Genomic DNA, 56,457 nt, shown 5'->3' with positions numbered 1-56,457 from the left:
CCCGGTGACGAGGTGATCGTCTTCGACCCCTGCTACGACAGCTATGAGCCCTCGGTGGAGCTGGCCGGCGGGCGCTGTGTGCATGTGCAGCTCGATGCCCGGGATTTCCCCATCGACTGGCAGGCACTCAGCGACGCGCTGAGCCCGCGCACCCGCATGATCATCATCAACACCCCGCACAACCCTTGCGGTGCGTTGATCAGTCGGGCCGAGCTGGATCAACTGGCCCGGCTGATCGCCGACCGCGACATCTACGTGATTAGCGACGAGGTCTACGAGCACCTGGTCTACGACGGCCGTCAGCATGCCAGTGTGCTGGCCCATGAGGCGCTGTATGCGCGGGCTTTCGTGGTCAGCTCGTTTGGCAAGACTTACCACGTCACCGGCTGGAAAACCGGCTACGTGGTGGCGCCGCCGGCCTTGACCGCAGAGCTGCGCAAGGTGCACCAGTACGTGAGTTTTTGCGGCGTCACACCCTTGCAGTTCGCCCTGGCCGAGTTCATGGCCGAACACCCCGAGCACCTCGACGAGTTGCCAGGGTTCTATCAGGCCAAGCGGGATTTCTTCTGCAACCAACTGGCCGGCTCGCGCTTCACCTTCCAGCCCGTGGCCGGCACCTACTTTCAGCTGGTGGACTATTCGCAGATCCGTCCAGACCTCAAGGATGTCGACATGGCCCTGTGGATGACCCGTGAGCACGGCGTGGCCAGCATTCCAGTCTCGGTGTTCTATCAGCAGCCGCCCGAAGGTCAGCGGCTGATTCGTCTGTGCTTCGCCAAACGTGAGGAGACGCTGCGCCAGGCAGCGGAAAAACTATGCGCGATCTGAACACGCTGCCGCCGCTGAAGCTGGCCCTGGTGCAAACCCAGCTGGCCTGGCACGACCCGCAAGCCAACTTCGCTCACTTCGATGACCTGCTCAAGCAGGCTCATGGCGCCGACCTGGTGATTCTGCCGGAGATGTTCAGCACCGGTTTCAGCATGGATTCGGCAGGCCAGTTCGAGCCGGAGAACGGTCCGGCCGCGCAGTGGCTGCTGGCCCAGGCGCAGCGCCTGGAGGCGGTGGTGACCGGCAGCGTGATCGTGCAGGCCGCCGATGGCAGTTACCGCAACCGTCTGTACTGGGCGCGCCCCGACGGTGAGCTGGCGCACTACGACAAGCGCCACCTGTTCCGCATGGCCGGCGAACATGAACACTACAGTGCCGGTGAGCAGCAGGTCGTCGTCGAGCTCAATGGCTGGCGCATCCGCCCGCTGATCTGCTACGACCTGCGCTTTCCGGTGTGGAGCCGCGATGCCATGGACACCGATCTGCTGCTTTATGTCGCCAACTGGCCAGGCGCCCGCCGTTTGCACTGGAATCGTCTGCTGCCTGCGCGGGCCATCGAAAACCTCTGCTATGTGGCGGCGGTGAATCGGGTCGGCAAGGATGGCAATGGCCTGGTGTATGCCGGTGACAGCCAAGTGCTGGATTTCCAGGGTGACAGCCTGCTGGAGGTCGGAACAGCCGACGGAGTGTTCACGGCGACCCTGGACGGCGCCGGACTGGCTGCCTATCGCGACCGTTTTCCTGCTTATCTGGATGTTGATACCTTCCGGATACAATGATCGCCCTTCAGTTGCGCGGCCGGCGGCCGATACAGCTGGCAATATCAGAGGAGGTCGTCATGACTACGATCAACACCAGTTCGCTGACCAGCTACAGCAGCGTGCTTTCACTGGGTGCCCGCACGCCAGCACAGCAGGCGCAAGACACCACTGCCGATGACAAGGGCAAGTCTTCCGCAGTGTCCGCTGACACCAGCAAGCTGACCGCCACCGCTGCAGGCGGGGGCGCCTCCAGTGGCAAGTCATCTACCGAGCAGATGACCGAGCAGCTCGAGAAGCAGATCAAAGAGGCTCAGAAGCAACTGCAGCAATTGCAGCAGCAGCTGGCGGCTGCACAGAAGAGCAAAGGCTCTGAAGTGGAGAAGGCCGCTCAGGTGGCGACCATCCAGGCACAGATCGCCACCACCAGCGCGCAGCTGGTCAGCTTGCAGGGTTCGCTGATGCAGTTGCAGGCCCAGGGTAGCGTGAACACCACCGCCTGAGATTATCGAGGGCACAAAAAAACCTCCGGTCTCGCCAGAGACGGAGGTTTTTTAATGCCCGGCGCTTACTCGTTCACGTTCATAAACTTCTTCGCCCACTGCACGTAGTCTTCCGGCTGCGTGTAGGTGTGGGTCAGCTCGGTGGCGCTCATTTCGCTGGTCTTGCAGGTGATCTGGCGCTGTGCACGCAGGCTGTCGTAGGTCGCCTTGATCGCCGCGAAGTAGGCCGCGTGACCATCCACGCAGATGCGCACGCCCATTTCCGCCAGGCGCTTATTGTCCAGCAGCTCTGGGTTGCCGTAGGTGACCAGCATCATCGGCACGGTGATGCCTTCGGAAATCTGCGCCAGATGCTCGAAATCACGCACGCCGACCACGGTGATGCCGTCAACACCGGTGGCCTGGTACTGCTTCATGCGATCGTTGGCCTCGGCCACCGGCAGGATACCGGCATTGGTGCGGGCGAAGATCGACAGTTCAGGGTCTACACGGGCTTCCAGCGCGGCGCGCATCTTGCCCACGCCTTCCGCTACCGAGATCAGGTCGGTGGATTTGCGGCCGAATTGCGCTGGCAGCAGGGTATCTTCGATGGTCAGGGCCGCCACGCCGGCGCGCTCCAGCTCGATCACGGTGCGCATCACGTTCAGCGCGTTGCCGTAGCCATGGTCGGCGTCGGCAATGAAGGGCAGCTCGGCGACGCGGCCAATACGGGTGGCCTGCTCGACGAACTCGGTGAGGGTGATCAGCGCGAAGTCCGGAGCTGCCAGCACCTGCAGCGAGGCGACCGAGCCGCCGAGGATACCGACTTCGAAGCCGAGGTCGGCCGCGATGCGGGCGGACATGGGGTCGAATACCGAGGCGGTGCGGTAGCAGGAACTGGAAGAGGTCAGCGCACGAAAGCTGCGGCGCAGGCCTTGATGGGAAGCCTTGGGCATAGTCGCTCCATGTAGGGCAGGGTCAGCCTGGCAGCAGCGAGGCCGACGGTTTTCTCAATGCACGGTGAGTCGCTCCGTGCAGGATTCTCGTTCGAAAATCAATGCGATGGTCGTCGTGATAAATAAGGATTACAGCCTAGTGTGGTGACTCACAAGTTCGTGCAAAAAATGGCCAGTGATCTTGGCTGTCAGGCGTGGCCATGCAGCATGGTGGTCAAAGGCACGATCAGGATTGTGCAGCCAACTTGTGATTCAACGCGCTAGAGGCACGTTAACAGCCAGATGAGATGACCCGAGCAGGTCAAGCGGCTTATGCCTGAAACGTTTAAGGCCGCAATGCTATCACGGTGATTTGGGCGTGCCTTATGCCGAATGTGCGGGGGGTATGCGAGAAATGCAACTTGCACAACGGTGGGGCAAAAACAGGAGAAAACTTCGCCTCAAGCACCAATAGGGTGCATTTTGAGGCGAAGTTTGCAGGGGGGTCAGGCTGCAGCGGAGGTGGTCGGCGACTGGCTCAGCGAGCGATTCAGTGCGCTGAACAGGGCCTTGAAGCTGGCGGTGGTGATGTTTTCGTCGATACCCACGCCATGCACGGCGCGTTCGCCGTTGACGCGCAGTTCGATGTAGGCCGCCGCCTTGGCGGTCGTGCCAGCCCCGATGGCGTGCTCGTTGTAGTCCATGATCTCGACCCGCACTGGCAGGCTGGAGACCAGCGCTTCCAGTGCACCATTACCCTTGCCTTTCCAGTGGTGGGTTTCGTCGTTGACGTTGACCTCGGCATCCACGGCACTGGTGTTGTTCTCTTCCTGCAGGCGGTGGCTGACCAGGGCGTACGGTTTATTGGCCTGCAGATACTCGCGCTTGAACAGGGCGTAGATCTGCTGCGCGGTCATTTCCAGGCCCAGGCGGTCGGTTTCACCCTGCACCACCTGGCTGAACTCGATCTGCATACGGCGTGGCAGGGAAATACCGTATTCCTGCTCCAGCAGGTAGGTGATACCGCCCTTGCCGGACTGGCTGTTGACGCGGATCACCGCCTCGTAACTGCGGCCGATATCGGCCGGGTCGATCGGCAGGTAAGGCACTTCCCAGAGCGCATCGTCTTTCTGCTGGGAGAAGCCCTTGCGGATCGCATCCTGGTGCGAGCCGGAAAAGGCGGTGTGCACCAGGTCGCCGACGTAAGGGTGGCGTGGGTGTACCGGGATCTGGTTGCACTCTTCGACCACCTTGCGGATGCCGTCGATGTCGGAGAAGTCCAGCTCAGGGTCGACACCCTGGGTATAGAGGTTCAGGCCCAGGGTCACCAGGTCGACGTTGCCGGTGCGCTCGCCGTTGCCGAACAGGCAGCCTTCGACACGATCGGCGCCGGCCATCAGGCCCAGCTCAGTGGCGGCTACGCCGGTGCCACGGTCGTTGTGGGTGTGCAGGCTGATCAGCACGCTGTCACGACGGTTGACGTGACGGCAGAACCACTCGATCTGGTCGGCGTAGACGTTCGGTGTCGAGACTTCGACAGTGGCCGGCAGGTTGAGAATGATCTTGTGTTCCGGAGTCGGGTTCCACACCTCGATGACCGCGTCACAGACTTCCTTGGCGAACTCCAGCTCGGTGGCGCTGAAGGTCTCTGGCGAATACTGGAAGGTCCATTGGGTTTCCGGCTGCTGGGCAGCGTACTTGACGAACAGCTTGGCGGCATTGACCGCGATGTCCTTCACGCCTTGCTTGTCCTGGTTGAAGACAATGCGGCGGAACGACGGGCTGGTGGCGTTGTACAGGTGGACGATGGCTTTCTTGGCGCCGCGCAGCGATTCGAAGGTACGGGCGATGAGGTCTTCACGGGCCTGGGTCAGCACCTGAATGGTGGTGTCCTCGGGCACATGGTTGTCTTCGATCAGGGTGCGGACGAAGTCGAAGTCGGTCTGCGAGGCGGCTGGGAAGGCGGCTTCGATTTCCTTGACGCCTACGCTGACCAGGGTCTTCCAAAAGCGCAGCTTCTTGGCCGAGTCCATTGGCTCGATCAGCGACTGGTTGCCGTCGCGCAGGTCGGAGCTGCACCAGATTGGCGCCTGGGTAATGGACTTCGAAGGCCAGGTGCGGTCCGGCAGGTTGATGGTCGGAAACGCACGGTACTTCTTCGAAGGGTCTTTGAGCATGGTCATCGGGCTAATCCTTTGTGCTTGTGCTATAGCGGCCGATAGAGGGCGGCCAGGCAATACGAATGCGGATGAGGCAGGGGCGAGGTCAGACGGTCAGGCCTGGCAGTCGTGCGCTGACCAGATCCAGGCAGGCGTGCTGACGCAGCAGAATGAGGGTTTGAGAGGTTTTCATGGGGCCAACCGTAACCATTGGGGTAAATGTTGGCAAGCAGTTGCAAAAAATTGAGAGGAATCTTCGTTTTTGGTGTTAGGCGGGTTTTTTATGGCGTAAGAATCCAGAGTTTTAATTTTTTATTGCGTCATATCTTGAGGTGTTGCACGTACAGTTGTCTTATCTTCTCTCTTTCATTCGTTCGTCCGCGGGGCACTACTTATGAACTACGTACCGTTTCCGGAGAAGGACTGGAAGCACCTCAGCAAGATTCATGACGCCGCCATCGAGCGGCTGTTCGAGCAGATTTTCGCCGAGGCCAGGCAGGTCATGCAGATAGAAGGACTCTCGGCCAGAGAGCAGGTGTGGAAAACCAAGAACATCATTGATGAGGGAATCAAGGATATTCGTCTTACCTTCGATGCCTTGGGGTTCTCGCGCAGCAAGGCTGGCAGCTATCTGATAGCGCTTTACGCGCGCAATGCGCTGACGGAGGAGGACGTGGCCGGGTTCAGCGAGGCGACTCAGGAAAGGTTGGCCCGTTGGCGCGATAGCGACTAGTGCCAATTCAGGTTAGTAGAACTCTTCGGCTTTTGTTGGAGCGAGCTTGCTCGAGAACAGGTGAGCAAAACCCATGCATCTGCTGTGAACGTGACGCAGCTATCGCGAGCAAGCAAGCGCCAACGGGGCGGTTAAACGGTTTCCGGTTTTTATAGGAGCGAGCTTGCTCGCGAAAAGCTGGCAAGGCCGCTCAATACGCAAGGCTCCGACGTCAGGTCAGGGCTCGTACGCGCCGATGAAGATCGCCGGGTCCACTCGTGCATCGTTGAGGCTGACGTTCCAGTGCATGTGCGGGCCGGTGGCGCGGCCGGTGGCGCCGACCTTGCCCACCACGCCGCCGCGTGGCACCGCATCGCCGACCTTCACGTCGATCTTTGACAGGTGGCAGAACATGCTGATGAAACCCTGGCCGTGGTCGACGAACACGGTCTGGCCATTGAAGAAGTAGTCACCGGTGAGGATCACCTTGCCGGCTGCCGGTGACTTGATCGGCGTGCCGGCTGGCACGGCGAAGTCCAGGCCCGAGTGCGGGTTGCGTTCTTCACCGTTGAAGAAGCGGCGCACACCGAAGCGACTCGACAGCGGGCCATTCACCGGCTTGTCGAGGATCAGGTTGCTCGGCGTGCCAGGGCTGAAGCTGCGATAGGCACGTAACTGCTCGGCCAATTCCCGCTCGTAGCGCTTGGTCTGCTCGGTGTCCGGGGTGACCTGGCTCTGGTTCTTCAGGGTAATGCGCTGTTCCTTGTATTTCTTGCTGCCCACTGTGAAGTTCAGGCTGCGGCCACCACTCACGACCTGCTGGGTGCTGGGCTTGACGCTCAATGGAATGCCGACGATGGCCAGCCAGCCGCCGTCCTGTTCGCGCACCACCAACACCGGCTTGCCCTGGTAGGTGGCCTTGGGCGGCTGTGCGGCATTGCCCAGGTCGATGACCGCCACGCCACCGGGTACCGGCTTGTTGAGCATGCGCGAAATGTAGCTCTCGGCCTGTGCTGGCAGGCAGAGCAGCAGGGCGAACAACGGTGCGATAAGACGAAGCATCGGCGGGTCAGTCCAGAAGGGAAAGGGTTACGGGCGTCAGGTGGTTGTCTTCCACCCGCACTTGCAGCTCGCCTTCGCCCAAGCGGGCAGTGAGGCGCTGGCCGTTGTGGGTCTGCGCGGCCTGGCGGATCGCCTGGCCCCGTTCGTCGAGAAGGATGCTGTAGCCTCGACCCAGGGTCGCCAAGGGGCTGACCACATGCAGGGTCTGCATCTGGCTGTGCAATTGCAGGCGGCGGGCCTTGATCTGCTCGCGCATCGCTCGCGGCAGGCGCTCGGCCAGGGCATCCAGGCGCTGGCGCAGGAAGGCCAGGGTGCGTCCCGGATGCTGGGCGGCCAGGCGACTCTGCAGGTGAGCGACCTGTAGCTGCTGCTTGCGCATGCCTTGCTCGAAGGCGCGACGCAGGCGCATATCCAGGTCATCCAGGCGTTGCGCCTGCTGACGCAACCGCTCGCCGGGGTGGCGCAGGCGCCGCGACAGCCCGTCGAGGCGCAATTGTTCGCGGGCCAGTTTCTCGCGCATGCGGCTGTGCAGGCGACGTTGCAGGTTCTCGACCCGGCGGTGCAGGTCGCTGGTGTCGGGGGCCAGCAGCTCGGCGGCCGCCGACGGGGTGGGGGCACGCACGTCGGCGACGAAGTCGCTGATGGAAACGTCGGTTTCATGCCCCACTGCGCTGACGATCGGTGTAACGCAGGCGGCGATGGCACGGGCTACGGGCTCTTCGTTGAAACACCAGAGGTCTTCCAGCGAGCCCCCGCCACGGGCCAGGATCAGCGCGTCGAAGCCGGCGCGGTCGGCCAGTTGCAGGGCGCCGACGATCTGCCCGACCGCCTCGCGGCCTTGCACGGCGGTAGGGATCAGGATCAGCTCGACCTGCGGGGCGCGACGGCGGAACACACTGATGATGTCGCGGATCACCGCGCCGGTGGGCGAGGTGACGATGCCGATGCGGCGTGGGTGCTGGGGCAGGGGGTGCTTGCGTTCGGTGCTGAACAGGCCTTCTTCGCCCAGTTGGGCCTTGAGGGCTTCGAAGGCTTGGCGCAGCACGCCATCGCCAGCGGGCTCGACAGCATCGAGGATCAATTGGTAGTCGCCACGGCCTTCGTAGAGAGAGACCTTGCCGCGGACCTTGACCTGCAGGCCATCCTTGAGCGCCTGGCGTACTCGCGCGGCGTTCTGGCGGAACAGCGCGCAGCGCACCTGGGCGTTGCTGTCCTTGAGGGTGAAGTAGACATGCCCGGACGCCGGGCGCGACAGATTGGAAATCTCGCCCTCGACCCAGATGCCGGTGAATACGTCTTCGAGCAGCACCCGGGCGCGGCCGTTGAGCTGGCTGACAGTGAGGACTTCCCGGTCCAGGCCGAGTCTTGCGAAAGGGTCTTTGATCATGGCGGCCATCATAAAGGGAAATACGGCCTGGTGCTGGCGCTTTTCCAGACGCTGGCGTTATATGGAAAAACAATGACAAGCGGCACAAGGAGCGTGGAGTGGGCATCGAGCAAGGTATCGTGTGGTTTTCCCAGCTGGGGTTCAGCCCGCTGGACTGGTTGTGCATCGAACTGGCGGTACTGGCCGCCTATATCGTTTTCGGCATCGCTGGCTTCGGTACTGCCCTGGTGGCCGGGCCGGTGCTGATTCACTTCATGTCGTTGTCGCGCATCATCCCCTTGCTGGTCATGCTCGATTTTCTTGCTGCGCTGGGTAATCTGCTGCCGGCTCGGCAGTCGGTGGTCAAGGGCGAGCTGCTGCGCCTGCTGCCCTGTATGGCGGTGGGCTGCACGCTGGGTGTGCTGTTTCTGCTCAACCTCAAGTCCGATGTGCTGCTGTTGCTGATGGGGCTGTTCGTGACCGCCTATGCGTTGTACAGCCTGGCGGTGAAGGTACGCCCGGCCAATCTGTCGGCCGGCTGGGCGGTGCCGATGGGTATCGTGGGCGGGCTGTTCGGTGCGTTGTTCGGCAGTGGCGGCTTTCTCTATGCCATCTATCTCAATGGTCGCCTGGAGGCCAAGGAGCAGGTGCGCGCCACCCAGGGGGCGCTGATCAGTTGCAGCACCGTGGTACGCCTGGGGTTGTTCATCATCGCCGGGGTCTATGCGCAGATCCCCTTGCTGGTGCTGGCAGCCTGCTTGCTGCCAGCGATGTTGTTCGGCTCATGGGTCGGCCGCTCGCTGACCATGAAGTTGTCCCGCGAAGCCTTCGTGCGGCTGATTACCTGGCTGGTGCTGATCAGCGGCATCGCCCTGCTGGCGCGTTACTTCGGCGGCTGAGGCTTGACCTGTGGCGGCGGCGAATTAAGCTGCCGCCCCTGTTCCATCTTCCTGTGACCCTCGCCATGCCCAGCCAGAGCATCATCGTCCCGCAAATCTCCAGTTTTCCGCTGCATGAACTCAAGGCGCGCCAGGCATTGCGCTGGCTGGTCAAGCTCAATGTGGTGGAGCCCGAGCTGAGCACCTGCGGGCGTACTGGCAACCGTATGGCCTATGCCATCGCGCCGGGCGCTCGCAAGGTGGTGGAGAACCCCGACGTGCTGCCGTTCGGCCAGCCGGTCAATGGCCTGGAGATCGTCACCCGGCGCTGCATTTATACGCCGCTCGACGGGTTTGCCGAAGAGGCCGGCTGCCCGGAGTGCCGCCAGGAGATCGGTGAGGCGCTGTTCGAAAGCCTGGAAGACTGGATGCCCGGCCACACCGACAACTTCACCTGCCCGCTGTGCGGCCATGAAGATGACATCAACGGCTTTCTGTTTCTTGACCCATGCGGGTTCTCCAACCTGGGTTTCATCTTCAACGATTGGCTGGCTGCCGGCTTCAAGAAGGATTTTCTCGACCAGTTCGCCGCGCGGCTGGACCGTTCGGTGACCTGGGTGAAGGTGCGCTGGCAGGACTGAACGGGGTGGTTTGGGTTTGTAACCGGCTTTGTAAACGGGCCAAGTTTTTGCATTGAGCCGGCCAGTGTGTGTGGGTATAATGGCGCGCTTCCAATTTTCCCGCTCGGGAGCCCCCGCGATGCTGCGTATCAGTCAAGAAGCCTTAACATTTGACGACATTCTCCTTGTACCCGGTTATTCCGAGGTCCTGCCCAACGAAGTCAGTCTCAAAACCCGTTTGACCCGCGGCATCGAGCTGAACATTCCGCTGGTCTCCGCAGCCATGGACACCGTCACCGAAGCCCGCCTGGCCATCGCCATGGCGCAGGAAGGCGGTATCGGCATCATCCACAAGAACATGACCATCGACCAGCAGGCCGCTGAAGTCCGCAAGGTCAAGAAGTTCGAAGCCGGTGTAGTCAAGGACCCGATCACCATCGAGGCCGACGCCACCGTGCGTGACCTCTTCGACCTGACCCGCCAGCACAACATCTCCGGTGTGCCCGTGCTGCACGACGGCGACCTGGTCGGTATCGTCACCTCCCGCGACGTGCGTTTCGAAAGCCGCCTGGACATCCCGGTGCGCGAAGTCATGACCCCCAAAGAGCGTCTGGTCACCGTCCGTGAGGGCGCTGACAAGAACGAAGTGCGTGAGCTGCTGCACAAGCACCGCCTCGAGAAGGTCCTGATCGTCGACGACAAGTTCAGCCTCAAGGGCATGATGACCGTCAAGGACATCGAAAAGGCCAAGGCCTACCCGCTGGCCAGCAAGGACGACCAGGGTCGTCTGCGCGTCGGTGCCGCGGTCGGTACCGGCAAGGACACCGGTGAGCGCGTTGCAGCGCTGGTGGCCGCTGGCGTCGACGTGGTGGTGGTCGACACCGCCCACGGTCACTCCAAGGGCGTGATCGACCGCGTACGCTGGGTCAAGGAGCACTACCCGCAGGTTCAGGTGATTGGCGGCAACATCGCCACCGGCGCAGCGGCCAAGGCCCTGGTCGAGGCAGGCGCCGATGCGGTCAAGGTCGGTATCGGCCCGGGCTCCATCTGCACCACCCGTATCGTCGCCGGTGTCGGCGTGCCGCAGATCAGCGCCATCGCCAACGTCGCCGAAGCGCTGGAAGGCACTGGCGTGCCACTGATCGCCGACGGCGGTATCCGTTTCTCCGGTGACCTGTCCAAGGCCATCGTCGCCGGTGCCTCCGCTGTGATGATGGGTTCGATGTTCGCCGGTACCGAAGAAGCTCCGGGCGAAATCGAACTGTTCCAGGGCCGTTCCTACAAGGCCTACCGTGGCATGGGTTCGCTGGGGGCGATGTCCCAGGCCCAGGGCTCTTCGGACCGCTACTTCCAGGACTCTTCGGCGGGTGCCGAGAAGCTGGTACCTGAAGGTATCGAAGGCCGCGTCGCCTACAAGGGCTCGCTGGCCGCGATCATCCATCAACTGATGGGTGGCCTGCGTTCCTCCATGGGCTACACCGGCAGCGCCAACATCGAAGAAATGCGCACCAAGCCCGAGTTCGTCCGCATCACCGGTGCCGGCATGGCCGAATCCCACGTCCATGACGTGCAGATCACCAAGGAAGCGCCGAACTATCGCGTTGGTTGATCGGGTCGGCAGCTTGGCCTTCGCCGGGTTGCCTCCCAACGAGTTTTGTAGCCGGGGCTGTTTTCGCAGCCCCGTGTCGTTTCTGTTTTTTGACGAGAATGAGCCATGGCCCTCGACATTCACGCCCAGCGTATCCTGATCCTCGACTTCGGTTCCCAGTACACCCAGCTGATTGCCCGCCGCGTGCGCGAAATCGGCGTGTACTGCGAACTGCATCCGTTCGACATGGACGACGCGGCGATTCGCGAGTTCGCACCCAACGGCGTCATCCTGGCCGGTGGCCCGGAGTCGGTCCACGAGGCCAACAGCCCGCGGGCTCCGCAAGCGGTATTCGACCTCAAGGTTCCGCTGCTGGGTATCTGCTACGGCATGCAGACCATGGCCGAGCAACTGGGTGGCCGTGTCGAGGGTTCCGACCTGCGTGAATTCGGCTACGCTCGCGTCGATGTAGTCGGCAAGGCACGCCTGCTCGACGGCATCGAAGACCACGTGGACGCCGACGGTGTACTGGGCCTGGACGTGTGGATGAGCCACGGCGACAAGGTCACCGAGATTCCGGCCGGTTTCCACATCCTGGCCAGCACCCCGAGCTGCCCGATCGCCGGCATGGCCGACGATGCGCGTGGCTACTACGGCGTGCAGTTCCACCCGGAAGTGACCCACACCAAGCAGGGCGGTCGCATCCTGTCGCGCTTCGTCCTCGACATCTGCGGCTGCGAAGCCCTGTGGACCCCGTCGAACATCGTCGAAGACGCCATCGCCAACGTGCGTGCCCAGGTTGGCACCGACAACGTGCTGCTGGGCCTGTCTGGCGGTGTCGACTCTTCGGTGGTCGCCGCTCTGCTGCACAAGGCCATCGGTGACCAGCTGACCTGCGTATTCGTCGACAACGGCCTGCTGCGCCTGCACGAAGGTGAGCAGGTAATGGCCATGTTCGCCGAGAACATGGGCGTCAAGGTGATCCGCGCCAATGCCGAAGAGCAGTTCCTGGCCAACCTGGCTGGCGAAAGTGACCCGGAGAAGAAGCGCAAGATCATCGGCCGCACCTTCATCGACGTGTTCGATGCCGAGTCCAGCAAGCTGCACAACATCAAATACCTGGCCCAGGGCACCATCTACCCCGACGTGATCGAGTCGGCCGGCGCCAAGAGCGGCAAGGCCCACGTGATCAAGTCCCACCACAACGTCGGTGGCCTGCCGGAAGAGATGAACCTCAAGCTGGTCGAGCCGCTGCGTGAGCTGTTCAAGGACGAAGTGCGCCGCCTCGGCCTGGAACTGGGCCTGCCCTACGACATGGTCTACCGTCACCCATTCCCAGGCCCTGGCCTGGGCGTGCGTATCCTCGGTGAAGTGAAGAAGGAATATGCCGACCTGCTGCGTCGTGCCGACCACATCTTCATCGAAGAACTGCGCAAGGCCGACTGGTACCACAAGGTCAGCCAGGCCTTCGTGGTGTTCCAACCGGTCAAATCCGTCGGCGTGGTCGGCGATGGCCGCCGCTACGCCTGGGTCGTCGCCCTGCGCGCCGTGGAAACCATCGACTTCATGACCGCCCGTTGGGCCCACCTGCCGTACGAACTGCTGGAAACCGTCAGCGGCCGGATCATCAACGAAATCGACGGCATCTCCCGCGTGACCTACGACGTGTCGAGCAAGCCGCCAGCGACCATCGAGTGGGAATGATCCCGCGTCCGGTATATACCGGCACGATCTAGCAAAAAATGCCCTGAAGCCCGCGTAATTGCGGGCTTTCTTGCGCTATCGATGGATCAAACCGCCTGCACCTTGGCCATTTGCTCGGCTTCAAGCCAGGCGCCGATGTCGCTGGCGCGCATGGGCTTGGAGAACAGGTAGCCCTGCGCTCGGGTACAGCCGAGGTTTTTCAGGGCGCCGAGTTCTGCGGCGGTTTCCACGCCTTCGACGATGCATTCCAGCTGCATGTCCTGGCACAGGGCGATCAGCGACTTGACGATCTTGAAGCTGGCCGGGTCGAGGTCGATGTGGGTGACGAAAGTGCGGTCCACCTTGAGTTTGGTCAGCGACAGCGCGTGGATCTGGCTCAGGCTGGAATAGCCAGTGCCGAAGTCGTCGAGGGAAATGCCGCAACCCAGGTCGCGAAACCGACTGATCGCTCGCTGGGTCTGTGGCAGGTCCTGAATGACTGCGGTTTCGGTGATTTCCAGGTCGAGACAGGCCGGATCGAAACGACTGCTCTTGATCAGCTCGACGACCTGCAGGGCAGCGTCTTCCGAACCCAGGTCGTGGGCGGACAGGTTGAAGGACAGGCGCATACCCGCAGGCCAGCTCGCGGCCGTGTCCAGCGCCTTGCTCAGCAACGGCAGGGTGAGGCGATTGACCATGCCGACGCGCTCGGCAATCGGGATGAACTGACCGGGCGGCACGTTACCCAGCTCCGGGCTTTGCCAGCGCGCCAGTGCCTCGAAGGCGACGGTTTGCTCGGTGTGAATGTCCACGATGGGCTGGAACACCACGTGAAACTCGCTCTCCAGGTCTGCCCTGCGCAGGGCCTGCTCGGTCAGCCCGTCACGATTGAGCTGCTGGCGATGCTCGGCACTGAACAGGCACACCGTACCGGGGCGCTGGCGCTTGCTCTGATACAGGGCGTAGTCGGCGTATTCATACACTTGCGTGGCGCTGGAGGCCTGGTCCGGGAAGGTCGCGATGCCCAGCGACGCACTGATCTGAATAGGAATGTCCACCAGCAGAAACGGCTCGCGCATGTTGGCGCAGATTTTCTCGCCAAACGCCCGCAACTCGTCGTCGCTCATGGCTTGGGTGATGATCAGGCTGAACTCGTCGCCTCCCAGCCGCGCCAGGTGCACATCTTCGTCGAGCAGCCCGGTCAGGCGCTGGCCAACCTGGCACAGCAGCCGGTCACCCACGCTATGGCCATACAGGTCATTCACCGGCTTGAAGCCATCCAGGTCGAGCAGCCCCACGGCCAGGCGAACCTCCTGTTCGCTTGCGCGGGCCAGCAGCGTATCGAGGCGGGAAAAGAACTGCCGCCGATTGGCCAGCCCGGTCAGGCTGTCCTGATTGGCCAGGTGAAGGTTTTCCTCGCTGAGTTTTGCCGTCTGCGCCTGCATGTTCACCAGCTGGGTGAAGTCGGTGTACTGCGATTTGAGAATGACCAGCATGGCGATGGACACCAGCAGGACGTCAATCGCCGTGGCCACGAAGGTAATGATATTGGTGGACGCGAAGAACACCACGAACGCCGTGTTGACCACTGCGGTGGTGATCAGGGCCGATGGCAGCAGGTGCATCATGCAGAAAATGCAGCCGATGACGGTAATCGCCATATAGAAGGCGACATACGACTTGGTATAGCTGTCGCCATAGGGAAACAGCGCCAGCGACCAGGCGGTGAAGCCAATGGCGACAAAGGGCGCAAGCATGTTGGTGCGTTTGAGCGCCGTCAGCATCTGCGCCGTGCTGAGCGTCCGCTTGCGCGTGCGTATCCAGTCGGCCGCACGAATCACGCCGAACACCGTCATGATCAGCGGGCAATACAGCACCAGCCAAAGCGGCGCGACCGCGAAATGGGTGCCCGCCATCATCAGGGTGTTGATCAGCAGGATGAAATACATCATCGGCAACTGACGAGCCAGTGCCGTGAACTGTGCCTTGACCAGGCCAGGATTGGCTGTGGGCGCAGACATCAACGCTCGTATGCCGAGTAGTGTTTTCTTCATCAGGCGACGCTCTGAAAATACAACCGAATAAATAACCGAACGGATTGTTCTTTCCCGCCTGGACCGAGCAAGGTTTGAACATTGCTCCTATGGGATCGTGTCGGCCGATACGCTGGTTTCTGCAATCTTTACGACTAATGGCACTTTGATTTCGTTCCGTCAGTGCTTGCGGCAAGTAAAGACGCTGCAGAAAATTGCGCACCGCATTGCTGGGTGCCTGGAAAGGAGTGGAAAGGCTCGATGCGCTGTCGCAATCTCTTTAACGGGGCTGCCTGAAATTTGCCAACGCCTTGCGGGCCGCTGCAGAAGTCAGCGGGGATCCGTCCCCAGCGTCTGCGCCAACAAACGCTGGCAGAGCTGTTCATCGGGGCGCTCGGCACCGAACAGGGTCCGGTAGATCAGTGGTGCCACCAGGCCATCCAGTAGCACGTCCAGGCTGGGCGCCGCTTCGCCACGCGAGTGGGCGCGTTCGAGCAGCAACTCCAGGCGTTCCCGGGTCGGTTCGGTGCAGCGTACCGCGCAGCCGGGGTCGGTGGCGGCCAGGGCATCCCGGAGCATGGCCTGGCCGGGGGTCGAGGCCAGGTCGTCGACGTAGAGTTCCAGCCAACGCTCAAGGTCACCCCGCAGGCTACCGGTATCGTCCGGCGGCTGGTCCGGGCGCAGGCGGCACAGGTCGACATCGGCGAGCAGGCTCGGCAGGTTGCCCCAGCGGCGATAGAGGGTGGACGGCGTGACGCCGGCGCGTGCGGCAATCAGGGGAACGGTGAGGGATTCGCGTGGCTGTTCTTCCAGCAGGGCCAGCACGGCGTCGTGAATGGCTTGCTGAACACGGGCGCTGCGGCCTCCGGGGCGGGCTTGCTTTTGAGTCATGGCGCACAGGATACCTGCGCTTTAACGCAAAAGCATTGCTTTAGCGAAAGAAAGCGTTCAGGCTTTAAAGCTAATTTTTGGCTTTAAGGGTGGGTCATGCCTTTCTCGATTTCCTCATCTGTGGCGCGCCTGGCCCTGCTCGGCGCGCTGCTGTTCACCTTCCTGGCGGCTTCCGCCGCACCCACACCGTTGTACGCCACGTATCAGCAGGCCTGGGGCTTCTCTACTTTCTGGCTGACCTGGGTGTTCGCGGTCTATGCCTTCGCCTTGCTCGCCGCGCTGCTGGTGGGGGGGCGTCTGTCCGACCACTTGGGGCGGCGGGCAGTCATTCTCGGTGCCTTGGCGCTGGAGGTGGCGTCCATGCTGCTGTTCCATCAGGCCAATGGCCTGGCAGACCTGGTGGCCGCCCGTACGTTGCAAGGCTTGGCGACCGGCATTGCCACCAGTGCGTTGGGCGCGGCGCTGCTCGATGTGGACCGCGAGCGTGGTCCGTGGTTGAACAGCCTGGCGCCTCTGCTGGGGATGGCCGGCGGTGCGTTGGGTTGCGGCTTGCTGGTGGAGTTCGCGCCAGCCCCGCTGCAATTGGTCTATCGGCTGTTCCTGCTGCTCTTCGTATTGCAGGGCCTGCTGTTGTTGCGCGTGCCTGACCTGCTGCCCCGGCAGCCGGGGTTGCTGGCGGCACTACGCCCGCAACTGGCGGTACCACCCCAGGCTCGGGCCGTACTGTGGCAGGTGTTGCCGCTGGAACTGGCGGTCTGGGCGGTGGGCGGCTTTTACCTTTCGCTGATGCCGGGGCTGATCAAGGCGGCGACCGGGGCGAATGCTGTTCTGATCGGTGGTGGTGTCGTCGCCGGCCTGACCCTGAGCGGCGCTGCTTGCCTGCATGGGCTGCGCTTCTGGCCTGCTGCTCGCCTGCTGCGCCTGGGCGCGGGCACCCTGGTCGCCGGTCCGGCGCTGCTCTGGCTGGCGGTGCTCGGTGGGCACTTGGGACTTTTCGCGCTGGGCACGGTGGTCACCGGTATCGGCTTCGGCAGCGGCTTCCTGGGTGCCACCCGCAGCGTACTGCCGCTGGCCGAACCGACCCAGCGTGCCGGCTTGCTGGCGGCCTTCTATGTACTCAGTTACCTGGCGTTCTGCCTGCCGGCCCTGGCGGTCAGCACCCTGGTGCCCCGGCTGGGCCTGGATGGCGCGGCGCAGCTGTACCTGGCGGGGGTGATCCTGCTGGCCCTGCTGGGCGTTCGCAACAGCGTGCCGCGCCGCTGTGCTCAGCCCGGCTAGGGCATACGGTGTCCCGTGTTCTTCTTACAAGGCCTAGTCATGTCGCAGCGCATTCAGTCGCCCTTCCCTGCAAGACCCCAATCTCAAGTCGCTGGCCTCGCTCGACGGCCTGGGCGAGGTGCCACTGGCCAGGCGGTGTATCTACAAAACACCGGCACTGGATCTCCTGGCACTGCTCGATAAGCCGTTGCCTGAGTTGCAGGCCGTGCGGCTGGCTAGCGGCAAGCGTGCGCTGGACCAACAGATCGAAGCATTGGGCATTGCGTTGTCGAGTGAGGCTTTTGAATGAGGGCGCATTGTGCAGGTGTCTGGCTGATGGCGCGCAGGCGTCTTGTATGATGCGCGTCAATCTCGACACAAGGACGCTGCGTCTTGAACATCCGCTTCCTCGGTAATCACTCGGACCACAACCCGGCCAATGGTCTGTGCGATGAGTATCGTCTCGATGGCGTCGCCAGCCTCGATGACCTGCTCGCCGCCTGCCGCCAGCTCTGCGAGCAGCATCCGGACTGCAAGCCACTGCTTTCTCTGGACGATTTGCCCCAGGCCCGCTACACCGCCGGCCATGCGCGGCTGGACCTCGATCTGGGCAAGGCCACGCCGGAGGAACAGGCTGGCCTGCCGCCCGAGTGCTTCGAAAACGGCGAGTACCCGGGCTACCTGAACACCAAGGCCGAGTTTCCCATCGCGCTGCGCAACTTTCTGGATCAGGTGGCGGGTGCCTCGTTTGCAGAGGCCTGCAACCATGGCCTGACGCTCACTGAAGAGGCTCTGCAAGAATGGTTGGCCTTCCAGCAGGACCCGGTAGCGCTGATCGACCAGCCGGCGTCATTGCTGGCGGTTCCTGTGGCCGATGCCTGCGAAGCCTTGGTGGCCTTTCCCAATGGCTATTTCGAGTGCGACCTGGGGCCCGCGCAGAACTTTGCCGTGGCCAGGCACCTGGGCGCTGCCTACGGCTATGAACTGGTGGGGGTGGGTGCGGCCTATCTGGGCTTTTTGCGCAGTGAACCGGCCGATGCGACATTGTCCAGCGCCATCGCGCAAGACCTTTGCGCGTTCTACAACGTGGCGCCCGCGGAGTGGGCCGACATGGCGCAGACCTTTGTCCAGGCCATCGTCGGCCGGACCTGGCTCAGCCTGCGTTATGTAGAGTGACCAGGATTCGTCAGGGTGGCGGAGGCTAAAGGTGCCCAGTGCAGGGCCGATATACAGGCAAATTACCCAGCGACGGACCTGCCATGATCAACCTGACTGCCCAGATTTCTACTGCGGCGCAACTCAATAGCGCCAACCTGCAGCGCAGCGTCAGCGAGGCCGCCACCGACTCCCGTGAGCAGGCCGCCGAAAGTGCCAGCCCCGCACCTGCCGCAGGTGTGCAGGTGTCGCTGTCCAGCGCGAGCATCCAGAAGGCCGCCGAAGAGCGCAAGGCCAACCCCAACAAAGACATCGACGAGAGCGGCCTGCCGGATAACGCCAAGGACCTGCTCAAGACCATCCGCGAACTGAAGCAGAAGATCGCGGAAAAACAGCAGGAGATTCAAGCCATGATGGCGGACCAGAACATGGACCCCGAGCTGAAGAAGACCCGCGTGGGCGCCTTGCAAGCGGAGATGGCCAGCCTGAGCTCCAGCCTGATGTCCGCCAGCGCCTCGCTGAACAAACTGCAGACCAACGGTACGCTGACCAAGAGCGATTCCCAGAAGGTGTCCTCCCTGTTGATGAAGTGACATGGCGCCGACACCGTCCTCCATCCCAAGGCCTCTGCCCATGCAGGGGCTTTTTCATGCCTGTTCGCCGCCTCGCCCTTATCTTCCGGCAAATGCGCGTGTATCGTATTCGCCCCTCGCATCTGCTCTCAGGTGCCTGCTGTCAGTCGTTTTCAAGGTGTTCGTGCATGTCCTTTACTCGTCGTCAAATCCTCGGTGGTATCGCCGGCCTGGCCGTGGTCGGCCTGGGCGCTGGCGGTGCCTCGCGTTACTGGCTGGCCCAGCGCGGGCCGGGGGAGGGGCATGACTTCGAGCTGATTGCCGCGCCGCTGGATGTCGAGCTGGTGCCTGGCCACAAGACGCCGGCGTGGGCCTTCGGTGGTTCGGCGCCGGGCACTGAACTGCGTGTGCGCCAGGGCGAGTGGCTGCGCCTGCGCTTCATCAACCACTTGCCGGTCGAAACCACCATTCACTGGCACGGCATTCGGGTGCCGCTGGAGATGGACGGCGTGCCCTATGTGTCGCAGTTGCCGGTCAAGCCGGGCGAGTATTTCGACTACAAGTTCCGCGTGCTGGATGCCGGCAGCTTCTGGTACCACCCGCACGTGAGCAGCAGCGAAGAGCTGGGCCGTGGGCTGGTCGGGCCGCTCATCGTCGAAGAGCGCGAGCCCACCGGCTTCGCGCATGAGCGCACCTTGAGCCTGAAGAACTGGCACGTCGACGAGAACGGTGCATTCACCGAGTTCAGTGTGCTGCGCGAAGCGGCTCGCGAAGGCACTGCGGGGCGGCTTTCGACCATCAACGGTACGCCGCAGGCGGTCATCGACCTGCCGGCGGGCGAGATTACCCGCGTGCGCCTGCTCAACCTCGACAACACTGTCACCTACCGCATCAACCTGCCGGATGCCGACGCACGCATCTACGCCATCGACGGCAACCCGGTAGAGCCGCGCTCGCTGGGCAAGGAATACTGGCTGGGACCGGGCATGCGCCTGTGCCTGGCGGTGAAGGCACCGCCGCAAGGTGAGGAGCTGTCGTTGCGCAATGGCCCGGTACGTCTGGGCACGCTGCGTTCGGTGGCCAGCACTCAGGCGCCCGGTGACTGGCCACCGGGCTTGCCGGCCAACCCGCTGGCGGAGCCGGATCTGGACAACGCCGAGACCCTGACCTTCAACTTCGAGTGGGCCGGCGCGGTGTCCAGCGGCACCGACAACGGCAAGCCGCCGAGCCTGTGGCAGATCAACGGCCAGGCCTGGGACATCACCGACAAGACTTGCGCCGACCGGCCCATCGCGCGGCTCAAGCTGGGCAAGACCTACATCTTCGAGCTGAAGAACATGGCCCAGTACCAGCATCCGGTTCACCTGCACGGCATGAGCTTCAAGGTGCTGAAGTCCGACCGGCGCAAGATCATCCCGTACTTCACCGACACCTTCCTGCTGGGCCGCAACGAGCGCGCATGGGTCGCGCTGGTGGCGGATAACCCCGGCACCTGGATGTTCCACTGCCACGTGATCGACCACATGGAAACCGGCCTGATGGCCGCCATCGAGGTGGCCTGATGCGTCAGCCGATGATCATCGACCGCAGTCGCGACCAGGATTTCATGCGCGAAGCCCTGGCGCTGGCGGCCCAGGGGGCGGCCCTGGGTGAGGTGCCGGTGGGCGCGGTGCTGGTGGTGGATGGCCAGGTGGTGGGGCGCGGCTACAACTGCCCAATCAGCGGCAATGACCCCAGCGCGCATGCCGAGATGGTCGCCATCCGCGACGCGGCGCAGGCCCTGAGCAACTACCGGCTGCCAGGCAGCACCCTGTATGTGACCCTGGAGCCGTGCAGCATGTGCGCCGGGCTGATCGTGCATTCACGCATCGGCCGGGTGGTGTACGGCGCCCTGGAGCCCAAAGCCGGTGTGGTACAGAGCCAGGGGCAATTTTTCACCCAGGGTTTTCTCAACCACCGGGTGCTGTACGAGGGCGGGGTCCTGGCCGAGGAGTGCGGCACGATCCTCAGCGAGTTCTTCCGCCTGCGCCGTGCGGCAAGCAAGGCACAGGAGCCCTGAGGTTCAGGGCTTGCGACCTAGGATGACCGCACGCATCGGCGCCGGCAGGCCTTCCACGGTACGGCTGTGGTCTTCGGGGTCGAGGAAGTGTTCCAGTGACTGGTAGCGCATCCATTCGGTGCTGCGCTGCTCCTGGATGCTGGTGGTGCTGACGTCCACGCAGCGTACGTCGCTGAAGCCGGCGCGACGCATCCACAGTTCCAGCGCGGCCACCGAGGGCAGGAACCACACGTTGCGCATTTGCGCGTAGCGGTCTTCCGGCACCAGCACTTGGCGTTCGTCGCCAGGCACCACCAGGGTTTCCAGCACCAGTTCACCGCCGCGCACCAGGCAGTCCTTGAGCGCCAGCAAGTGGTCGATGGGGGATTTGCGATGGTAGAGCACCCCCATGGAAAACACCGTGTCGAAGCCCTCCAGGCGTTCGGGCAGGTCTTCCAGGGCGAATGGCAGGTGCCAGGCCGGCAATTGCGGCAGGTAACGCTGCATGGCCTGGAACTGGCAGAAGAACAGCCAGTTCGGGTCGATGCCGATTACGCTCTCGGCGCCGGCGCCGAGCATACGCCACTGGTAGTAGCCGTTGCCGCAGCCGACATCCAGTACGCGTTTGCCTTGCAGGTCCAGGTGCGGGGCGACCCTCGACCATTTCCAGTCCGAGCGCCATTCGGTGTCGACGTGCACGCCGAACACATTGAACGGTCCCTTGCGCCAGGGCGACAGGCCCATCAGCGCCTGATGCACCTGGGCGCGGGTGGCGTCGTCGCAGTCGGTATCCAGGGTGAAACTGTCCAGCAGGTCGACCCGTTCGGGTTGCAGTGCGGGCAGGGCCTCCAGGGCGCTGCGCCAGCGCGCCAGGTCACCGTGACCCTTGGCCAGCTTGGTATCCAGCTGGGCTTGCAGGCCTTTGGCCCATTCGGCCAGTGGCGAGCCCGCCAGGCGGCGGGCCAGTGGTGCGAGATCAATCATGGCAGGGCAATCAGAGAGGCGAAGTTGATGCACTGGAACCACGGCACGACCTTGGAGAAGCCGGCCTCGCGCAGGCGCTGGCGGTGTTCTTCGAGGCTGTCGGGTTTCATCACGTTTTCGATGGCGCTGCGCTTCTGGGCGATTTCCAGGTCGCTGTAGCCGTTGGCGCGCTTGAAGTCCAGGTGCAGTTCGGTGAGCAGTTCGTGCTCTTCAGTGTCGGCGAAGCGCAGCTTTTCCGAGAGGATCAGCGCGCCGCCCGGCACCAGGGTCTGGCGGATGCGGCCGAGCAGTTCCAGGCGCCGTTCGGGAGCGATGAACTGCAAGGTGAAGTTCAAGGCCACCACCGAGGCCGGCTGCCAGGGCAGTTGCAGGATATCGCCTTCGACCACCTCGACCGGCAGCAGCTCCTGGAACATCGAGTCCTGGGCCTTGAGGTACTCGCGGCAGCGCTCGACCATGGCGCTGGAGTTGTCCACGGCCACCACCCGGCAGCCGTCCTGGCGCACATGGCGACGCAGCGCCTGGGTCACCGCACCGAGCGAGCAACCCAGGTCGTAGAGCAGGGTATCGGGCTTGGCAAAGTGCGCGGCCAGCACGCCGAGGTTTTCGACGATGGCCGGGTAGCCGGGCACCGAGCGTTTGATCATGTCCGGGAAGACCCGCACCACGTCTTCGTTGAAGGCGAAGTCGGGCACCTGGGCCAGGGGCTGGGCGAAGAGGCGATCGGGTTCCTGGGTCACGGCGGTTCCGGCACGAGGGAGGCAAAGGCGCGCATTTTAGCCAGTTTGCTGCGCCGCTGCATGGTCGCGTGCCGGTTAGCAGACGAGGTGGCGCGCTACTGCACGCGAATCTCGCACTCGAAGCGCTCCTGGGGCTCGGCCTGCGGCTCCCAGGGCTGCTGATAGGTCATGACCAGGCGCCCGCTGCCGGCACTGCTGGCTTTGTAGCGCCATACCGACTGGCCGCCGCTGCCGACCATGTCCTTGCTCTGGTCGGCGTTGTACACCTCCGGGCCAAGGCTGCGCAGCACGCCGGGGGCCGCATCGCGCACCTGCCAGCGAAAACCGGTGGTGGGGTTGCTGGGCAGCGAGAGGATCAGCGTCTGGCCGCTGTTCAGGGTCAAGGGACAATCGCTCGGGTCGTCCAGCGAGACGATGGGGTCGGGCTTCTGGGCGCAGGCGGCGAGCAGGGCGAAGCTGAATGGCGCCAGCAGGCGGACTCGGGGCATGAGGAGATCCTTTCGGCAAGACAGGGCCGCAGGATACCGCAAACGCGGTAGATGATCCTGCGGCCGTGAGCTTGCACCTAGAGGCTGCCTGGCGTGTGAAGGCGGCAGCCTTTTCGCGACCGAGGTCGCTCCCACGACATGAACCGCCGAAGGCTTAGAACAACACCTTGGCCACGTCGGCGAAGCGCTTGGCGAAATGCACCGTCAGGCCTTCCTTGAGGTAGGCGGGCAGTTCCTCGAAGTTGCCACGGTTCGGCTCGGGCAGAATCAGTTCGTTGATCTTCTGCCGGCGCGCCGCGATGACCTTCTCGCGCACCCCGCCGATGGGCAGCACGTGGCCGGTGAGGGTCAGCTCGCCGGTCATTGCAACGCCCTTCTTCGGCGGCTGGTTGCGGGCCAGGGACAGCAGGGCGCTGGCCATGGTGATGCCGGCGCTGGGGCCGTCCTTCGGTGTGGCCCCTTCAGGTACGTGCAGGTGCACGAAGGCTTCGTCGAAGAACTTGGCGTCCCCGCCAAACTTGTTCAGGTTGGAGCTGACGTAGCTGTAGGCGATTTCGGCGGACTCTTTCATCACATCACCCAGTTGCCCGGTGAGCTTGAAGCCGCGGTTGTGGGTGTGGATGCGCGTCGCCTCGATGGGCAGGGTCGCGCCGCCCATGCTGGTCCAGGCCAGGCCGGTGATCACGCCAGTACCGGCCAACACCTGCTCGCTGCGGAACACCGGCATGCCGAGCAGGCCTTCCAGGTCCTTCGGGCCGATCTTGATGGTCAGGTTCGGTTCGTCGAGCAGCTTGACCACCGACTTGCGGATCAGTTTGCCGAGCAGCTTTTCCAGTTGGCGTACGCCAGACTCCCGAGCATAGCCCTCGATGACCGCACGCAGCGCCGCGTCGCTGATCGACAATTTGCTTTTGTCCACGCCAGCTTTGTCGAGCTGCTTGGGCCATAGGTGACGCTTGGCGATGGCCAGCTTTTCTTCGGTGATGTAGCCGGCCAGGCGAATCACTTCCATGCGGTCGAGCAGCGGGCCGGGAATCGAATCCAGGGTGTTGGCGGTGCACACGAACAGCACCTTGGACAGGTCCAGGCGCAGGTCCAGGTAGTGGTCGAGGAATTCGACGTTCTGTTCCGGGTCGAGGGTTTCCAGCAGCGCTGAGGCCGGGTCGCCCTGGTAGCTCTGGCCCATCTTGTCGATCTCGTCGAGCATGATCACCGGGTTCATCACCTCGACATCCTTGAGCGCCTGCACCAGCTTGCCGGGCTGGGCGCCGATGTAGGTGCGGCGGTGACCCTTGATCTCGGCTTCATCGCGCATGCCGCCGACACTCAGGCGGTAGAACGGCCGCCCCAGGGATTCGGCGATGGAGCGGCCGATGCTGGTCTTGCCCACGCCTGGCGGGCCGACCAGCAAAACGATGGAGCCATTGATCTCGCCCTTGTAGGCGCCGATGGCGAGGAACTCGAGAATGCGTGCCTTGATGTCGTCCAGGCCGGCATGATGACGGTCCAGAACCTTGCGCGCATGCTTGAGGTCGAGCTTGTCGACCCCGTTGACGCCCCACGGAATGGAACTGGCCCAGTCCAGGTAGTTGCGCGTCACGGCGTATTCTGGCGAGCCGGTTTCCAGCACCTTGAGCTTGTTGATTTCCTCGTCGATCTTCTTGCGTGCCTGGGCCGGCAGGGTCTTGCCTTCCAGGCGCTGTTCGAACTGCTCGATGTCGGCACTGCGGTCGTCCTTGCTCAGGCCCAGCTCCTGCTGGATGACCTTGAGCTGTTCCTTGAGGAAGAACTGCCGCTGGTGCTCACCGATCTTGCGGTTCACCTCGGCGGAGATCTCTTTCTGCAGGCGTGCGACTTCCACTTCCTTGCGCAGCATGGGCAGGACTTTCTCCATGCGCTTGAGCACCGGCACGCAGTCCAGTACCTGCTGCAGCTCCACGCCGTTGGCCGAGGTCAGGGCGGCGGCGAAGTCGGTCAGCGGCGAAGGGTCGTTAGGGCTGAAGCGATTGAGATAGTTCTTCAGTTCCTCGGTGTACAGCGGGTTGAGCGGCAGCAGTTCCTTGATGGCGTTGATCAGCGCCATGCCGTAGGCCTTGACCTCGTCGGTCGGCTCGTTGGGTACCTGCGGGTATTCCACTTCCACCATGTAGGGCGGGCGGTGGTGCTTGAGCCAGGTCTTGATGCGCACCCGCGACAGACCTTGGGCCACGAACTGCAGACGGCCATTTTCCCGGCTGGCGTGGTGGACTTTTACCAGCGTGCCATACTCGGGCAGGGCCTTGGTGTTGAAGTGGCGGGGGTCCTCCTGGGGCGTGTCCATGAAGAACAGCGCCAGGGAGTGATGATCCGACTTGCTGACCAATTCCAGGGTTTCCGCCCACGGCTCTTCGTTGACGATCACCGGCAGTACCTGGGCCGGGAAGAACGGGCGGTTGTGGATCGGGATGATGTACACCTTGTCAGGCAGGTTCTGGCCGGGCAGGACCAGCGAAGTACTGCCCGAACCGAGCGTCACTTCATGCTCGGGGGCTGGTGCGGACGAATCGTTTGGGTCGGTCTGCTGGTCGCTCATGGGGCACCTGCGAAATTGAACATGCCTGTTTAGATGGGGCGAGTGGTCTCAGGTTTCAATAGCAGCGGTCGATAGTGTGGCATGGGCGTAACACTGCGTCCGAGAGGGAGCCACAGAGCGCCACTCGTCGGTCGCTGGAGCGCAATATCAAAATGCCTTTATTGGTGCGTATCTCTGGTCTCCAAGGGCAGCTATGCTGCAAGCCAGATCGCGTGGCCAGGGTGGGCGTAACTTTTCGGCATTGCCGTCGTGAAAGGGTTCAGCCTATGACCAAAGTCTTCTCCACGCTGCTGCTTGCGGGACTCTGCGCGTTGTCGATGGCCACGGCCCAGGCGGCCGGTCTCAATGCCCAGGTCTTCGATCGGCAAGGCAAGCCGCTGGCCAATGCGGTCATCACCCTCAAGGGCGGTACGGGGCCGGCGCCGGTGCTCAAAGCCAGCATGGACCAGCGCGATCAGGAGTTCGTGCCCAGGGTACTCGCCGTGCACACCGGCACCCAGGTCAGCTTCCCCAACAGTGATGACATTCGTCATCAGGTGTATTCGTTCTCGCCCGCCAAGCGCTTCGAACTGCGGCTCTACGAGAAAACCCCGTCGGAGCCGGTGCTGTTCGACAAGCCCGGCCTGGTGGTGCTTGGCTGCAACATCCACGACTGGATGCTCGGCTACATCTACGTCACCGATGATCCCTGGTACGGGGTGACCGATGAAAACGGCACGCTCAAGCTCGATGCCCTGCCGCCGGGTCGCTATACCGCGACGCTGTGGCATTTCAAGAGCGAAGACATGCAGCCGATACCGGGTGGTGACCTGGAGATCCCGGCTGCCGGCCTGAGCAAACGCTTCGATCTGGATGTCGAGGTCAAACCCGAAGACCTGCCTGCACGGCCTGCACCCGGCGCTTTCGGTGACGCATTCCATAAGGCTGCGCATTGATGAAACTTCGTCTGAGCTTCCAGGCGCGTATCGCCGGCGTGCTCATCGTGCTGTTGCTGGTGGTGGTTAGCGCGGTGTACGCGTCGGTGAAGTTCGCCACCAGTGACGCCGTGCGCAGCCAGGCACAGACGCAACTGGAAGTCGGTAGCCGGGTCTTCGAACGGCTGATCGACCTGCGCGGTCGCCGCCTGCGCGACGCCGTGCAATTGCTGGCCGCCGACTTCGGCTTCCGCGATGCGGTGGCCAGTTCCGATGCCTCGACCATCCGTTCGGTCCTGCTCAACCACGGCGGGCGCATCAACGCCAGCGACATGTTCCTGCTGGGCATGAACGGCATGGTGGTGGCCAGCACCGAGGACAAGGTCCCGGAGGGTTCGCGCTTCGTCTACGACCAGGCCCTGCGCACTGCCAAGCGCAACAATCAGTCGATGCTTATCGTGCCCGGCGGCGGAACCCCGCACTTGCTGGTCGAAAGTACCGTACTGGCGCCTCTGCCGCTGGGGCGGGTGGTGATGGGGTTCGCCATCGACAGCGACATCGCCCAGGAGCTGCGCTCGCTCAGTGGCCTAGAGGTGTCGTTCCTGACCATCGAGAACGGCCAGCCTGGCAAGCTCATCAGTACCCAGCCCGAGAGCATGCATCCCGAATTGGTGGCGTATATGCGCAGCGCAGCCGGCGGGCAGATGCACCTGACCGAGAACGGCAACCAGAAATTCCTCAGCCAGACCCTGACCCTGGCCAGCAGTCCCGAAAGCCAGGTCATCGCCTTGCTGCAAAGCCCGCTGGACAAGGCCCTGCAAGCCTTCGTGCCGCTCGACGAGAAGATCTTCTGGATTTCCCTGGCTGCCTTGGCCGCCTCCCTGATCGGCACGCTGGCTCTGGCTCGCAGCGTATCGCTGCCGGTGCGGGCGCTGGCCCTGGCCGCCAAGCGCATCGGTGACGGGGACTACCGCACGCCGGTGACCATGGCCCGGGAAGATGAACTGGGCATGCTCGCCGGTGCGATCAACACCATGCAACGCGGCATCGCCGTACGCGAGGATCAACTGGCCCACAATGCCCTGCACGACGCGGTCACCGGCCTGCCGAACCGCACGCTGGTGATGGAGCGCCTGGGCAGTGCGATCGCGACTCACCGCAAGATGGCGCTCATGCACCTGGGTATCGAGAACTTCCGCGCCGTTCACGACAGCCTCGGGGTCGAGGCCTTTGACCAACTGTTGCGTACCTTGGGCCAGCGTTTGCAGTCCAGCCTGCAGGCGGGTGACACGGCCGCCCGGCTGACCGCCCACGAGTTTCTGGTGCTGCTCGATCACGCCAGCACCGACGGCGCGGTGGCGCGTGCCGACCAGCTGCAACAGATGCTCGGGGAGGTGCTGCGCATCGACGGGCACGACGTGACCCTGGACTGCAGCATCGGCATTGCCGTCTACCCCGAGCACGGTGACGCCGCCCAAGAGCTGCTCAATCGCGCGCTGATCGCCTGCAAGGATGCCGCGAAGATGCCTGGGCGTCTGCACATCTACGAAGATGGTCGAGACCTGGCGCATCAGCGGCAGATCGCGCTGATCCGTGACTTGCGCAGCGCCGCACGCAACGGCGAGCTGCATCTGCACTATCAACCCAAGCTGGACATCCGCCTGGGCCAGGTACGCCAGGCCGAAGCCCTGCTGCGCTGGAATCACCCGCAGTTCGGCAATGTCTCGCCGGGCGAATTCATCGTTCTGGCCGAGCGCACCGGCAGTATCCAGTTGCTGACCAACTGGGTCATCGAAGAAGCGATTCGCCAGCTGGACGAGTGGCGCCAGCGCGGCCTGCTGATTCAGCTGTCGGTCAACGTCTCGGCCGATGACCTGCTGGGCGGCGACCTGGTCGGGCACGTGACCCAGATACTGTCGCAGCATCAGGTCGCCGCCGAGCAACTGATCTTCGAAATTACCGAAAGCGCCGTGATGAGCGAGCCCGAGCAGGCCCTGGTGGTGCTCAACCGCCTGCGTGAGTGCGGCATCAGCCTGTCGGTGGACGATTTCGGTACGGGCTATTCCTCACTGGCCCATCTGAAGCGCCTGCCGGTGCAGGAGCTGAAGATCGACCAGTCCTTCGTACGTAACCTCGACGAAACCAGCGAAGACGCGGTCATCGTGCGTTCCACCATCGAAATGAGCCACAACCTCGGGCTCAAGGTGGTCGCCGAAGGTGTCGAGTACCAGCACAGCCTCGACCTGCTCGAGCGCTGGCATTGCGATACGGCTCAAGGCTACCTGATCAGCCGCCCGCTTACGGCGGCGGCGTTCGAGGCATGGATCGCCAAGAGTCATGAACCCACCAGCCTGATGGTCCACTGATATGCACTACAAGAATGCGTTGTTATTGGGGTGCCTGCTGGGCGTCATGGCGCCCGTTGCCGAAGCCGACGGACGCCTTGTGGCCACGGGCGGTGCCAACAGTATCGAGGGCGCAGCCGGTGGCGGTATCACGCCCTGGGCCGTTCTTACCGGCTATGGCGAGGAGGGTGAATGGGGCGCCAGTGCCTTCGCCACCCATGTCGACCTGCCGGACTACGCCCTGGATGTGGCGGGCATGGCGGTGGCCTACGGTAACCGTGTGGAGTTCTCCTACGCGCACCAGCGTTTCGACCTTGGCACCCTGCAGCACAAACTGAGCCTGCCGGATGACAACTTCACCCAGGACATTTTCGGCGTGAAGGTGCGCCTGTTCGGCGACCTGATCTTCGACGACCTGCCGCAGGTTTCTCTGGGCGTGCAGTACAAGCACCAGAACGACTTCCTGATTCCCAGCCTGGTGGGCGCCAAGCGTGATGCCGACGTCGAGGGTTACCTGACCGCCAGCCGCCTGTTCATTGGCGGGGCCTTTGGCTACAACCTGCTGGTCAACGGTGGTGTGCGCTACAGCCGCGCCAACGAAACCGGCCTGCTGGGCTTCGGCGGCGACCGGCGTGACAGCCGCAGCCTGCTCAAGGAAGGTTCGCTGGCCGTGCTGTTCAACCCGCATTGGGCGGTGGGCGTGGAGTACCGCGAAAAGCCAGACAACCTGTCGTTCGCCGGGGAAAGCGACTGGGCTGACGTGTTCGTCGGCTGGTTCCCCAGCAAGCATTTCTCCGTCGTGCTGGCCTACGCGCGGTTGGGCGAGATCGCCACGCTGGATAACCAGAACGGCACCTATCTGTCCTTGCAGGGGAGTTTCTGATGAAGCCGGTCTTGACTCTGTTGCTGGCCTTGCTGCTGGCCGCCTGTGCGCAACAGCCACCCAAGGCTGACAGCCTGTACCAGGCACTGGGCCAGCGCGCCGGGATCCAGCGTATCGTCGAAGGCATGTTGCTCAACGTGGCCAAGGACGAGCGCATCGTCGAGCGGTTTCGCAAGATCGACATCGTACGTTTGCGTGACAAGCTGGTTGAGCAGTTCTGCGCCGAGGCTGGGGGGCCCTGCACCTATACCGGCGCCAGCATGGCCGAATCGCACAAGGGCCAGAACCTGAGCCCGAGCGATTTCAATGCGCTGGTGGAAGACCTGATCGACGCGATGGACGCCGAGAACATCCCCGTCCCGGTACAGAACCGTCTGATCGGTCGCCTGGCGCCGATGCGCGGTGAGGTGATTCGCAAGTGAATTGCCAAGCCCAGTGAACGCGGGCCGTCTCAACGGCCCACGAGATTCTGCCTGGCCCACTGCTCGGCGGTGGTGACCGCAATCGCTTGCCGCTCGTTGAAGGTCTCAGCCTTGGACCAGGCCACGCCTCGACCTTGGGCGAACACGGCGCGGTACTTCTTGATGTGGTGAGTGGGGTCTTTGCGCAGCTCATCGAGCAGGTACGGAACCGTCCACACGTTACGCTCGAAGGGGCGCCCCAGTACGCGTTCGAGAATGTCGGCCACCTGCCCGTACGACACCGTATCGCCAGACAAGTAGATGATCTGGTTACGAAAGTGCGGTTCGAAGAATACGATCTCGGCAGTCAGAGCCCCGATGTCATCCGGTGTGGTGAGCGTTACACGATTGTCGAGGCTGCCCAGCGCATTCAGGGTGTCGTTATCGAAGTCGACCACCTCGAATACGGGCTCGAACATGAAGCTGGTGAACATGCCAGTCGAGATGATTACCCATTCGGTCTTGTCCTGGGCACGCAGCGCCTCGCGCACGTCGAGCTGGGCATCGAACAGATCCTGAGGGCTACCGCGCCCGATGACCTCGAAATCGACGCCGAACTGCCAGGGGAAGTAGCGTTTCACCCCCGACTTCAACGCGGCGGTAGCCAGCTTCATAGGTGTTTCCCGACCCGCGACCATGCCGGCGCAGCCAATCACAGTGTCGAAATGGGCGAACACCTCGGCCAACTGGTCGATCAAGTCATTCACCAGGTCGGCGGCAACCATCTGGATGCCCAGACCGCGCAGCTCATCGATCTCCGACTTCTTTCCCGGTTCCTGGGTATTGATGGTCGAGTCCCTGAGCAGCACGCTGATGGTCGAACCCGGCACACGCCTGGCCACCCGCGCAAGGTTGCGCAAAACCGGAAGGCCCAGTTCGCCCGCGCCCAGCACGAGGATCGATTGGGGAACCGGTTGAGTCACTGCGGTCATGATTTCTCCTGGAATATCGTTGCCTGTAGGATGCGCGAATGCTGGCACGATCAGGCCGCACCGGTAAGAAGGCACACGGGTGATACCAGGGGGAGCAATGACCGATCAGGAAACGCTCAGGCAGGCAGAACTTATCTGCCAGACGCTGAGGGAAGATGATGACGGCGTCAGGCGCGAAGTCCTCACCCATGCCGGCAGCCGCTGGGCGTTGGGTATCCTGCATGCCTTGGGCGTGTACGGAACCATGCGTCATGCCGAGATCAAGCGGCAGATGACGGGCGTGACGCAGCGCATGCTCACCAAGACTCTGCGTGACATGGAGCGTGACGGCCTGGTGTCACGCCAGGAGTTCGACGAGGTCCCGCCGCGTGTCGAGTACGCCTTGACCCCCTTGGGTCATGGGTTGCTGGTGCGCATGTCGCCGGTGTGGACCTGGGTGGTGGAAAACGTCGAGCAGATTCGCATGGCGCGGCGCCAATTCGACAGCCAGGAGGCGCGTAAACCGGCCTGGCAGACACCCGTGCCGATGCCTGGGGATGAGTAGGCGATCCGGAGCGAGCTGACTGGCAACCGCGCCTGTTCGATCAAGGCCTCATTGCGAATCAGTTCGCTCCGATGGATCGGCAAGCTCGCCCGCCGCCCTGTTTTCAAGGGCGGCGGGAAATCGGATGGTTACTTCGGCAGCTTGAACGCCAGCACATAGTCACCCTGGCGGGTGCCCAGCGAGCCGTGGCCGCCGGCCATGACCAGCACGTACTGCTGACCATCCTTGCCGGTGTAGGTCATCGGCGTGGTCTGCGCGCCGGCGGGCAGGCGGCCTTCCCAGAGCTGCTTGCCGTTGCGCAGGTCGTAGGCGCGCAGGTACTGGTCCAGGGTGCCGCTGAGGAAGCCCAGGCCACTGGCGGTGGTGATGGTGCCACCCAGGCTGGGCACGCCCATGGTCAGCGGAATCGGTACCGGCGAGCTGTCACGCACGGTGCCGTTCTTGTGCTTCCACAGCACCTTGTGGGTGGTCAGGTCCACTGCTGCCACATAGCCCCAGGCCGGTGCCTGGCAAGGCAGGCCCATCGGCGACAGCAGCGCTTCGAGAATCACCCCGTAAGGCGCGCCCTTGTTCGGCTGTACGCCCTCGGTCTCGCTCTTGCGTCCCGGCCCGGCAGCCACCTCGGCGGCAGGCACCAGCTTGGAGCGGAAGGCCATGTAGCTGGGGTTGACGAAGGCGATCTGGCGCACCGGGTCGACCGAAATACCGCCCCAGTCGAAGACCCCGAAGTTGCCAGGGTAGACGATGCTGCCCTGCAGCGAAGGCGGGGTGAACGGGCCTTCATAGCGCAGCGACTTGAAGTCGATACGGCACAGCGCCTGGTCGAATGGCGTTACACCCCACATGTCGCGCTCGCGCAGATCCGGTGGCATGAAGTTCAGCTCCGATTTGGGCTGGGTCGGCGAGGTGCGATCGCCCTCGACTGCGCCTTGCGGCACCGGCACTTCGTGGATCGGCACGATGGGCTGGCCGGTCAACCGGTCCAGCACGTAGATGCTGCCCTGCTTGGTCGAGGCCAGCACCGCCGGCTTGAGGCCGTCGGCGGTCTTCAGGTCCATCAGCGTCGGCTGCCCGCCGACGTCCATGTCCCACAGGTCGTGGTGAGTGAACTGATAGTTCCAGCGCACCTTGCCGGTGGCGATGTCCAGAGCCACCAGGCCGGCGCTGTACTTCTCCGACGCTTCGGTGCGGTTGCCGCCCCACTGGTCAGGCATCTGGTTGCCCATGGGCAGATAGACCAGCCCCAGCTTCTCGTCGACGCTGAACATCGACCACATGTTGGGCGAGTTGCGCGTATAGGTTTCACCCGGTGCGATCGGCTCGGTCTTCTCCGGGTTGCCGCTGTCCCAGTTCCACACCAGCTGGCCGGTGCGCACGTCGTAGGCGCGGATCACGCCAGAGGGCTCGTCGGTGGAGACGTTGTCGGTCACGTGACCGCCGATGATCACCAGGTCGCGGGTCACGGCCGGTGGCGAAGTGGAGTAGTAGCCACCCGGTGCGAAGCTGCCAATGTTGGTGGTCAGGTCGACCGCACCCTGGTTGCCGAAGTCGCTGCATGGCTTGCCGGTGTCGGCATCCAGGGCGATCAGGCGGGTGTCGGCGGTGGGCAGGAAAATGCGCTTGCTGCAGGCGGCGGGCGATGCCACCGGCTGTGCACCCGACGCGGATTCGGTCGCATACGCCGCCTGATCATGGTAGGCCACGCCACGGCAGGTCATGTGGGCCCAGCCCTTGAAGTCCTTGGCGCTCTGGGTGCTGATTTTCGGATCGTAGCGCCAGATTTCCTTGCCGCTGTCCGGGTCCAGGGCGATGACCTGGCTGTGCGGTGTGCACACGTAGAGCATGCCGTTGACCTTCAGCGGCGTGTTCTCTGCGGTGGTCTCGCCGGGGTCGCCAGGGCCGGGGATGTCACCGGTGCGGAAGGTCCAGGCCGGTTCCAGCTTGTGCACGTTTTCCGGCGTGATCTGCGTCAGCGGCGAATAGCGGTCACCGAAGGCGGTGCGACCGTAGGACTGCCAGTCACCGTCCGGCATGGCCGGGGCGCTGCTGGTCGTGCCGGCGGTTTCGCGGTCCAGCTGGCCCTCGATACGGCCCGGATGGGTGAACTGGCTGGCCAGCGCCACCAGGCCGGCGAGCAGCACGGCGAGGGTCAGGCCACCGCTGTGCAGCGGCGCGGGTGTACCGCCGAGCAGCGGGCGACGGATCCAGGGCAGCAGCATGACCAGGCCCAGCACGAACCACAGTGCCAGGCGTGGCACCAGTTGCCACCAGTCCAGGCCGACTTCCCAGAGCGACCACAGGGTGCTGGCGAACAGGAACAGCGCATACAGCCCCAGGGCGGCCCGGTGCCCTTTGAACAGCAGCAGGGCGGTCAGCGCCAGGGCGATCCCCGACACCAGGTAATAGGGCGAACCGCCCAATTGCAGCAGTTTTAGCCCAAGGCCCAGCAGCACCAGGCCCATCAGCAGCAGTAGCGCTGCAAGCAGGGTCGGTAGCAGGGGGCGTCGGCGAACAGCACCTTCAGTGCCCATAGTGCGAATCTCCATGAAGGTTAGTGAATAGCGCCTTGTTCATCGTTATTAGAGCTCAGGCGTCTTCCCTTGCGGCTCCGGGGAACCGGGCTTTCACACCACGGCCCAGGCAGGCGGGACAAGGGGCGGCAGGCCTTCGGGCGTCCGATGGATGCGGCCTGCACACAGAGCAGACGTCACAGGTAACAAAACGTTTCCTCGACATGGCGAAACAGGACCGATGACCGCCTTGTTGACCACCGGTTGCCGCTTGGAAGGCATCGGCGCCTACACTCGCGTGAAGCGTGGCCAGTGACAGGCTCTTCCCGCTGCGCGCCGGCTCGGCTAAGGTGCGCTCCTTTTCCGGCGCTCATTCAAGGTGCGAGATGACTACCCCCTCCAAAGACCCGCTGCATGGCGTGACCCTGCAACGCATCCTCGAAGTCCTGGTAGAGCACTACCAGTGGTCCGGGCTGGCCGAGCGCATCGACATCCGCTGCTTCAAGAGCGATCCGAGCATCAAGTCGAGCCTGACCTTCCTGCGCAAGACACCTTGGGCACGGGAAAAGGTCGAAGCCCTGTATATCCGTTTGCAGCGGGGTGCCTCGCGTTGAGGGCGCTGCCCCAGACGCTGAGGACACGCAATGCACAATGAACAGCGGCCGCTCGGCCTGCTACGCAGACGTTGCCTGTTGCTGGCGGCGGTCATGGGTTGGTCTGGCTTGGCGATTCAGCAGTACCTGATCTTCATCTCCCGTTGGGACGACCAGGCCAGCCTGCTGGGCGGGCTGGTGAAGTTCTTCAGCTTCTTCACGGTATTGAGCAACACTCTGGTGGCGGTGGCGCTGACCTGTGCGCTCAGCGCACGCGGCAGCGCCGGGCACCGTTTCTTCCGTAACCCGACGGTGTGTGGCGGCATCACGGCGAGCATTGCCCTGGTGAGCATTGCCTACAACCTATTGTTGCGCCACCTCTGGCAGCCCGAAGGCTGGCAGTGGCTGGCCGACGAGCTGCTGCATGACATCATGCCAGCGGTGTTCATCGTCTACTGGTGTGTCTGCGTGCCCAAGGCGTACCTGGGCGCTCGCCATGTGCTGGCGTGGATGCTCTATCCGCTGGTGTACTTCGGCTATGTGCTGATACGCGGCAGCTTGCTGGGCGACTACGTGTATCCCTTCATCGACATCGGCAGTATTGGCGTGGCCCAGGCCTTGGTCAACGCCAGCGGTGTGCTGGCCGGCTTCGTGGGCATCGCCTTGCTGTTGCTGGCAGCCGACCGCCTGCTGAAAAGGCCCTGACCCACAGGCGTACCTGCGCTATCAGGCGGCAGGCTGTTCTTCCTGGCGCCAGTAGCCGGCAGCCTTGACGAATTCGTCGTCCAGGCCTCGCTCGTCGAGCAGTACGCGGCGTGCCTGGCGCGACAGTGTCGCTTCGGTAGCCACCCACGCGTACAGCTTGCCCGCCGGAATCTCGACCTGGCGAATGGCGTCCAGCAGGTCCTGTTCGCCCCGCACCACCCAGGTGACCGCGACCTCGGCCTGGCTGGCCAGCGCCTGGCGTTCGTTCAGATTCGCCACTTCGACAAGCACCTTCGCCGTGCGGCCTGCCGGCAGCTCTTCCAGGCGCCTTGCGATGGCCGGCAGTGCCGTTTCGTCGCCGATCAGCAGGTAGCTGTCGAAGATGTCCGGCACCACCATCGAGCCGCGTGGGCCGGCAATGTACAGGACCTGGCCAGGGGCGGCCTGAGCGGCCCAGGTGGCGGCAGGACCATCGCCGTGCAGGACGAAGTCGATGTCCAGTTCCTGGCTCTGCGGGTCGTAGCGGCGCGGCGTGTAGTCGCGCATGGCCGGGCGTGGCCCTTCGTTGCTGCCGCCCAGTTGCAGCGTGTCCAGCGCGGCCTGTTCCTCCGCGTTGCGCGGGAACAGCAGCTTGACGTGGTCGTCGGCGCCCAGGCTGATGAACCCGGCCAGCTCCGGGCCGTGCAGGGTGATGCGGCGCATCAGCGGGGTGAGGTCGGTGACGCGCAGCACTTCGAGCTTGCGGCGCTTGATTTCATGCATGACGCGATGGATCGATTCGGCTGAGTTCATGGCGAATTCTCCGCAGAGGAAAGGGGACCGCCGGCAATCGCCTTGGCGGTTTCATTGAGCAGGTCGCGCACGCGGATGATCTCTTCGGGCGTCCAGCGCCCGTGGTGCATCTGCAGCGCATGGCGAACGTTGTGCACGGCCTCGTGAATTTCTGCAGGCCGGTCATGGCCACGCAGGGCACGCTTGCTGACTTCGATGCGCAGCCGCACGTTTTCCATGGCCACACGTTGCTCGGCCAGCCACACGCGCCCGGTGTCGGTCAGCGAGTAGCAGCGCTTGCCGGCGTCGGTATCTCCGTGGATCAGCTGGCTTACTTCGAGAAAGGTCAGGGTTGGGTAGATCACCCCGGGGCTGGGGCTGTACTGGCCGTCGAAGAGGGTTTCGATCTGGCGGATCAGGTCATAGCCATGGCACGGCTGGGCGGCGATCAGGTCGAGCAGCAGCAGTTTGAGGTCGCCCGGTGCGAACACCCGTGGGCCGCGGCCGCCCCGCTCGCGGCCACCGCGTTTTTCCGCAGCTGGCCAGGCAGGGGGAAACTCTTCAGCCATCTCGTGTGCTCCGTGTTACGTTTAGATATACCTTAAGATATATCTTTACGAATTCGCAAGCACTTTATCGAGACTCATTCGCATTTTTATTGGGGCCTCAGCGCAGGGCGGCGCTGAGTACGCCATCCTTTACCGGCGGCGCGCTCGGCTTGCCGCACATGGCCTGGCCGTGTTCCTCGAGGTACGGGGTGAGGAAGGGCGCCATGCCCTTGAGCACCTGCACCGGCAGGGCCGAGGTGAAGCGGAAGCCTTCGGCGGCGCGGCCCGGCACATAGGCGGTGAGGGTGCCGAAGTGGTTGTCGCCCAGGTAGAACACGAAGGTGGCGGTGCGGTTGAGGGCCCGTGACTGCAACACATGACCGCCCGAGCCAAAGCTCTGGATGCGGTTATCACCGGTACCGGTCTTGCCGCCCATCACCACCGGCGTGCCATCGTGCAGCACGAAACTGCCCTGGATACGCCTGGCGGTGCCGCCATCGACCACTTCCGAGAGCGCCTCGCGCATGGCCCGCGCCACTTCGGGTTCCATGACGCGCTTGCCCAGTTGCGGGTTGCTGATCAGTTGGGCTTCGTAGGGTGTGCCCTCGGCGAAGTGCAGGTTGTCGATACGCACGGTCGGCAGGCGAATGCCGTCGTTCTGGATGATGCCGATCAGCTCGGCCAGCGCGGCCGGGCGATCGCCGGAACTGCCCAGCGCAGTAGCCAGCGAGGGCACCAGGTGGTCGAAGGGATAGCCCAGGCGCTGCCAGCGCTGTTCGATGTCGAGGAATGCCTCGACTTCCATCATGGTTCGAATGCGGCTGTCGCGGGCGCTCTTGTGCCGGCTCTTGAACAGCCAGCTGTACACCTCCTGGCGTTCGTAGGTACTGGCCGCCACGGCATCGCCGAACTGCGCCTGCGGGTGCTTCAGCAGGTAGCCCACCAGCCACAGGTCCAAGGGATGGACACGCGCGATGTAGCCCTGGTCTGGCAGGTCGTAGGCGCCGGGGCCGTAGCTTCGATACATCTCGGCCAGGCGCTTGTCGCTCACCTTGGCGCGTTCGCTGTCCGGCAGGTGGGCACGCACGAAACTGTCGAAGGTGGCCTGGTCGGCGGCCGGCAGCAGGTAACGGTGCACCGCCGCCAGCCGCGAGGCCATGGGCCTTACCCCGTCGAGGAAGGTGTCGAGACGTTCCTGGCTGTTCTTGTCCTTGTAGCGCTTCCAGAAGCGCAGCAGGAACACACGGCCTTCACGGTCGGCGAACTGGCTCAGGTATTCCTGGCGGCGTGGGTCCTTGTCGTCCTTGAGCAGCTCGGCGCTGTTGCCCGGCGCCTGGTAGGTGCTGTAGCGCACCACGTCGCGCATCAGGCGCACGAATGGCAGGTTGATCGACTCGCGCAGCGATTCACGCAGGGTCGGCAGGCGGCCGTTGTCTTCGCGGCGGAAGTTGTTGAAGCGGTGCAGGCCGCCACCGGTGAAGAAGGCTTCGCCGGGGCTGGCCGAGTAGCGACGGTCCAGCGCCGCAGAGAGCATCTGCGACAGGTCGCGGTCTGGTGTGCGTACCAGGTAGTCCAGCGCCCAGCGGGTCAGCAGGTCAGGTTCCTCCACCGGCACCTTGCGCAGTTGCGCCACGCTCATACCGGCGTAGCGCTGATGCAGCTCGGCGATGATTTCCAGGTAAGTGGTCAGTACGCGCAGCTTGGCGGTGGAGCCCAGTTCCAGCTTGCTGCCCTCGTTGATGTCGAACGGCTGGTCGGTGCTGTCGGTCTGAATCCTGACCCGAAAGCCATCCGCGCTGCGTTCGAACAGGGTGAAGCTGTAGCGCACCTCGCCGGTGCTCGCCGGGGTCAGCAGGCGGTCGCCGATCAGCCCCAGGCTGGCGGCGAATTTCGGGTCGGCCAGGTCGCGCAGGTACTGGGTGACCTTGTCCTGCAGCTCGCCCTGCAGGGTGGTGCTGGCGGAAAGATCCAGGCGGTCGAGGTCGTACAGCGGCCGGTCGAGCATGTTCGACAGGCGGGTGCGCACCACGTTGATGCCCTTGTTGCCTTCCATGGGCTGCCAGGTCGGTTGCTGGTCCCAGTCGCGGTAAGTCACCTGGGCGGCCAGGGCGGCATCGGCCAGGCGGCGGTCGATGACACCGGCATCGGTCAGTACGCGAATATGGCTGTCGGTGAGTTCGGCCAGTTCAGCGCGTCCCTTGGCCAGATAGTACGAAGGGCGGCGCTGGGCGATCACCAGCGACAGCACTTCGCGCAGCGCCACGGCTTTGGAGGCCAGCGCCTTGGTGGTATCGGCCGGGTCGCGCAGGCGCTGGTTGGTGGTCTCGAAGTCGGCACCGAACCATACCCGCAGGCCTTCGGCCAGGCCGTGTACCTCGCCATGACCGGGCACGGCGGAAAGCGGCACGCTGTTGAGGTAATCGCGCACCACGTGCTGGCGGGCATCGAGGGTCTGTTCGCCCTGCTGATAGGCACGCACGCTGGCCGAGAACATCTGCCGCAGCTTTTCGCCGCCATTCAAGGTCAGGCCGTCGGGGGAGTGGCGATACTTCTCCAGCTGCGTGGCCAGCGTGCTGCCGCCGGCCGACTGGCCGGGCAGGGCCAGCAGCTTGGCGACCTGCGACCAGGCTGCCTTGACGAAGCGCGGCCAATCCACGGCCGGGTTGGCCAAAGGTTGCTGCGGATCGAGCAGGTTGCGGTTCTCGATGAACAGCAGGCTGTGCACCACCAGCGGTGGGATGTCGTTGAAGCTCTGGTACAGCTGTTGCGGATAATCGAAGCGGTACAAGGGCTGTGCACGGCAGTCGGTGATGGTCAGGCCGGCCTGGATCTTCTCCTCGTAAGGCACGAAGAAACCGTGCTCGGTGTAGCGCATCAGCTCGGGAGAGAAGCGTGCCTGTGCACTGATGAGGTAGTCGCGCTTGAGCAGGCGCTCCAGGAATCGGTCCATTGCCGAATAACCCAGGCGCCTGTCGAAGGGGCCGTCGCCGGGGTAGATTTTCTGGTCGGTGGGGCCTGGCTGCAGCGACCAGGTGAGGGTCGCAGCAAAGCGACTGATTTCTCGGGCCTGCAGACGCGAGCTGCGGGTTTCCTGCACGATGGCGACGCCCAGCGCCACACCCCCCATGATCGCCAGTACCCAGAATACTCGCCAGCCGTAACGCTTGCGGCGCGGGGCAGGTTGCACGCGAGTCTCTTGTTCAGGTGCGGTGTCGGTCTCTTTCGGACCGGTATCGGAATGCCGTAATACGCCCATGATCGACTGGCCCCGGCCTTTTCAAACGCACTTGTCACAAGCTTAGACGCTGGTTCAGAGCGGTGGAGGAAATTGTCTTCAGCGCCACACCGCGCTCAGGTTGTAGGCCAGGCCGACCACCGCAATCAGCAGCAGGGCCGTGGCGGAGCCCAGCCTGACCAGGCGCCCGGCGCCGCGCCGGGTCAGTTGGACGGCAAGCAGGATCCAGGCGCTGAGCACCGCCAGGTCGAGGACCACCCAGATCAGCACCAGCAGCAACAGGCTGCTTTCCAGGCGGCTGGTGACCTGCAGGAACTGCGGAAAGAAGGCGAGGAAAAACACGATGTCCTTGGGGTTGGCGATGCCGGTCAGAAAGCCTTGCAGCCAGCCTCCCTGGCTGTTGATCGAAGCAGGCTCGGCGTGGTCGCTACCCCTCGCCCCGCGCAGGGTTCCCAGGCCCAGCCAGGCCATGAACAGGCAGCCCAGCACGCTCAGCGCATTGAGCAGGCGCACGTCCAGCGCGGCGCTGCTGACGATGATCCAGGCGGCGGCGCCGATCAGCGCCAGTGACGCGAGGTTGGTACCCAGCAAGGTGGTCATGGCGCGCCGGGTGCCGCTCTGGCTGGCGGTGTGGGTTACCAGAGCCACCACCGGGCCGGGCGTGGCGATCAGCAATAGCACAGTCAGTGTGTAGCTCAGGATCAAGGCAGTATTCACGGCGCGTCATTCATTCAACGGGAAGAGGTGAGGTGCGAATTTTCGAGGCCCGGTGCCGCGTTGTAAAACGCGTTGGCTTCTGACCTACTATGAGTTCAACTCATGATGGATGCCTTTATGACCGAACGGATTCCAGCGCTTTATGCCCTGCGCGCTTTCGAAATCGCCGCCCGCCACGGGTCGTTCAGCAAGGCGGCACAGGAACTGTCGGTGACCCAGAGTGCGGTGAGTCACCATGTGCGCAACCTGGAGTCGCTGTTCGATTGCGAGCTGTTCGAGCGTCACGGCCCGCGCCTGCGTCTGACCGAGCAGGGGCGAATGCTGGCCGAGCCTCTCAAGGCCGGTTTCAAGCTCATCGACGATGCCTGCACGCTGCTGCGCAGTGACCGTCAGCGCCTGCGCCTCAAGGCGCCCTCGACGCTGACCATGCGCTGGCTGCTCAAGGTCCTGGATCGCTTTCGGCAGGCCGGGCAGAGCTGCGAAGTGCAGCTGTCCAGCGTGTGGATGGATGTCGACACCGTGGACTTCTATACCGAGCCCTACGACTGCGCGATCCTCCTGAGTGATGGGCATTACCCGGCGGACGTCGAGCACTGTCGGCTGTTCGAGGAATGGCTGGTGCCGGTGTGTCATCCCGATTACCTGCCAGACCCGGAGCCTGAGCTTGCCGTGCTCGGGCGTCTGGAGCTGCTGCACGCGACCCGCGACCGTCGTGACTGGCAGCGCTGGCTGGCCCGTGTGGGCAGCGGCAGGCACGTCGACCTGCGCCGCGGGCAACTGTTCGATACCCTCGACCAAGGCATCAGCGCTGCCGCCCAGGGGTTGGGTATTTCAGTGGTCGACCTGTTTCTGGCCGGTAGCGAGATCAGCAATGGGCAACTGCGCCTGCCGTTCAGGCAGGCCGTGGCCACAGGGCAGGGCTATGACCTGGTGTGGCTCAAGTCCAGCCCCAAGGCCCGGCAGATGCGCGTACTGCGCGATTATCTGCTGGAGCAACTGCCGGCGTGTCCGGATGGGGGGCTGGAGTGGTTGCCGCTTCGAGCGTGACCGGCGCTCAGGCCTGAAGGTCGATTTGGTTACCGCGCGGTTCCTGGGTGTCATCCCGTGGTTCGGCATGGAGCATGACCTGCCAGGCCCAAGTGTCCATGAAGTTGCCAATCGTGTTGCGCGTGAAGATCTGCCCGTAGTCGATGATCCGGTGGTAGTTGCTCAGGTCTATCTGGTAACCGCCAGCGAATTTCTCGGTCAGGTGATCGACCAGTTCCAGCACCGTACGCGCGTGCTCGCGAACCGCCTGCTGCAGCGACTCCAGGGCGTTCAGTTTTTCGCTCAGGTAGCTCATTTCGGCGGGTGTCAGCACGCCGTCCGGGTCGGTGACCTGGATACGCTGATCAGGGCCGAGGGTGAAGCCAAAGTGCTTGCTGGCAAGCTCTGGGTTGAGAAAGGGCAACTGCTGGCGAAACTCGTAAGAAACTTCGTAAGCCCGATGCACGGCTTGGTTGGAGCGTTCGATGACCTTGTTCAGATAGGACGCCCGGCTCGTCTCATCGGCACTGCCAAACCACCGCTGGTCCTGCGCAACGACACTGGAGGCATCACGCCAAGGGGCCTCCTGGCGTTGGTAGAAGGTGTGCGAAGTCCGAGCGGGTTGTTGGTGTGCGCTCAAGGTCGGCGGCAGCACACGGGGAAAGGAGCTGCCCGGCCAGGCATCGATCAACGATAGCGCCGGTGGCTGTGGCGCCTCATCGAATGACGCTTCTGCCTGCGGCACTCGTTGAGGGCCGGGCTGAGGCGCTGGAATGATGGACTGTAAGGTGTTCGGGGCAGTGATCTGCATGGCGTTGTTCTCGTTGCTATTTGCCATGTTGACGGCAAATGCCCGGGGAACTTGGCCTGAACACTCTGTAGGCGTTTTCCTGGAAATGGCGGAGTGTGAACCGGTCGTGGTCGATGCGCGCTGGCGAGGTCGGCCCGGACTGGCCAGCGCACATGAATCAATCCGACACGGTGCGCAACTTCTCGGCCTTTTGCGCCACCTTGCCGCTGTCCAGGCGTTTATTGAATTCCAGCCCGTTGGCCAGCAGCACCATCAGGGCCAGGCCAATCAGCGCGGTGCAGACCTGCATCGGCCAGGTGTCGCCAGCCAGGGCGTTGGCGGCATCGGCCATGGGCGCCAGCAGCACGCCAAGGCAGAAGACTTCCAGAGAGTGGCGGCCCAACAGGCAGGTCTGCCGGGCCAGCCCGTTGTTCAGCCAGGCTGCCTCGCGTGGCAGCAGCCGAGCGACCACATAGACCAGCGCGAGGAAGTGCAACAGACGCACGGGCGCCAGGTCGGTCTTGCTGATCGGGTAGAGATGTTCCAGCTGCAGGCTGGCGACGACGGCGCTATGTACGGCCGGCCATTTCTCGCTGAAGGTCAGCACCCCGGCGATCACCAGGTAAACCGAGGCCAGGGCGAACAGTGGCTGCTGGCTCAGCGGGCGCGGGTCGGGCTGGCGCGGGCGCTGGTTGTACAGCGCCAGGGCGCCGCCCAGCACGAACACCAGTTGCCAGGCCACCGGGTTGAAGTACCACACGCCGCCGCCTTCGTAGGCGCGCAGGTTCCAGCCGTACAGCGGCACCATCATGTACAGCGCCACCGACAGCAGCACCGCCAGCTCGATGCGCCGCAACATCAGCGGTAGGTACAGCGGCAGCGCCAGCAACAGCAGAATGTACAGCGGCAGTGGGTCGGTGAGGTTGGGCTTGAAGCGCAGCAGCAACTCATCGGCTAGGGCCTGCTGCGGGTTGCCGACGAAGTGCTGCAGGCCCATCTGCTGGATCATGTCACGGGTGTCGACATGTTCGTTGGCGATGAACACCATGCCCATCAGCAGGGTCAGCAGGAAGATGTGCACTACATACAGCACCCAGGTACGGCGCAGGATGCGCAGACTCGACACCAGCCAGCCGTCGCGAGCGTGGATGCGCCCGTAGGCGAGGATCGAGGCGTAGCCGGCGAGGAACACGAAGATCTCGGCAGCATCGCTGAAACCGAAGTTGCGCACGGTCAGTTGCGCCAGCGGGTTGTCCGGCACGTGATCCCAGAAAATGAAGATCAGCGCCAGGCCGCGAAAGAAGTCGATACGGTGATCGCGTCCGTTAGTCATAACGGTGGGCTCTTGCAAAAGTCGGTGATTAAGAAGACAGGCGAGCGAGGGCCTTGGTTGCCTACCGTCAGTCAGGGTTGTTGGGGGCACGGGAGGGTCGCCGGATTCTACGCAAAAAGCAAAAGCGCGCTATTGCAGAATGTCTCAGAAACAGGCGTACCAGAGCCCCGGCTCAGCGCTCCATCACCCAGGGCTTGATGTGACGGATGCGTTCGGCCATGGCGTAGACATCCTCACGGCCTTGCAGGCTGGTCCAGCGCAGGTGTTCGATCAATGCCTGCTCCTTGGGGTTCAATGCAACGAAGCCCAGTTCGTCTGCCTTGCGCATGAACGGCTCGTCGGGGGCCGTCGGCCTGCTGGCGGCGATCACCTCCTGCAGCGCGCTTTGCAACATCGAGACATAACCCACCAGCATCGACGGGTTGCACAGCACATCGGTCTTGTTCACGTAGCTGTCCAGCAACCGCAAGGAGTCGCGGGCTTCGATCAGGCGGACATAGGCGTGCTGGGGGAGTTCATAGCGGGTACTGGTATCGGACATGGGGAATCCTGCAGGGGAGGAGTATCGTGTACCGCAGGCACTGGCACGGACACCCCTGAGGCGGGTCAGGATCAGCCGGGCGGCGGTCTCACTCGATGCCTCTCGCGCGCCGTTCCGTCGGTCGTGGAGCTGTTTGGCAAAGTGGGCCAAACCTTAGCGACAACCGGGTTTTCTATCAACACCGTTCGGTCTGGGCGCGCTTGATGGCGCGCAGCGCTTTCAATGCTCCGGTGGTCTGCCAGCCTTCGGCGACCGACCGTCCGGCATCTTTTTCAAGGCTTTTGCCGACTGCGACGGTCGGACCTCTGGACTCCCCCCGGCATTGCTTTTATCTTCGCGGCCTGAAAAATCAGGAGTACCGCGCTTTGAAAACATCAGTCGCCATCATGTTCGGCGGGCAGTCCAGCGAGCATGAAGTGTCCTTGCAGTCGGCACGCAATGTCATCAAGGCCATCGACCGTACCCGCTACGACCTGACACTGATCGGCATCGACAAGCAGGGCCACTGGCTGCGCTTTGAAGAGAGCGATTACCTGGTCAATGCGCAGGACCCGGCAAAGATTGCGCTGAGCCAGGCGGGGCGCCAGCTGGCCTTGCTGCCAGGCAGCGATGCGGCGCAGTTCTTCGAAGTGGAGTCGGGCCAGCGCCTGCCGCGCATCGATGTGGTATTTCCCTTGATCCACGGTGCCTTCGGTGAAGACGGCGCCCTGCAGGGCCTGCTGCGCATGCTGGCGATTCCCTGCGTCGGTCCTGACGTGCTGGCCTCTGCGGCGTGCATGGACAAGGACGTGACCAAGCGCCTGCTGCGTGATGCCGGCATCAATGTGGCGCCATTCCTGGTAGTGGAGCGCGGTGAGTCTCTGGACTTCGCCACCGCCTCGGCGCAACTGGGCGTACCGATGTTCGTCAAGCCGGCCAGCCAGGGCTCTTCGGTGGGCGTCAGCAAGGTGGTCGACGCGGCGGGTTTCCAGGCCGCGCTGGCGCTGGCCTTCGAATACGACCACAAGGTGCTGGTCGAGCAGGGCATGCTCGGGCGCGAGGTGGAGTGCGCGGTGCTCGGCAACCGCCAGCCGGAAGTCAGCGTATGCGGCGAAGTGGTCGCCAACGACGAGTTCTACGCCTACGACACCAAGTACCTCAACGACGGCCAAGCGCGTACCGACATCCCTGCGCAGTTGCCTGAGCAACTGGCGGGCCAGGTGCGTGAGGTGGCCTTGCAGGCCTATCGCGTGCTCGGTTGCGCGGGCTTGTCGCGGGTCGACTTCTTCGTCACCGATGAAGGCGGCATCGCCATCAACGAGGTCAACACCATTCCCGGTTTCACGTCCATCAGCATGTACCCCAAGCTGTGGCAGGCCAGCGGCCTGACCTACGCCGGGCTGATCGACCGCCTGATCGACCTGGCCCAGGAGCGCGGTGAAGAAGCGCGCCGGCTGAAACGGGAGATCAGCCTGTGAAGATCATTGATATCGCCGCTGCGCTGCTGGTGGGTGAAGACGGCAAGACCCTGCTGGTGCGCAAGCGCGGCACTCGGGCCTTCATGCAGCCCGGCGGCAAGATCGAGCCGGGCGAGCCGGCGGTGCAGGCGTTGGTCCGCGAACTGGAAGAAGAACTGGCGTTGCGCGTCGACCCCGCGCAGGCAGCCTTCATCGGCGAATTTTCGGCCCCGGCGGCTAATGAGCCGGGGTTCAGCGTGCGTTGCCAGCTGTTTCGTGTCGAGTGTCGGGCGCCGGTAGCGCCCGCCGCCGAGATCGAGGAAGCGCTCTGGGTCGATGCCCAGGCCTGTGCGGCCCTGGAACTGGCACCACTGACCCGCGACCTGATTCTCCCGGCTTACTGGCCAACGCTGCAGCCGGCCTGATCAGCGCACCGCGCTGACGCCGTCGAGGGTCGAGAACGAAGTGTCCTTGGCGGTCAGCAGGAAGTCGCGCATGTAGGGCGCATCGAGCATGTCGGTGCGCACTGCCGCATACAGGGTGGCGAACAGGCCCTTCTCGCCCAGCCGCTTGGCGCGCACATAGCCCCGCGAGCTGTATTCGTGCAGCGCCCAGTGCGGCAGACCGCACACACCACGGCCGCTGGCGACCAACTGCATCATCATCACTGTCAGTTCCGAGGTGCGCACTTGGGCCGGCTCGACGTCGGCGGGCTCCAGGAAGCGGGTGAAGATGTCCAGGCGGTCGCGTTCCACGGGGTAGGTGATCAGCGTTTCGTTGAGCAGGTCTTCCGGCACGATGTACGGCCGGTTGGCCAGCGCATGCTGGTTGGCCACCGCCAGCATGGCTTCATAGGTGAACAACGGCACGTAGGTGAGGCCAGCCAGTTCCAGCGGGTCGGAGGTTACCACCAGGTCGAGGTCGCCACGTGCCAGGGCGGGCAGGGGAGCGAAGGAGAACCCCGACGACAGGTCCAGTTCCACCTCTGGCCAGGCATCGCGGAACTGGTCGATGGTCGGCATCAGCCACTGGAAGCAGCTGTGGCATTCGATGGCCATGTGCAGCCGGCCGGCCGTGCCACCGGCTAGGCGCGCCAGGTCGCGTTCGGCGCTGCGCAGTTGCGGCAATACCGAGTCGGCCAGTTGCAGCAGGCGCAGCCCCGCGCTGGTGAACCGCACCGGCTTGGTCTTGCGCACGAACAGCGCCATGCCCAGGCGCTCTTCCAGCTCCTTGAACTGGTGCGACAGCGCCGACTGGGTCAGGTGCAGGCGCTCGGCGGCCTCTACCAGGCTGTCAGCCTCGCGCAGCGCATGCAGGGTCTTGAGGTGGCGGATTTCCAGCACGGTGACGCTCCGTGAAATAAATTCGTATGAAAAGGTAAAGTTCGTGAGTTTCTCTCATGTTCCTGCGTCTGTCGAGTGCCTGCCGACCCGCCCTTGGGCAATCACGTGCATGCCATTCGTCCTGGGTCATCAAACTGTCACCTGAATGTGGCAGCGCGACCGGGAAAACATCATCAGACTGGCGGCCAACTGGGGATCTGTTTTTCGGTGTTTCTTCCAATGCGCGTGTTCTTTTTTCTGGCCGCCCTGCTTTGCGGCCTGCCCTCTTTTGCTGCCGCGAAATGCAATGTCGATGTGCCTGTGCAGACGGCCACACTCAAGGACGTGCGTATCGCCTACCAGAGCATCGGCGAGCCGAGCGACCCGGCGCTGCTGTTGGTCATGGGCCTGGGTGGGCAGTTGATCCACTGGCCTGACGAAGTGGTGATGGCGCTGTGCGAACAAGGTTTTCGGGTGATCCGCTACGACAACCGCGATGTCGGCCTGTCCACCTGGGTAAGGCCGGTCTCCGAAGTGAACCTGGGCTTCGAGGTGCTGCGCTTCAAGCTGGGTCTGCCGGTGTCGGCGCCTTACTCGCTGAGCGACATGGCCGATGACGCGCTGGGGCTGATGGACCATCTGCAGGTGCGCCGTTTTCATGTGCTGGGTGCCAGCATGGGCGGCATGATCGCCCAGCACCTGGCCGACCAGGCCCCGCAGCGGGTCGAGAGCCTGACCCTGGTGATGAGTAGCTCCGGTGCCGAAGGGCTGCCGATGCCCAAGGCGGCCTTGCTGCAACTGCTGGCCCGGCGCAGCGCGCCGAATCGCGAGGCCGCGCTGGAGCAGCAGGCCGACCTGCTCGCTGCCTTGGGCAGCCCACAGGTGAAGGACGATCGCAGCAAGCTCCTGCAGCAGGCGGCCATCGCCTACGACCGCGCGTTCAATCCGGAAGGCGTCAAGCGTCAGATCGCCGCGATTCTCGCCGAGCCCAGCCGCGTGGCCTTGCTCGACCGCCTGCGCGTGCCGACCCTGGTGGTGCATGGCACCGCCGACCCCTTGTTGCCGGTGATGCATGGCGTGCACCTGGCCGCGCACATTCGTGGCAGCCAGCTGCGGTTGATCCCCGGTTTCGCACACCGCTTCCAGGAGGCGTTCAAGGCGCCATTGCTGGCCGCCGTGCTGCCTTACCTGCGCGCTCAGCATGATGATGTACGCAACATGGCGCAGCTTTGACGGCGTACCGGGTGTATGGTGGTCGTCTCGTTCCTGCCACGCGGTGCTTTGCGATGAGCCAAACCCTGAAGATCGATTTCGTTTCCGACGTTTCCTGCCCCTGGTGCGTGATCGGCCTGCGCGCGCTTGAACAGGCCTTGGCAGAACTGGGCTGCGAGGTGCATGCACAGCTGCATTTCCAGCCCTTCGAGCTCAACCCGCGCATGGCTGCCGAAGGGCAGGACATCAAGGAGCACATCGCCGAGAAATACGGCTCTACCCCGGCGCAGATCGAGGCCATTCACCAGACCATTCGCAGCCGCGGCGCCGAGCTGGGCTTCGATTTCGCCCAGGGCGAGCGGCGCATCTACAACACCTTCGACGCGCATCGCCTGCTGCACTGGGCCGAGCTGGAAGGCCGCCAGCATGCCTTGAAGAACCTGCTGTTCCAGGCCTACTTCAGCGACCTGAGAAACCCTTCGGATATCGACACCCTGGCGGAACTGGCCGAGCGTGCCGGCCTGGATCGCCATCGCGCCGAGCAGATCCTGGCGTCTGACGAGTTCGCCGCTGAGGTGCGCGAGGCTGAACAGCTCTGGGTTGGCCGTGGGGTCAGTTCGGTGCCGACCATCGTGTTCAATGACCAGTACGGCATCAGCGGCGGGCAACCGGTAGAGGTGTTCGTCGACGCGATACGCCAGATTCTCGCCAAGAGCCCGGGCTGAGTGAGCCACAGACAGTTGCCGAATTTCTCATCGGAGGCAGCGGCTTCAACCGCGAACAGGCCGGCACACAGCACGCGATCCACGGTGAGCGGGAGTCAGCCTCACGGCTGACGCCGCTAGCCGACCTGCCAGACCCTCAGCAGGGTCAAAGGCCGTATTTCTTGACCTTGTCGAACAGCGTGGTCTTGGCCATGCCCAGTTCCTGGCTGGCCTGGCTGAGGTTGCCGCCGCTGTGCTGCAGGGCTTCGCTGAGCAGGTTCTTCTCGAACGCTTCCACCGCCTCGGAGAAGCTCAGGCGCGGGCTTTCCGCTCCACCCGCAGCGCTGTGCTTGAAGGCCGGCAGGCCCAGGGCATAACGCTCGGCGACGTTGCGCAGCTCGCGCACGTTGCCCGGCCAGTCATGGCTCATCAGGCTCGACAGGGTCTGGCGGTCGATCTCTCGGGGCTCGCGGTCGAAGCGCAGTGCCGAGAGCTGCAGGAAATGCTCGAACAGTTGCAGGATGTCTTCGCGGCGTTCGCGCAGTGGCGGCAGTTCCAGGGTCACCACGTTGAGGCGGTAGTACAGGTCGCTGCGAAACTGCCCGGCCTTGCTCGACTCGTTGAGGTCGAACTTGGTGGCGGCGATCACCCGGCAATCCACCTCGACGTTCTGGTTCGAACCCAGGCGCTCCAGGGTGCGTTCCTGCAGGACGCGCAGCAGCTTGATCTGCAGCGGAATCGGCATGCTTTCCACTTCATCGAGAAACAGCGTGCCCTTGTGCGCGTGTTCGATCTTGCCGATGCGCCGTTTGCCGGCACCGGTGAAGGCATTGGCTTCGTGGCCGAAGATTTCCGACTCGAACAGGCTTTCTGCCAGGCCACCGCAGTTCAGCGCCACGAACTGCTGCTCGCGGCGCCGGCTGAAGTCGTGCAGGCAGCGGGCGACCAGTTCCTTGCCGGTGCCGGTTTCGCCTTCGATCAGCACGTTGGCCGAGGTGTCGGCAACGTTGGCGATCAGCTCGCGCAGATTCTGCATGGCCGGCGAACGACCGATGATCTTGCCCTCCAGGCTGTCGCGCTCGGCCAATTGCCGACGCAGTGCCCAGACTTCCCGGGCCAGGCCGCGCTGTTCCAGGGCGCGGCGGGTGACATCTACCAGGCGTTCCGGGGAAAAGGGCTTCTCCATGAAGTCGTAGGCGCCATTGCGCATGGCGTTGACCGCCATGGAGATATCGCCGTGCCCGGTGATCAGCACCACCGGCAGGCTGGGGTCGATGGCTTTGAGACGGCCCAGCAGTTCCAGGCCGTCGATACCCGGCAGGCGGATATCGCTGATGACGATGCCGGCGAACTGCTCGCCGACCCGCGCCAGGGCTTCTTCGGCGCTGCCGACGCCTTCGCTGGCGATATCTTCCAGCGCCAGCGCCTGTTGGCAGCCGAGCAACACATGAGGGTCGTCCTCGACGATCAGTACTGTCAGGTCATGGTTGATGTTCATGGCAGCTCTCATGTGGGGGCTTCGGTGCGAGGTTCGGGGGCGGTGCCGGCGATCACCGGCAGGCTGAGGATGAACACCGTGCCGTTGTCCGGGTGCTCGGCGCTCAAGCTGCCGCCGGCGGCGGCGGCCAGGCTGGCCGACAGGGTCAGGCCCAGCCCCAGGCCCTGTTCGCCCGGCTTGGTGGTGAAGAAGGGTTCGAACAGATGCTTGCGCGCTTCGCTGTCGATGCCGTGGCCGTTGTCGCGCACGCACAGGCGGTAGCGCTCGTCGAGCACCTGGCCTTCCAGCCACAGTTCGGGCAGTGGCTGGGCCTGGGTCGCGTCCAGGGCGTTGCCGATCAGGTTGACGAGAATCTGCTCCAGGCGGGTCTGGTCGATGCCCAGGGTCGCGTCGACGAAGTCGCTGTGCAGGGCCAGGGAATGATTTTCCAGGCGCCCGGCCAGCAGTTGCAGGGCGGCCTCCACGGCCTTGCTCAACTGCGCCTGGCCCTTGTCTTCGCCACGCCGGGCAAAGGCGCGCAGGCTGGCGGTGATGCGCCCCATGCGGTCGACCAGGTCGTTGATGGTGCGCAGGTTGGTGCTGGCGGTGTCCAGCGCGCCGCGTTCCAGGAAACGCACGGTATTGCCCGACAGGGTGCGCAGGGCCGCCAGGGGCTGGTTGAGTTCGTGGGCGATGCTGGTGGACATCTGCCCGATGGCCGCCAGCTTGCCAGCCTGCACCAGTTCGTCCTGGGCCTTGCGCAGGGTTTCCTCGGCCTGACGGCGCTCGCGGATCTGCGCCTTGAGGCGCTCGTTGCTGGCGCGCAGGTGGTCGGTACGCTCGGCGATCTTGCGCTCCAGCTCATCGTTGGCGGCCTGCAACGCCTCACGGGCGGCGAGGCGGGTGGCGATCACCTTGCGCCGCTCGTTCCAGGCGATCAGCAGGAAGGTCACCAGAGCGCAGGCCACCGCCACCAGCATGCCCTGGTTGGCCGCCTCGCGGCGCAGGTCTTCCAGCGGCGTGAGCAGGGTCAGGTGCCAGGGCGTGTCGGCCAGTTGGCGGGTCTGTGCCAGGTAGCTGACCTGGGTGTGTTCCTGGTCGACACTGGCATTGGCCGGGAAAGTCAGCTCCTCGACGCCTTCGGTCAGGGTGTGACGCTCCAGCGGCACCAGCTCGTTGAGCGGCCACCAGTAGTACTGCAGGCTGCGCGCCAGGCGCTCCTTGAGCCCCTCGTTGAGCGGGCGTACCGATTTAAGCCGGCGGGTCGGGTCGCTGGACAGGATGATGATGCCGTTCTCATCGCTGACGAAGGCCTCCAGGCGTGCCCGCTGCCAGCGTTCTTCGAGGGTTTCCAGGCGTACCTTGACCACTGCCACGCCGATGATGCGGCCCTTGTCTTCCAGACCGTGGGCCAGGTAATAGCCAGACTCGCCGGTGGTGGTGCCGATGCCGTAGAAGCGCCCTGGCTGGCCGCGGATGGCGTCCTGGAAGTAGGCGCGGAACGACAGGTCTTCGCCCTGGTAGCTGTCGCTGTCGCGCCAGTTGCTGGTGGCCAGCACCCGGCCGGTGGTGTCCAGCACGTAGATGGCCCGGCTGCGGCTGCGGCGGTTCAGGCCTTCCAGGTAGCCGTTGACCTGGTTCTGCAGTTCAGGGGACGGTTCCCTGAGTAACTCGCTAACGCTGTCCTCCAGTTCGAGGATGCTCGGCAGGTAGGTGTACTTGCTGATTTCGCTTTCGACGGTGCGCGCATGCAGTTCCAGCTGGCGGGCACCGCTTTCGCTGAGGGTCTGGATGCCGTAGTGCTCACTGACCCGGTAGGCGGCATAGCCCAAAACGATGACCAGGATGAGGATCAGCGGCGGCAGGAACAGTTGACGGATCAGACGGGGCTTCACGATGAGTGATGGTGGTGCGGCGCGAGGAAGAGGGGGGTCGCATTTCATCACAGTCGTCCCGGAGCGGCCAGCGGCCCGTGGGGCGGGCCGTGGGTTCAGCGTTTTGCAGGTGCAGGCAGGTTGGCCCGGCAGCGCCGATCAGCGGTGCTGCCGGGCCACCTGTCAGTGTTGAAGGATCTTGGCCAGGAACTGCTGAGCGCGGTCGGAGCGGGCCGACACGTCACCGAAGAACTCTTCCTTGGCGCAATCCTCGATGATCTGCCCCTTGTCCATGAAGATCACCCGGTTGGCCACCTTGCGGGCGAAGCCCATCTCGTGGGTCACGCACATCATGGTCATGCCTTCGTGGGCCAGCTGCACCATCACGTCGAGCACTTCGTTGACCATTTCCGGGTCCAGCGCCGAGGTCGGTTCGTCGAACAGCATGACGATCGGGTCCATGGCCAGCGCACGGGCGATCGCCACACGCTGCTGCTGGCCGCCGGAAAGCTGGCCTGGGTACTTGTGCGCATGCGCCGACAGGCCGACGCGATCGAGCAGTTTCAGGCCCTTCTCGGTGGCTTCTTCCTTGCTGCGGCCCAGTACCTTGATCTGGGCGATGGTCAGGTTCTCGACGATCGACAGATGCGGGAACAGCTCGAAGTGCTGGAACACCATGCCGACCCGCGAGCGCAGCTTGGGCAGGTTGGTCTTGGGGTCGGCGATGGAAGTGCCGTCGACGATGATGTCGCCTTTCTGGAACGGCTCCAGGGCATTGACGCACTTGATCAGCGTCGATTTGCCGGAACCGGACGGGCCGCATACCACCACCACTTCACCCTTGCTGACCTCGGTGCTGCAATCGGTCAGTACCTGGAAGTCCCCATACCACTTGTTGACATTCTTGATGGTGATCATACGGCGAACCTTTTCTGCAGGAGCTTGACCAGGCGCGAGGCGGCGAAGCTGATGATGAAGTACACGACACCGGCGAAGACCAGGAACTCGTTGGCACGGCCGATGATGTCGCCGCTGGCGCGGGCGGAGTTGAGGAAATCGACCAGGCCCACGGTGTAGACCAGCGAGGTGTCCTGGAACAGGATGATGCTCTGCTGCAGCAGCAGCGGGGTCATCTTGCGGAAGGCCTGGGGCAGGATGATCAGGCGCATCATCTGGCCGTAGGTCATGCCCAGCGCTTTGGCAGCGCCCATCTGGCCTTTGGAGATCGACTGCACGCCGGCACGCACGATCTCGCAGAAGTACGCCGCCTCGAACATCATGAAGGCCACGACGCAGGAGGTGAACGCGCCCACCGGGGTGTCTTCGCCGGTGATCCAGCGCAGCACGAAGGGCACCGCCAGGTAGAACCAGGTGATGACCAGCAGCAGCGGGATGGAGCGGAAGTAATTGACGTAGGCGCCAGCGAGGTTCGACAGCAGCTTGCTGGACGACAGGCGCATCAGCGCCAGCACGGTGCCCAGGGCGATACCGCCGATCACGCCCATGACCATCAGCTGAAGGGTCATGAGCATGCCATTCCACAACGCCGGAAGGGCAGGGATGATTCCGGTGAAGTCCATCATTTACCCCCTACGGAAATCAGGCCGGGCACGGCGACTTTCTTCTCGATCAGGCGCATGAGCAGCATCAGGCTCATGTTCAAGGTGAAGTAGATCAGCGTCGCCAGGGTGAAGGCTTCGAACAGGTTGGCCGAGAACTCGGCGGTCTGTTTGGTCTGGGCCAGCAGCTCCATCAGGCCGATCAGCGAGGCCACCGAGGAGTTCTTGAACACGTTCAGGAATTCGGAGGTCAGCGGCGGAATGATGATGCGGTAGGCTTGTGGCAGCAGCACGTTCCAGTAGATCTGCGGCAGGCTGAAACCCATGGCCCGGGCCGCCGATTCCTGACCGCGCGGCAAGGCTTCGATACCGGTGCGTACCTGTTCGCAGACCCGCGCGGCGGTGAACAGGCCGAGGCAGATCACCACGCTGATGAACGCCGAGGTCGTCGGGTTGAGGTCTTGCTTGTACCACTCCTGCAGGCCCTCGGGCAGCAGGTCGGGTACCAGGAAGTACCAGATGAACAGTTGCACCAGCAGCGGCACGTTGCGGAACAGCTCCACGTAGGCCGTGGCGATGCCCGATACCAGGCGGTTCGGTACGGTGCGCATGATGCCGAGAATCGAACCCAGCACCAGTGCGATGATCCAGGCGGCGAGGGCAATGGCTATGGTCCAGCCCAGGCCGGAGACGTACCAGTCGATGTAGGTCTCGTCACCGACACCAGTGGACTTGAAGAACACGCCCCAGTCCCAGTTGTAATTCATCAGGGTCTCCCCCTCTTGTTCTATATCGACCGAAATGCACGCATGCGCATCGCTCGAATCCGTTCAGGCTCGTGTGTACGTCAAAGCCACCATTGGCTCCGCCAGGGGCTTGCTGCTGCGTGTGTTTGGAGATCCCGGGCAGCATGGCCACCCGGGTAACAGCGGCCGATCAGCCCTTGGCTTTCTCAGGGGCTGGCTTGTCGTTAGGCTCGGCGATCAGCTTCTTCAGTTCTTCGCTCATCGGGAATTGCAGGTTCAGGCCCTTCGGCGGGATGGGTTGCTGGAACCACTTGTCGTAGATCTTGTTGATCTCGCCCGACTTGTACACCGCGACAATGGCGTCATCGACGGCCTTCTTGAAGGCCGGGTCGTCCTTGCGAACCATGCAGCCGTAGATCTCGTAGGACTGTGGCGTACCGGTCACCACCCAGTCGGTAGGCTTCTTGGCCTTGGCCATTTCGCCAGCCAGCAGGGCGTCGTCCATCATGAAGGCGACCGCACGACCCGACTCCAGCATCTGGAAGGATTCGCCGTGGTCCTTGGCCGAGATGATGTTCATGCCCATCTGCTTCTCGGCGTTCATGGCCTTGAGAATGCGCTCGGAGGTGGTGCCGGCGGTGGTCACCACGTTCTTGCCTTTCAGGTCTTCGAAGTCCTTGTAGGCCGGTTGACCGTCCTTGACCTTGGTCAGCAGGCGGGTGCCGATTTCGAAGATGCCGACCGAGAAGTCGACCTGCTGGGCGCGCTCGGCGTTGTTGGTGGTCGAACCGCACTCCAGGTCGACCGTGCCGTTCTGTACCAGCGGGATGCGGGTCTGCGAAGTCACCAGGTTGTAGCGAACGTTGAGGTTCGGAACGTCCAGCTGCTTCTTCAGCGCTTCGACAACGGCAATCTGCAGGTCGTGAGAGTAGCCCACTGGCTTGCCGGAAGCGTCTGCGATGTAGGAGAACGGAATGGACGCGTCGCGGTGACCGAGGGTGATGGTGCCTGAATCCTTGATCTTCTTCAGTGTGCCGGTCAGTTCGGCGGCGGAGACTGGAGTGCTGAGCAGAGCGGCAGCAGCAACGGCTGCGCCCAACAACTGGGGAACGATACGCATCGATGAATCCTCGACTTCATTTTTTATTCGGATGGCCGAGCTGTGGTCTGGCCACATCTCAACGAATGCTCCAACGGCGCTAGCTAGACACATGCCTTGATGTTGAAGCGGTCGACGATGAGTGTAGAGCATGACTCGTGCCAGACTGGGTCGATTGGTTATCTTGTTGATTTATAGGGTTTTATTTTTATTGTTCGGCTTTCTGACGGCATTTGTCGTCCGGGAAACCGAACCGGCGGGGCAGTTGCGTTCGGAAATCCGAATGGCGGGGAGGGCTGGCTGGAAGGGAGGGGATGCAGGTGGAGTCGGCTCTAGCCGCAATGCTGGTCAGTCCGTGCGAGCTTGCTCGCGAAGGCGG

51 protein-coding genes (1 of these 51 cut by a window edge) are annotated in these 56,457 nt (G+C 63.6%); 24 read left to right on the top strand and 27 right to left on the bottom strand.

The window, feature by feature from the left end:
* The 3 genes in view from QZ497_RS03525 to QZ497_RS03515 are tightly spaced (at most 59 nt apart) and all read left to right on the top strand, a layout consistent with a single transcriptional unit that may run on beyond the window.
* Positions 1-828, top strand: the 3' portion of a protein-coding gene (locus QZ497_RS03525) for a pyridoxal phosphate-dependent aminotransferase (protein ID WP_295471068.1). Its footprint begins 321 nt before the window's first position; 828 of the gene's 1,149 nt are visible here — the last part of the coding sequence; the start codon falls outside the window, past its left edge; the stop codon is at positions 826-828.
* Positions 816-1,607, top strand: coding sequence for an amidohydrolase (locus tag QZ497_RS03520; RefSeq protein ID WP_295471067.1), 792 nt, complete (start codon positions 816-818; stop codon positions 1,605-1,607). Before QZ497_RS03525 ends, QZ497_RS03520 begins: the two co-directional genes overlap by 13 nt.
* A gap of 59 nt (positions 1,608-1,666) precedes the next feature.
* On the top strand, positions 1,667-2,089 hold the full coding sequence (locus QZ497_RS03515) for a hypothetical protein (RefSeq protein ID WP_295471066.1): 423 nt from the start codon (positions 1,667-1,669) through the stop codon (positions 2,087-2,089).
* Positions 2,090-2,154: 65 nt separating this feature from the next.
* On the opposite strand, the gene QZ497_RS03510 is transcribed toward QZ497_RS03515, so the two are convergent.
* A complete protein-coding gene (locus QZ497_RS03510) occupies positions 2,155-3,024 on the bottom strand; it encodes an isocitrate lyase/phosphoenolpyruvate mutase family protein (RefSeq protein WP_295471065.1) in 870 nt (289 codons plus the stop codon).
* A 485-nt stretch (positions 3,025-3,509) separates the two neighbouring features.
* Positions 3,510-5,186 (bottom strand): 2-isopropylmalate synthase, encoded by a 1,677-nt coding sequence (leuA, locus tag QZ497_RS03505; protein WP_295471064.1) that lies wholly within the window; start codon positions 5,184-5,186, stop codon positions 3,510-3,512.
* Positions 5,187-5,556: 370 nt separating this feature from the next.
* Here leuA and QZ497_RS03500 point away from each other — a divergent pair, with 370 nt between their 5' ends.
* On the top strand, positions 5,557-5,895 hold the full coding sequence (locus QZ497_RS03500) for a hypothetical protein (RefSeq protein WP_295471063.1): 339 nt from the start codon (positions 5,557-5,559) through the stop codon (positions 5,893-5,895).
* A 216-nt stretch (positions 5,896-6,111) separates the two neighbouring features.
* Here QZ497_RS03500 and QZ497_RS03495 read toward each other — a convergent pair whose 3' ends face one another.
* Positions 6,112-6,936 carry a peptidoglycan DD-metalloendopeptidase family protein gene (locus QZ497_RS03495; protein ID WP_295471062.1) on the bottom strand — a complete coding sequence of 275 codons (825 nt, stop codon included), beginning with the start codon at positions 6,934-6,936 and terminating at the stop codon, positions 6,112-6,114.
* A gap of 7 nt (positions 6,937-6,943) precedes the next feature.
* Entirely contained in the window at positions 6,944-8,323 is a 1,380-nt protein-coding gene (gene xseA, locus QZ497_RS03490; RefSeq protein WP_295471061.1) for an exodeoxyribonuclease VII large subunit, read from the bottom strand.
* A 98-nt stretch (positions 8,324-8,421) separates the two neighbouring features.
* On the opposite strand from xseA, the gene QZ497_RS03485 reads away from it, so the two are divergent.
* The 4 genes from QZ497_RS03485 to guaA all read left to right on the top strand — a co-directional run bounded on the left by QZ497_RS03485 (position 8,422) and on the right by guaA (position 13,092).
* On the top strand, positions 8,422-9,201 hold the full coding sequence (locus QZ497_RS03485) for a sulfite exporter TauE/SafE family protein (RefSeq protein ID WP_295471060.1): 780 nt from the start codon (positions 8,422-8,424) through the stop codon (positions 9,199-9,201).
* A 65-nt stretch (positions 9,202-9,266) separates the two neighbouring features.
* On the top strand, positions 9,267-9,821 hold the full coding sequence (locus QZ497_RS03480) for a sugar ABC transporter ATPase (protein ID WP_295471059.1): 555 nt from the start codon (positions 9,267-9,269) through the stop codon (positions 9,819-9,821).
* 118 nt (positions 9,822-9,939) lie between these two features.
* On the top strand, positions 9,940-11,409 hold the full coding sequence (gene guaB, locus QZ497_RS03475; protein ID WP_295471058.1) for an IMP dehydrogenase: 1,470 nt from the start codon (positions 9,940-9,942) through the stop codon (positions 11,407-11,409).
* A 105-nt stretch (positions 11,410-11,514) separates the two neighbouring features.
* Positions 11,515-13,092 (top strand): glutamine-hydrolyzing GMP synthase, encoded by a 1,578-nt coding sequence (gene guaA / locus QZ497_RS03470; RefSeq protein ID WP_295471057.1) that lies wholly within the window; start codon positions 11,515-11,517, stop codon positions 13,090-13,092.
* An 86-nt stretch (positions 13,093-13,178) separates the two neighbouring features.
* On the opposite strand, the gene QZ497_RS03465 is transcribed toward guaA, so the two are convergent.
* Together QZ497_RS03465 and QZ497_RS03460 are read right to left on the bottom strand one after the other, a co-directional pair.
* Positions 13,179-15,125 (bottom strand): EAL domain-containing protein, encoded by a 1,947-nt coding sequence (locus tag QZ497_RS03465; protein ID WP_295471056.1) that lies wholly within the window; start codon positions 15,123-15,125, stop codon positions 13,179-13,181.
* Between the two features lie 309 nt (positions 15,126-15,434).
* On the bottom strand, positions 15,435-15,995 hold the full coding sequence (locus QZ497_RS03460; protein ID WP_295471055.1) for a TetR/AcrR family transcriptional regulator: 561 nt from the start codon (positions 15,993-15,995) through the stop codon (positions 15,435-15,437).
* 96 nt (positions 15,996-16,091) lie between these two features.
* Between QZ497_RS03460 and QZ497_RS03455 the strand changes: the two genes are divergently transcribed.
* The 5 genes from QZ497_RS03455 to tadA all read left to right on the top strand — a co-directional run bounded on the left by QZ497_RS03455 (position 16,092) and on the right by tadA (position 21,038).
* Complete coding sequence (locus QZ497_RS03455) at positions 16,092-17,273, top strand: MFS transporter (protein WP_295471054.1); 1,182 nt, start codon at positions 16,092-16,094, stop codon at positions 17,271-17,273.
* A gap of 372 nt (positions 17,274-17,645) precedes the next feature.
* A complete protein-coding gene (locus QZ497_RS03450) occupies positions 17,646-18,428 on the top strand; it encodes a hypothetical protein (protein WP_295471053.1) in 783 nt (260 codons plus the stop codon).
* 83 nt (positions 18,429-18,511) lie between these two features.
* A complete protein-coding gene (locus QZ497_RS03445) occupies positions 18,512-19,000 on the top strand; it encodes a hypothetical protein (protein ID WP_295471052.1) in 489 nt (162 codons plus the stop codon).
* Positions 19,001-19,167: 167 nt separating this feature from the next.
* Complete coding sequence (locus tag QZ497_RS03440; protein ID WP_295471051.1) at positions 19,168-20,541, top strand: multicopper oxidase family protein; 1,374 nt, start codon at positions 19,168-19,170, stop codon at positions 20,539-20,541.
* Positions 20,541-21,038: a tRNA adenosine(34) deaminase TadA gene (gene tadA, locus QZ497_RS03435; RefSeq protein WP_295471050.1), complete on the top strand. Its 498-nt coding sequence runs from the start codon at positions 20,541-20,543 to the stop codon at positions 21,036-21,038. Before QZ497_RS03440 ends, tadA begins: the two co-directional genes overlap by 1 nt.
* A gap of 3 nt (positions 21,039-21,041) precedes the next feature.
* On the opposite strand, the gene cmoB is transcribed toward tadA, so the two are convergent.
* From cmoB to QZ497_RS21845, 5 genes are all read right to left on the bottom strand, one after another.
* Positions 21,042-22,001: a tRNA 5-methoxyuridine(34)/uridine 5-oxyacetic acid(34) synthase CmoB gene (cmoB, locus tag QZ497_RS03430; RefSeq protein WP_295471049.1), complete on the bottom strand. Its 960-nt coding sequence runs from the start codon at positions 21,999-22,001 to the stop codon at positions 21,042-21,044.
* Positions 21,998-22,741 (bottom strand): carboxy-S-adenosyl-L-methionine synthase CmoA, encoded by a 744-nt coding sequence (gene cmoA / locus QZ497_RS03425; RefSeq protein ID WP_295471048.1) that lies wholly within the window; start codon positions 22,739-22,741, stop codon positions 21,998-22,000. Before cmoA ends, cmoB begins: the two co-directional genes overlap by 4 nt.
* Positions 22,742-22,836: 95 nt before the next feature.
* The gene (locus QZ497_RS03420; RefSeq protein WP_295471047.1) at positions 22,837-23,229 is read right to left on the bottom strand and encodes a protease inhibitor I42 family protein; all 393 of its coding nucleotides are present in this window, start codon (positions 23,227-23,229) and stop codon (positions 22,837-22,839) included.
* 154 nt (positions 23,230-23,383) lie between these two features.
* Positions 23,384-25,801, bottom strand: a complete 2,418-nt coding sequence (gene lon, locus QZ497_RS03415) for an endopeptidase La (protein ID WP_295471046.1) — start codon at positions 25,799-25,801, stop codon at positions 23,384-23,386.
* A gap of 191 nt (positions 25,802-25,992) precedes the next feature.
* Complete coding sequence (locus QZ497_RS21845; protein WP_365354848.1) at positions 25,993-26,721, bottom strand: hypothetical protein; 729 nt, start codon at positions 26,719-26,721, stop codon at positions 25,993-25,995.
* 14 nt (positions 26,722-26,735) lie between these two features.
* Here QZ497_RS21845 and QZ497_RS03405 point away from each other — a divergent pair, with 14 nt between their 5' ends.
* From QZ497_RS03405 to QZ497_RS03395, 3 genes are read left to right on the top strand one after another with little or no spacing between them, the layout of a single operon-like run.
* Positions 26,736-29,081 (top strand): EAL domain-containing protein, encoded by a 2,346-nt coding sequence (locus QZ497_RS03405; protein ID WP_295471044.1) that lies wholly within the window; start codon positions 26,736-26,738, stop codon positions 29,079-29,081.
* Position 29,082: 1 nt separating this feature from the next.
* Entirely contained in the window at positions 29,083-29,943 is an 861-nt protein-coding gene (locus QZ497_RS03400) for a DUF3034 family protein (protein WP_295471043.1), read from the top strand.
* Positions 29,943-30,365: a group 1 truncated hemoglobin gene (locus tag QZ497_RS03395; protein WP_295471042.1), complete on the top strand. Its 423-nt coding sequence runs from the start codon at positions 29,943-29,945 to the stop codon at positions 30,363-30,365. Before QZ497_RS03400 ends, QZ497_RS03395 begins: the two co-directional genes overlap by 1 nt.
* 29 nt (positions 30,366-30,394) lie before the next feature.
* Here QZ497_RS03395 and QZ497_RS03390 read toward each other — a convergent pair whose 3' ends face one another.
* The gene (locus QZ497_RS03390; RefSeq protein ID WP_295471041.1) at positions 30,395-31,336 is read right to left on the bottom strand and encodes an aromatic alcohol reductase; all 942 of its coding nucleotides are present in this window, start codon (positions 31,334-31,336) and stop codon (positions 30,395-30,397) included.
* A 97-nt stretch (positions 31,337-31,433) separates the two neighbouring features.
* Here QZ497_RS03390 and QZ497_RS03385 point away from each other — a divergent pair, with 97 nt between their 5' ends.
* Complete coding sequence (locus QZ497_RS03385; RefSeq protein ID WP_295471039.1) at positions 31,434-31,880, top strand: helix-turn-helix domain-containing protein; 447 nt, start codon at positions 31,434-31,436, stop codon at positions 31,878-31,880.
* Positions 31,881-32,008: 128 nt separating this feature from the next.
* Here the strand turns inward: QZ497_RS03385 and QZ497_RS03380 are convergent, their stop codons facing one another.
* On the bottom strand, positions 32,009-34,411 hold the full coding sequence (locus QZ497_RS03380) for a glucose/quinate/shikimate family membrane-bound PQQ-dependent dehydrogenase (protein ID WP_295471038.1): 2,403 nt from the start codon (positions 34,409-34,411) through the stop codon (positions 32,009-32,011).
* A 365-nt stretch (positions 34,412-34,776) separates the two neighbouring features.
* On the opposite strand from QZ497_RS03380, the gene QZ497_RS03375 reads away from it, so the two are divergent.
* Together QZ497_RS03375 and QZ497_RS03370 are read left to right on the top strand one after the other, a co-directional pair.
* Positions 34,777-35,004: a VF530 family protein gene (locus tag QZ497_RS03375; RefSeq protein ID WP_295471036.1), complete on the top strand. Its 228-nt coding sequence runs from the start codon at positions 34,777-34,779 to the stop codon at positions 35,002-35,004.
* Positions 35,005-35,034: 30 nt separating this feature from the next.
* Positions 35,035-35,688, top strand: coding sequence for a Pr6Pr family membrane protein (locus QZ497_RS03370; RefSeq protein WP_295471034.1), 654 nt, complete (start codon positions 35,035-35,037; stop codon positions 35,686-35,688).
* A gap of 21 nt (positions 35,689-35,709) precedes the next feature.
* Here the strand turns inward: QZ497_RS03370 and QZ497_RS03365 are convergent, their stop codons facing one another.
* The 4 genes from QZ497_RS03365 to QZ497_RS03350 form a co-directional block, all read right to left on the bottom strand.
* Entirely contained in the window at positions 35,710-36,480 is a 771-nt protein-coding gene (locus tag QZ497_RS03365; RefSeq protein ID WP_295471032.1) for a siderophore-interacting protein, read from the bottom strand.
* Positions 36,477-37,028: a PadR family transcriptional regulator gene (locus tag QZ497_RS03360; protein WP_295471031.1), complete on the bottom strand. Its 552-nt coding sequence runs from the start codon at positions 37,026-37,028 to the stop codon at positions 36,477-36,479. The genes QZ497_RS03365 and QZ497_RS03360 overlap by 4 nt, the downstream gene beginning before the upstream one ends.
* A gap of 97 nt (positions 37,029-37,125) precedes the next feature.
* A complete protein-coding gene (locus QZ497_RS03355) occupies positions 37,126-40,263 on the bottom strand; it encodes a transglycosylase domain-containing protein (RefSeq protein WP_295471029.1) in 3,138 nt (1,045 codons plus the stop codon).
* A 78-nt stretch (positions 40,264-40,341) separates the two neighbouring features.
* Entirely contained in the window at positions 40,342-40,959 is a 618-nt protein-coding gene (locus tag QZ497_RS03350) for a LysE family translocator (RefSeq protein WP_295471027.1), read from the bottom strand.
* Between the two features lie 117 nt (positions 40,960-41,076).
* Here QZ497_RS03350 and QZ497_RS03345 point away from each other — a divergent pair, with 117 nt between their 5' ends.
* Positions 41,077-42,006 (top strand): LysR substrate-binding domain-containing protein, encoded by a 930-nt coding sequence (locus QZ497_RS03345; protein ID WP_295471025.1) that lies wholly within the window; start codon positions 41,077-41,079, stop codon positions 42,004-42,006.
* A 7-nt stretch (positions 42,007-42,013) separates the two neighbouring features.
* On the opposite strand, the gene QZ497_RS03340 is transcribed toward QZ497_RS03345, so the two are convergent.
* The 3 genes from QZ497_RS03340 to QZ497_RS03330 all read right to left on the bottom strand — a co-directional run bounded on the left by QZ497_RS03340 (position 42,014) and on the right by QZ497_RS03330 (position 44,649).
* Positions 42,014-42,796, bottom strand: a complete 783-nt coding sequence (locus tag QZ497_RS03340; protein ID WP_295471023.1) for a hypothetical protein — start codon at positions 42,794-42,796, stop codon at positions 42,014-42,016.
* 157 nt (positions 42,797-42,953) lie between these two features.
* Complete coding sequence (locus QZ497_RS03335; protein ID WP_295471008.1) at positions 42,954-44,108, bottom strand: OpgC domain-containing protein; 1,155 nt, start codon at positions 44,106-44,108, stop codon at positions 42,954-42,956.
* Between the two features lie 172 nt (positions 44,109-44,280).
* Positions 44,281-44,649: a hypothetical protein gene (locus QZ497_RS03330; protein ID WP_295471006.1), complete on the bottom strand. Its 369-nt coding sequence runs from the start codon at positions 44,647-44,649 to the stop codon at positions 44,281-44,283.
* 365 nt (positions 44,650-45,014) lie between these two features.
* On the opposite strand from QZ497_RS03330, the gene ddlA reads away from it, so the two are divergent.
* Both ddlA and QZ497_RS03320 read left to right on the top strand, forming a co-directional pair.
* A complete protein-coding gene (ddlA, locus tag QZ497_RS03325; RefSeq protein WP_295471004.1) occupies positions 45,015-46,106 on the top strand; it encodes a D-alanine--D-alanine ligase in 1,092 nt (363 codons plus the stop codon).
* Entirely contained in the window at positions 46,103-46,510 is a 408-nt protein-coding gene (locus tag QZ497_RS03320; protein ID WP_295471002.1) for an NUDIX domain-containing protein, read from the top strand. The genes ddlA and QZ497_RS03320 overlap by 4 nt, the downstream gene beginning before the upstream one ends.
* On the opposite strand, the gene metR is transcribed toward QZ497_RS03320, so the two are convergent.
* A complete protein-coding gene (metR, locus tag QZ497_RS03315) occupies positions 46,511-47,428 on the bottom strand; it encodes a transcriptional regulator MetR (RefSeq protein ID WP_295471001.1) in 918 nt (305 codons plus the stop codon). It lies immediately after the preceding gene.
* Positions 47,429-47,647: 219 nt separating this feature from the next.
* Between metR and QZ497_RS03310 the strand changes: the two genes are divergently transcribed.
* Both QZ497_RS03310 and QZ497_RS03305 read left to right on the top strand, forming a co-directional pair.
* Positions 47,648-48,640 carry an alpha/beta fold hydrolase gene (locus QZ497_RS03310; RefSeq protein ID WP_295470999.1) on the top strand — a complete coding sequence of 331 codons (993 nt, stop codon included), beginning with the start codon at positions 47,648-47,650 and terminating at the stop codon, positions 48,638-48,640.
* 53 nt (positions 48,641-48,693) lie between these two features.
* Positions 48,694-49,344: a DsbA family oxidoreductase gene (locus QZ497_RS03305; protein WP_295470997.1), complete on the top strand. Its 651-nt coding sequence runs from the start codon at positions 48,694-48,696 to the stop codon at positions 49,342-49,344.
* 145 nt (positions 49,345-49,489) lie between these two features.
* On the opposite strand, the gene QZ497_RS03300 is transcribed toward QZ497_RS03305, so the two are convergent.
* The 6 genes from QZ497_RS03300 to QZ497_RS03275 all read right to left on the bottom strand — a co-directional run bounded on the left by QZ497_RS03300 (position 49,490) and on the right by QZ497_RS03275 (position 56,099).
* Positions 49,490-50,821, bottom strand: a complete 1,332-nt coding sequence (locus tag QZ497_RS03300; RefSeq protein WP_295470995.1) for a sigma-54 dependent transcriptional regulator — start codon at positions 50,819-50,821, stop codon at positions 49,490-49,492.
* An 8-nt stretch (positions 50,822-50,829) separates the two neighbouring features.
* Complete coding sequence (locus tag QZ497_RS03295) at positions 50,830-52,743, bottom strand: ATP-binding protein (RefSeq protein WP_295470993.1); 1,914 nt, start codon at positions 52,741-52,743, stop codon at positions 50,830-50,832.
* Positions 52,744-52,857: 114 nt separating this feature from the next.
* On the bottom strand, positions 52,858-53,592 hold the full coding sequence (locus QZ497_RS03290) for an amino acid ABC transporter ATP-binding protein (RefSeq protein ID WP_295470991.1): 735 nt from the start codon (positions 53,590-53,592) through the stop codon (positions 52,858-52,860).
* On the bottom strand, positions 53,589-54,257 hold the full coding sequence (locus tag QZ497_RS03285) for an ABC transporter permease subunit (protein WP_295470989.1): 669 nt from the start codon (positions 54,255-54,257) through the stop codon (positions 53,589-53,591). The genes QZ497_RS03290 and QZ497_RS03285 overlap by 4 nt, the downstream gene beginning before the upstream one ends.
* Positions 54,254-55,000, bottom strand: a complete 747-nt coding sequence (locus QZ497_RS03280) for an amino acid ABC transporter permease (protein WP_295470988.1) — start codon at positions 54,998-55,000, stop codon at positions 54,254-54,256. The genes QZ497_RS03285 and QZ497_RS03280 overlap by 4 nt, the downstream gene beginning before the upstream one ends.
* 169 nt (positions 55,001-55,169) lie before the next feature.
* The gene (locus QZ497_RS03275) at positions 55,170-56,099 is read right to left on the bottom strand and encodes a glutamate/aspartate ABC transporter substrate-binding protein (RefSeq protein WP_295470986.1); all 930 of its coding nucleotides are present in this window, start codon (positions 56,097-56,099) and stop codon (positions 55,170-55,172) included.
* Between the last annotated feature and the right edge of the window lie 358 nt (positions 56,100-56,457).

This window comes from uncultured Pseudomonas sp., from assembly GCF_913777995.1.
Lineage (GTDB): Bacteria > Pseudomonadota > Gammaproteobacteria > Pseudomonadales > Pseudomonadaceae > Aquipseudomonas.
This window is presented reverse-complemented; position numbering and strand designations above follow the sequence as displayed.

Coding starts and splice junctions, on each gene's coding strand:
- QZ497_RS03480 (WP_295471059.1), top strand. CDS start 9,267: ATGCCCAGCCAGAGCATCATCGTCCCGCAAATCTCCAGTTTTCCGCTG.
- QZ497_RS03280 (WP_295470988.1), bottom strand. CDS start 55,000: ATGAATTACAACTGGGACTGGGGCGTGTTCTTCAAGTCCACTGGTGTC.
- QZ497_RS03300 (WP_295470995.1), bottom strand. CDS start 50,821: ATGAACATCAACCATGACCTGACAGTACTGATCGTCGAGGACGACCCT.
- QZ497_RS03445 (WP_295471052.1), top strand. CDS start 18,512: ATGATCAACCTGACTGCCCAGATTTCTACTGCGGCGCAACTCAATAGC.
- QZ497_RS03305 (WP_295470997.1), top strand. CDS start 48,694: ATGAGCCAAACCCTGAAGATCGATTTCGTTTCCGACGTTTCCTGCCCC.
- QZ497_RS03310 (WP_295470999.1), top strand. CDS start 47,648: ATGCGCGTGTTCTTTTTTCTGGCCGCCCTGCTTTGCGGCCTGCCCTCT.
- QZ497_RS03500 (WP_295471063.1), top strand. CDS start 5,557: ATGAACTACGTACCGTTTCCGGAGAAGGACTGGAAGCACCTCAGCAAG.
- QZ497_RS03380 (WP_295471038.1), bottom strand. CDS start 34,411: ATGGGCACTGAAGGTGCTGTTCGCCGACGCCCCCTGCTACCGACCCTG.
- lon (WP_295471046.1), bottom strand. CDS start 25,801: ATGAGCGACCAGCAGACCGACCCAAACGATTCGTCCGCACCAGCCCCC.
- QZ497_RS03390 (WP_295471041.1), bottom strand. CDS start 31,336: ATGACCGCAGTGACTCAACCGGTTCCCCAATCGATCCTCGTGCTGGGC.
- QZ497_RS03330 (WP_295471006.1), bottom strand. CDS start 44,649: ATGTCCGATACCAGTACCCGCTATGAACTCCCCCAGCACGCCTATGTC.
- QZ497_RS03290 (WP_295470991.1), bottom strand. CDS start 53,592: ATGATCACCATCAAGAATGTCAACAAGTGGTATGGGGACTTCCAGGTA.
- xseA (WP_295471061.1), bottom strand. CDS start 8,323: ATGATCAAAGACCCTTTCGCAAGACTCGGCCTGGACCGGGAAGTCCTC.
- QZ497_RS03495 (WP_295471062.1), bottom strand. CDS start 6,936: ATGCTTCGTCTTATCGCACCGTTGTTCGCCCTGCTGCTCTGCCTGCCA.
- QZ497_RS03375 (WP_295471036.1), top strand. CDS start 34,777: ATGACTACCCCCTCCAAAGACCCGCTGCATGGCGTGACCCTGCAACGC.
- cmoB (WP_295471049.1), bottom strand. CDS start 22,001: ATGATTGATCTCGCACCACTGGCCCGCCGCCTGGCGGGCTCGCCACTG.
- QZ497_RS03420 (WP_295471047.1), bottom strand. CDS start 23,229: ATGCCCCGAGTCCGCCTGCTGGCGCCATTCAGCTTCGCCCTGCTCGCC.
- QZ497_RS03295 (WP_295470993.1), bottom strand. CDS start 52,743: ATGAAATGCGACCCCCCTCTTCCTCGCGCCGCACCACCATCACTCATC.
- guaB (WP_295471058.1), top strand. CDS start 9,940: ATGCTGCGTATCAGTCAAGAAGCCTTAACATTTGACGACATTCTCCTT.
- QZ497_RS21845 (WP_365354848.1), bottom strand. CDS start 26,721: ATGGAATGCGTCACCGAAAGCGCCGGGTGCAGGCCGTGCAGGCAGGTC.
- QZ497_RS03360 (WP_295471031.1), bottom strand. CDS start 37,028: ATGGCTGAAGAGTTTCCCCCTGCCTGGCCAGCTGCGGAAAAACGCGGT.
- QZ497_RS03520 (WP_295471067.1), top strand. CDS start 816: ATGCGCGATCTGAACACGCTGCCGCCGCTGAAGCTGGCCCTGGTGCAA.
- QZ497_RS03465 (WP_295471056.1), bottom strand. CDS start 15,125: ATGAAGAAAACACTACTCGGCATACGAGCGTTGATGTCTGCGCCCACA.
- QZ497_RS03345 (WP_295471025.1), top strand. CDS start 41,077: ATGACCGAACGGATTCCAGCGCTTTATGCCCTGCGCGCTTTCGAAATC.
- QZ497_RS03365 (WP_295471032.1), bottom strand. CDS start 36,480: ATGAACTCAGCCGAATCGATCCATCGCGTCATGCATGAAATCAAGCGC.
- leuA (WP_295471064.1), bottom strand. CDS start 5,186: ATGACCATGCTCAAAGACCCTTCGAAGAAGTACCGTGCGTTTCCGACC.
- QZ497_RS03385 (WP_295471039.1), top strand. CDS start 31,434: ATGACCGATCAGGAAACGCTCAGGCAGGCAGAACTTATCTGCCAGACG.
- QZ497_RS03395 (WP_295471042.1), top strand. CDS start 29,943: ATGAAGCCGGTCTTGACTCTGTTGCTGGCCTTGCTGCTGGCCGCCTGT.
- QZ497_RS03515 (WP_295471066.1), top strand. CDS start 1,667: ATGACTACGATCAACACCAGTTCGCTGACCAGCTACAGCAGCGTGCTT.
- QZ497_RS03455 (WP_295471054.1), top strand. CDS start 16,092: ATGCCTTTCTCGATTTCCTCATCTGTGGCGCGCCTGGCCCTGCTCGGC.
- QZ497_RS03440 (WP_295471051.1), top strand. CDS start 19,168: ATGTCCTTTACTCGTCGTCAAATCCTCGGTGGTATCGCCGGCCTGGCC.
- QZ497_RS03285 (WP_295470989.1), bottom strand. CDS start 54,257: ATGATGGACTTCACCGGAATCATCCCTGCCCTTCCGGCGTTGTGGAAT.
- tadA (WP_295471050.1), top strand. CDS start 20,541: ATGCGTCAGCCGATGATCATCGACCGCAGTCGCGACCAGGATTTCATG.
- QZ497_RS03460 (WP_295471055.1), bottom strand. CDS start 15,995: ATGACTCAAAAGCAAGCCCGCCCCGGAGGCCGCAGCGCCCGTGTTCAG.
- QZ497_RS03340 (WP_295471023.1), bottom strand. CDS start 42,796: ATGCAGATCACTGCCCCGAACACCTTACAGTCCATCATTCCAGCGCCT.
- QZ497_RS03370 (WP_295471034.1), top strand. CDS start 35,035: ATGCACAATGAACAGCGGCCGCTCGGCCTGCTACGCAGACGTTGCCTG.
- QZ497_RS03405 (WP_295471044.1), top strand. CDS start 26,736: ATGAAACTTCGTCTGAGCTTCCAGGCGCGTATCGCCGGCGTGCTCATC.
- QZ497_RS03275 (WP_295470986.1), bottom strand. CDS start 56,099: ATGCGTATCGTTCCCCAGTTGTTGGGCGCAGCCGTTGCTGCTGCCGCT.
- guaA (WP_295471057.1), top strand. CDS start 11,515: ATGGCCCTCGACATTCACGCCCAGCGTATCCTGATCCTCGACTTCGGT.
- QZ497_RS03400 (WP_295471043.1), top strand. CDS start 29,083: ATGCACTACAAGAATGCGTTGTTATTGGGGTGCCTGCTGGGCGTCATG.
- QZ497_RS03355 (WP_295471029.1), bottom strand. CDS start 40,263: ATGGGCGTATTACGGCATTCCGATACCGGTCCGAAAGAGACCGACACC.
- QZ497_RS03510 (WP_295471065.1), bottom strand. CDS start 3,024: ATGCCCAAGGCTTCCCATCAAGGCCTGCGCCGCAGCTTTCGTGCGCTG.
- QZ497_RS03335 (WP_295471008.1), bottom strand. CDS start 44,108: ATGACTAACGGACGCGATCACCGTATCGACTTCTTTCGCGGCCTGGCG.